At 62.3% G+C, this 56,161-nt stretch carries 52 protein-coding genes, 1 tRNA gene and 1 pseudogene; 26 read left to right on the top strand and 28 right to left on the bottom strand.

What is annotated here, in order from left to right; genetic code table 11:
- Positions 1-956 (top strand): dihydrolipoyl dehydrogenase family protein (locus VNS12_RS07275; protein WP_325487163.1); only part of this gene is annotated, 956 nt, incomplete at its 5' end.
- Between the two features lie 57 nt (positions 957-1,013).
- On the opposite strand, the gene VNS12_RS07280 is transcribed toward VNS12_RS07275, so the two are convergent.
- The 3 genes from VNS12_RS07280 to VNS12_RS07290 form a co-directional block, all read right to left on the bottom strand.
- Positions 1,014-2,591, bottom strand: coding sequence for a hypothetical protein (locus VNS12_RS07280; RefSeq protein WP_325487164.1), 1,578 nt, complete (start codon positions 2,589-2,591; stop codon positions 1,014-1,016).
- Between the two features lie 16 nt (positions 2,592-2,607).
- Positions 2,608-3,552: a DMT family transporter gene (locus tag VNS12_RS07285; RefSeq protein WP_325487165.1), complete on the bottom strand. Its 945-nt coding sequence runs from the start codon at positions 3,550-3,552 to the stop codon at positions 2,608-2,610.
- Between the two features lie 82 nt (positions 3,553-3,634).
- Entirely contained in the window at positions 3,635-4,564 is a 930-nt protein-coding gene (locus VNS12_RS07290) for a tyrosine recombinase XerC (protein ID WP_325487166.1), read from the bottom strand.
- 121 nt (positions 4,565-4,685) lie between these two features.
- On the opposite strand from VNS12_RS07290, the gene VNS12_RS07295 reads away from it, so the two are divergent.
- The 7 genes from VNS12_RS07295 to VNS12_RS07325 all read left to right on the top strand — a co-directional run bounded on the left by VNS12_RS07295 (position 4,686) and on the right by VNS12_RS07325 (position 14,297).
- Complete coding sequence (locus tag VNS12_RS07295) at positions 4,686-6,857, top strand: primosomal protein N' (protein WP_325487167.1); 2,172 nt, start codon at positions 4,686-4,688, stop codon at positions 6,855-6,857.
- A 229-nt stretch (positions 6,858-7,086) separates the two neighbouring features.
- On the top strand, positions 7,087-7,647 hold the full coding sequence (locus tag VNS12_RS07300; RefSeq protein ID WP_325487168.1) for a F0F1 ATP synthase subunit delta: 561 nt from the start codon (positions 7,087-7,089) through the stop codon (positions 7,645-7,647).
- Complete coding sequence (gene atpA / locus VNS12_RS07305; protein WP_325487169.1) at positions 7,647-9,182, top strand: F0F1 ATP synthase subunit alpha; 1,536 nt, start codon at positions 7,647-7,649, stop codon at positions 9,180-9,182. Before VNS12_RS07300 ends, atpA begins: the two co-directional genes overlap by 1 nt.
- 36 nt (positions 9,183-9,218) lie before the next feature.
- Positions 9,219-10,106, top strand: coding sequence for a F0F1 ATP synthase subunit gamma (locus VNS12_RS07310; protein WP_325487170.1), 888 nt, complete (start codon positions 9,219-9,221; stop codon positions 10,104-10,106).
- Positions 10,107-10,121: 15 nt separating this feature from the next.
- On the top strand, positions 10,122-11,561 hold the full coding sequence (gene atpD, locus VNS12_RS07315) for a F0F1 ATP synthase subunit beta (RefSeq protein WP_325487171.1): 1,440 nt from the start codon (positions 10,122-10,124) through the stop codon (positions 11,559-11,561).
- Between the two features lie 65 nt (positions 11,562-11,626).
- Positions 11,627-12,037: a F0F1 ATP synthase subunit epsilon gene (locus VNS12_RS07320; protein ID WP_325487172.1), complete on the top strand. Its 411-nt coding sequence runs from the start codon at positions 11,627-11,629 to the stop codon at positions 12,035-12,037.
- Positions 12,038-12,260: 223 nt separating this feature from the next.
- On the top strand, positions 12,261-14,297 hold the full coding sequence (locus VNS12_RS07325) for a methyl-accepting chemotaxis protein (RefSeq protein WP_325487173.1): 2,037 nt from the start codon (positions 12,261-12,263) through the stop codon (positions 14,295-14,297).
- Positions 14,298-14,355: 58 nt separating this feature from the next.
- On the opposite strand, the gene VNS12_RS07330 is transcribed toward VNS12_RS07325, so the two are convergent.
- The 15 genes from VNS12_RS07330 to VNS12_RS07400 form a co-directional block, all read right to left on the bottom strand.
- Positions 14,356-15,033, bottom strand: coding sequence for an aspartate/glutamate racemase family protein (locus tag VNS12_RS07330; protein WP_325487174.1), 678 nt, complete (start codon positions 15,031-15,033; stop codon positions 14,356-14,358).
- Positions 15,030-15,548, bottom strand: coding sequence for an RNA pyrophosphohydrolase (locus tag VNS12_RS07335; protein ID WP_325487175.1), 519 nt, complete (start codon positions 15,546-15,548; stop codon positions 15,030-15,032). The genes VNS12_RS07330 and VNS12_RS07335 overlap by 4 nt, the downstream gene beginning before the upstream one ends.
- Positions 15,545-16,696, bottom strand: coding sequence for a divergent polysaccharide deacetylase family protein (locus VNS12_RS07340; RefSeq protein ID WP_325487176.1), 1,152 nt, complete (start codon positions 16,694-16,696; stop codon positions 15,545-15,547). Before VNS12_RS07340 ends, VNS12_RS07335 begins: the two co-directional genes overlap by 4 nt.
- 101 nt (positions 16,697-16,797) lie before the next feature.
- Positions 16,798-18,162: a S41 family peptidase gene (locus VNS12_RS07345; protein WP_325487177.1), complete on the bottom strand. Its 1,365-nt coding sequence runs from the start codon at positions 18,160-18,162 to the stop codon at positions 16,798-16,800.
- Complete coding sequence (locus VNS12_RS07350) at positions 18,162-19,517, bottom strand: murein hydrolase activator EnvC family protein (protein ID WP_325487178.1); 1,356 nt, start codon at positions 19,515-19,517, stop codon at positions 18,162-18,164. The genes VNS12_RS07345 and VNS12_RS07350 overlap by 1 nt, the downstream gene beginning before the upstream one ends.
- A gap of 46 nt (positions 19,518-19,563) precedes the next feature.
- The gene (gene rlmH / locus VNS12_RS07355) at positions 19,564-20,049 is read right to left on the bottom strand and encodes a 23S rRNA (pseudouridine(1915)-N(3))-methyltransferase RlmH (protein WP_325487179.1); all 486 of its coding nucleotides are present in this window, start codon (positions 20,047-20,049) and stop codon (positions 19,564-19,566) included.
- Positions 20,050-20,065: 16 nt separating this feature from the next.
- Complete coding sequence (gene rsfS, locus VNS12_RS07360; protein WP_325487180.1) at positions 20,066-20,458, bottom strand: ribosome silencing factor; 393 nt, start codon at positions 20,456-20,458, stop codon at positions 20,066-20,068.
- Positions 20,459-20,624: 166 nt separating this feature from the next.
- Positions 20,625-21,272, bottom strand: a complete 648-nt coding sequence (locus VNS12_RS07365) for a nicotinate-nucleotide adenylyltransferase (RefSeq protein WP_325487181.1) — start codon at positions 21,270-21,272, stop codon at positions 20,625-20,627.
- Positions 21,269-22,552, bottom strand: a complete 1,284-nt coding sequence (locus VNS12_RS07370) for a glutamate-5-semialdehyde dehydrogenase (RefSeq protein ID WP_325487182.1) — start codon at positions 22,550-22,552, stop codon at positions 21,269-21,271. The genes VNS12_RS07365 and VNS12_RS07370 overlap by 4 nt, the downstream gene beginning before the upstream one ends.
- Before the next feature lie 26 nt (positions 22,553-22,578).
- The gene (gene proB, locus VNS12_RS07375) at positions 22,579-23,718 is read right to left on the bottom strand and encodes a glutamate 5-kinase (RefSeq protein WP_325487183.1); all 1,140 of its coding nucleotides are present in this window, start codon (positions 23,716-23,718) and stop codon (positions 22,579-22,581) included.
- Complete coding sequence (obgE, locus tag VNS12_RS07380) at positions 23,718-24,761, bottom strand: GTPase ObgE (RefSeq protein ID WP_325487184.1); 1,044 nt, start codon at positions 24,759-24,761, stop codon at positions 23,718-23,720. Before obgE ends, proB begins: the two co-directional genes overlap by 1 nt.
- Positions 24,758-25,303: a GNAT family N-acetyltransferase gene (locus VNS12_RS07385; RefSeq protein WP_325487185.1), complete on the bottom strand. Its 546-nt coding sequence runs from the start codon at positions 25,301-25,303 to the stop codon at positions 24,758-24,760. The genes obgE and VNS12_RS07385 overlap by 4 nt, the downstream gene beginning before the upstream one ends.
- A 233-nt stretch (positions 25,304-25,536) precedes the next feature.
- Entirely contained in the window at positions 25,537-25,803 is a 267-nt protein-coding gene (gene rpmA / locus VNS12_RS07390) for a 50S ribosomal protein L27 (protein WP_325487186.1), read from the bottom strand.
- A 25-nt stretch (positions 25,804-25,828) separates the two neighbouring features.
- Positions 25,829-26,491 (bottom strand): 50S ribosomal protein L21, encoded by a 663-nt coding sequence (locus tag VNS12_RS07395; RefSeq protein ID WP_325487187.1) that lies wholly within the window; start codon positions 26,489-26,491, stop codon positions 25,829-25,831.
- 236 nt (positions 26,492-26,727) lie between these two features.
- Positions 26,728-27,429, bottom strand: coding sequence for an MBL fold metallo-hydrolase (locus VNS12_RS07400; RefSeq protein ID WP_325487188.1), 702 nt, complete (start codon positions 27,427-27,429; stop codon positions 26,728-26,730).
- Positions 27,430-27,633: 204 nt separating this feature from the next.
- On the opposite strand from VNS12_RS07400, the gene VNS12_RS07405 reads away from it, so the two are divergent.
- Positions 27,634-27,723, top strand: a tRNA-Ser gene (locus tag VNS12_RS07405).
- A 20-nt stretch (positions 27,724-27,743) separates the two neighbouring features.
- On the opposite strand, the gene VNS12_RS07410 is transcribed toward VNS12_RS07405, so the two are convergent.
- The gene (locus VNS12_RS07410; RefSeq protein ID WP_325487214.1) at positions 27,744-28,049 is read right to left on the bottom strand and encodes a hypothetical protein; all 306 of its coding nucleotides are present in this window, start codon (positions 28,047-28,049) and stop codon (positions 27,744-27,746) included.
- Positions 28,050-28,103: 54 nt separating this feature from the next.
- Between VNS12_RS07410 and VNS12_RS07415 the strand changes: the two genes are divergently transcribed.
- The 8 genes from VNS12_RS07415 to ggt all read left to right on the top strand — a co-directional run bounded on the left by VNS12_RS07415 (position 28,104) and on the right by ggt (position 38,197).
- Positions 28,104-29,129 (top strand): iron ABC transporter substrate-binding protein, encoded by a 1,026-nt coding sequence (locus tag VNS12_RS07415; RefSeq protein WP_325487189.1) that lies wholly within the window; start codon positions 28,104-28,106, stop codon positions 29,127-29,129.
- A gap of 22 nt (positions 29,130-29,151) precedes the next feature.
- Complete coding sequence (locus tag VNS12_RS07420) at positions 29,152-30,168, top strand: FecCD family ABC transporter permease (protein ID WP_325487212.1); 1,017 nt, start codon at positions 29,152-29,154, stop codon at positions 30,166-30,168.
- Positions 30,165-30,971, top strand: a complete 807-nt coding sequence (locus VNS12_RS07425; protein ID WP_325487190.1) for an ABC transporter ATP-binding protein — start codon at positions 30,165-30,167, stop codon at positions 30,969-30,971. Before VNS12_RS07420 ends, VNS12_RS07425 begins: the two co-directional genes overlap by 4 nt.
- Positions 30,968-31,498 (top strand): tRNA (N6-threonylcarbamoyladenosine(37)-N6)-methyltransferase TrmO, encoded by a 531-nt coding sequence (tsaA, locus tag VNS12_RS07430; RefSeq protein ID WP_325487191.1) that lies wholly within the window; start codon positions 30,968-30,970, stop codon positions 31,496-31,498. The genes VNS12_RS07425 and tsaA overlap by 4 nt, the downstream gene beginning before the upstream one ends.
- A gap of 113 nt (positions 31,499-31,611) precedes the next feature.
- Positions 31,612-32,742: an FAD-dependent oxidoreductase gene (locus VNS12_RS07435; RefSeq protein ID WP_325487192.1), complete on the top strand. Its 1,131-nt coding sequence runs from the start codon at positions 31,612-31,614 to the stop codon at positions 32,740-32,742.
- A 108-nt stretch (positions 32,743-32,850) separates the two neighbouring features.
- Positions 32,851-34,380 carry a VOC family protein gene (locus tag VNS12_RS07440; protein ID WP_325487193.1) on the top strand — a complete coding sequence of 510 codons (1,530 nt, stop codon included), beginning with the start codon at positions 32,851-32,853 and terminating at the stop codon, positions 34,378-34,380.
- A 290-nt stretch (positions 34,381-34,670) separates the two neighbouring features.
- Positions 34,671-36,299, top strand: coding sequence for an L-lactate permease (locus VNS12_RS07445; protein WP_325487194.1), 1,629 nt, complete (start codon positions 34,671-34,673; stop codon positions 36,297-36,299).
- Positions 36,300-36,535: 236 nt separating this feature from the next.
- Entirely contained in the window at positions 36,536-38,197 is a 1,662-nt protein-coding gene (gene ggt, locus VNS12_RS07450; RefSeq protein ID WP_325487195.1) for a gamma-glutamyltransferase, read from the top strand.
- A 334-nt stretch (positions 38,198-38,531) separates the two neighbouring features.
- Here the strand turns inward: ggt and VNS12_RS07455 are convergent, their stop codons facing one another.
- From VNS12_RS07455 to VNS12_RS07465, 3 genes and pseudogenes are all read right to left on the bottom strand, one after another.
- A complete protein-coding gene (locus VNS12_RS07455) occupies positions 38,532-39,431 on the bottom strand; it encodes an FAD-dependent monooxygenase (RefSeq protein ID WP_325487196.1) in 900 nt (299 codons plus the stop codon).
- A gap of 71 nt (positions 39,432-39,502) precedes the next feature.
- A pseudogene (locus VNS12_RS07460) lies at positions 39,503-39,664 on the bottom strand (FAD-dependent oxidoreductase); the annotation flags it as partial.
- Positions 39,665-39,914: 250 nt separating this feature from the next.
- Complete coding sequence (locus VNS12_RS07465; protein ID WP_325487197.1) at positions 39,915-40,727, bottom strand: IclR family transcriptional regulator; 813 nt, start codon at positions 40,725-40,727, stop codon at positions 39,915-39,917.
- A gap of 197 nt (positions 40,728-40,924) precedes the next feature.
- Between VNS12_RS07465 and VNS12_RS07470 the strand changes: the two genes are divergently transcribed.
- The 7 genes from VNS12_RS07470 to VNS12_RS07500 all read left to right on the top strand — a co-directional run bounded on the left by VNS12_RS07470 (position 40,925) and on the right by VNS12_RS07500 (position 48,209).
- Entirely contained in the window at positions 40,925-41,596 is a 672-nt protein-coding gene (locus VNS12_RS07470) for a cupin domain-containing protein (protein WP_325487198.1), read from the top strand.
- A 63-nt stretch (positions 41,597-41,659) separates the two neighbouring features.
- The gene (locus VNS12_RS07475; RefSeq protein ID WP_325487199.1) at positions 41,660-42,484 is read left to right on the top strand and encodes an alpha/beta fold hydrolase; all 825 of its coding nucleotides are present in this window, start codon (positions 41,660-41,662) and stop codon (positions 42,482-42,484) included.
- A gap of 11 nt (positions 42,485-42,495) precedes the next feature.
- Entirely contained in the window at positions 42,496-43,416 is a 921-nt protein-coding gene (locus tag VNS12_RS07480; RefSeq protein WP_325487200.1) for a VOC family protein, read from the top strand.
- Positions 43,413-44,201 (top strand): SDR family oxidoreductase, encoded by a 789-nt coding sequence (locus VNS12_RS07485; RefSeq protein WP_325487201.1) that lies wholly within the window; start codon positions 43,413-43,415, stop codon positions 44,199-44,201. The genes VNS12_RS07480 and VNS12_RS07485 overlap by 4 nt, the downstream gene beginning before the upstream one ends.
- A gap of 21 nt (positions 44,202-44,222) precedes the next feature.
- Entirely contained in the window at positions 44,223-45,896 is a 1,674-nt protein-coding gene (locus tag VNS12_RS07490) for a thiamine pyrophosphate-binding protein (RefSeq protein WP_325487202.1), read from the top strand.
- A gap of 4 nt (positions 45,897-45,900) precedes the next feature.
- The gene (locus VNS12_RS07495; RefSeq protein WP_325487203.1) at positions 45,901-46,713 is read left to right on the top strand and encodes an aspartate dehydrogenase; all 813 of its coding nucleotides are present in this window, start codon (positions 45,901-45,903) and stop codon (positions 46,711-46,713) included.
- A complete protein-coding gene (locus VNS12_RS07500) occupies positions 46,710-48,209 on the top strand; it encodes an aldehyde dehydrogenase (protein WP_325487204.1) in 1,500 nt (499 codons plus the stop codon). Before VNS12_RS07495 ends, VNS12_RS07500 begins: the two co-directional genes overlap by 4 nt.
- A 92-nt stretch (positions 48,210-48,301) precedes the next feature.
- Here the strand turns inward: VNS12_RS07500 and VNS12_RS07505 are convergent, their stop codons facing one another.
- The 4 genes from VNS12_RS07505 to VNS12_RS07520 all read right to left on the bottom strand — a co-directional run bounded on the left by VNS12_RS07505 (position 48,302) and on the right by VNS12_RS07520 (position 53,575).
- Entirely contained in the window at positions 48,302-49,375 is a 1,074-nt protein-coding gene (locus VNS12_RS07505; protein WP_325487205.1) for an ABC transporter ATP-binding protein, read from the bottom strand.
- A 22-nt stretch (positions 49,376-49,397) separates the two neighbouring features.
- Entirely contained in the window at positions 49,398-51,110 is a 1,713-nt protein-coding gene (locus VNS12_RS07510) for an ABC transporter permease (RefSeq protein ID WP_325487206.1), read from the bottom strand.
- Between the two features lie 62 nt (positions 51,111-51,172).
- Positions 51,173-52,228 carry an ABC transporter substrate-binding protein gene (locus VNS12_RS07515; RefSeq protein WP_325487207.1) on the bottom strand — a complete coding sequence of 352 codons (1,056 nt, stop codon included), beginning with the start codon at positions 52,226-52,228 and terminating at the stop codon, positions 51,173-51,175.
- Positions 52,229-52,324: 96 nt separating this feature from the next.
- Positions 52,325-53,575, bottom strand: coding sequence for a M24 family metallopeptidase (locus VNS12_RS07520; RefSeq protein ID WP_325487208.1), 1,251 nt, complete (start codon positions 53,573-53,575; stop codon positions 52,325-52,327).
- Positions 53,576-53,744: 169 nt separating this feature from the next.
- Between VNS12_RS07520 and VNS12_RS07525 the strand changes: the two genes are divergently transcribed.
- Positions 53,745-54,488, top strand: coding sequence for a GntR family transcriptional regulator (locus VNS12_RS07525; protein ID WP_325487209.1), 744 nt, complete (start codon positions 53,745-53,747; stop codon positions 54,486-54,488).
- Between the two features lie 71 nt (positions 54,489-54,559).
- Here VNS12_RS07525 and VNS12_RS07530 read toward each other — a convergent pair whose 3' ends face one another.
- Positions 54,560-54,730 carry a hypothetical protein gene (locus VNS12_RS07530; protein WP_325487210.1) on the bottom strand — a complete coding sequence of 57 codons (171 nt, stop codon included), beginning with the start codon at positions 54,728-54,730 and terminating at the stop codon, positions 54,560-54,562.
- A 437-nt stretch (positions 54,731-55,167) separates the two neighbouring features.
- Between VNS12_RS07530 and VNS12_RS07535 the strand changes: the two genes are divergently transcribed.
- Positions 55,168-55,479: an invasion associated locus B family protein gene (locus VNS12_RS07535; protein WP_325487213.1), complete on the top strand. Its 312-nt coding sequence runs from the start codon at positions 55,168-55,170 to the stop codon at positions 55,477-55,479.
- Positions 55,480-55,651: 172 nt separating this feature from the next.
- On the opposite strand, the gene mce is transcribed toward VNS12_RS07535, so the two are convergent.
- Positions 55,652-56,068, bottom strand: coding sequence for a methylmalonyl-CoA epimerase (mce, locus tag VNS12_RS07540; protein WP_325487211.1), 417 nt, complete (start codon positions 56,066-56,068; stop codon positions 55,652-55,654).
- Positions 56,069-56,161: the final 93 nt, after the last annotated feature.

Here is a 56,161-nt window from a genome sequence, read left to right on the forward strand (position 1 = left end):
ACCTGCCCGGAATCGATATCGATGAAGAGCGAATCGTCACGTCCACCGGCGCATTGGCGCTCGACGCCGTGCCCGAAAACCTGCTGGTGATCGGGGCCGGGGTGATCGGGCTGGAGCTGGGCTCGGTCTGGGCACGGCTTGGGGCCAAGGTCACGGTGGTCGAATATCTCGACCGCATCCTGCCGGGCATGGATGGCGAAGTCGCCAAACAGTTCCAGAGAATGCTGTCGCGCCAAGGGTTTAGCTTCAAGCTGGGCACCAAGGTCACTGGCATCGAAACGACCGCCGAGGGGCTGGTCGCAACGCTTGAGCCTGCGGCCGGCGGCGAAAAGACCACCCTTGCGACCGACATCGCGCTGGTTGCGGTGGGCCGGACGCCCTACACGGAAGGGCTGGGCCTCGAAGCGGTCGGTGTCGCGCTGGACGGGCGTGGTCGGGTGGTCACCGACGAGGCTTATCGCACCAATATCGAAGGCATTTATGCCATCGGCGATGTGATCACCGGCCCGATGCTGGCGCACAAGGCCGAGGACGAAGGCATTGCGGTTGCTGAGCTTTTGGCGGGACAGGCCGGGCACGTCAATTACGGCGTGATCCCCGGCGTCGTCTATACCAATCCCGAAGTGGCCTCGGTCGGGCGCACGGAAGAAGAGCTCAAGGCCGACGGGATCGCCTACAAGGCGGCGAAATTCCCCTTCACCGCCAATGGCCGCGCCAAGGCGATGCTGGCCAGCCAGGGCTTCGTCAAAATCCTCGCCGACGCTGCCACCGACCGGGTTCTGGGGTGCCACATCGTTGGCAAGGGGGCCGGCGAGATGATCCACGAGGCTGCGGTGTTGATGGAGTTCGGTGGCTCCGCCGAGGACCTGGCACGCACTTGCCACGCCCACCCGACGATGAGTGAGGCGGTCCGGGAAGCCGCGCTCGGCCTTGGGGACGGGTCGATCCATATCTGACACAAAAAGGACCGCATCCAAAGATGCGGCCCTTTTCATTCAGAGCAGTGCTTTGGATCAGGGATCGTAGGATACGGTCCCGGCTTCATAGGCCGCCCGGCAGTCGGTGGCATCGGAAAGAATATTGATTTCAAGCAGTTCCAGCGCACCGCCACGGCCCTGAAAACGGGGATCGTCGCACACGCCGTCATAGGCCGAGCGGCTTGAATCGTCGCCGAAATTGATGCGGAAATCGCCCGATTGCCCGGTTTCACCAGCGAGGCGCACGGTGCCGTTGAGATAGGCCACCGAGCAGTCGGTGGCGTCGGCCATCAAATGGTCGTCCAGCGCAACGCCGACCCCCGAGCCGATAAAGCGCGGGTCGTCACAGGCGTTGTCACGCGACCAATTTCCCGAATCGTCGCCGAAATCGATGCCATCGATGACAATCGGATATGCGGGCTCGTCACTGGCAATATAGGTGACCTCACCGGCTTCATAGGCGGCGCGGCAGTCGGTAGCGTCGGCCAGCCGGTGGCTGCTGAGCGAGCCGCCAAAGCGCGGGTCGTCGCATTCGCCGTCCCGCGCCCAGGTGCCGGAATCGTCACCGAAATTGATGCGCATTCCGTTACTGCCGGCGGTATCGTCGTCAAGGGTGACGGTGCCTGCCTGATAGGCCGCCGAACAATCGCTGGCATCGGCCTTGAGGTGATCGTCGAACGCAACACCGACGCCCGAACCGGCAAAGCGGGAATCGTCACATTCGCCATCAAAGGCCCAGTTACCCGAATCATCGCCGAAGTCGATATCGTCAATGATGATGGGATAGTCGATTTCATCGGGCGTCTGATACGTCACTTCGCCAGCCTCATAGGCGGCGAGACAGTCGCTAGCGTCCGCCAGCCGGTGGCTGTTGAGTGAGCCGCCAAACCGTGGATCATCGCACTCGCCGTCATTGGCCCAACTGCCGGAATCGTCGCCGAAATCAATGCCATCGACCACCCCCACCGACGAGGGGGCCCAGTCCGGCTGGGTAAAGGCGGCGGTGCCGTCCTTTACCGCGGCAAGGCAGTCGGTGGCATCGGCAAGAACGCCGCTCTCATTGGCACCGTGCCAGACGTTGGTTCCGGTGAACCGCGGGTCGTCGCATTGGCCGTCGCGGGGATACCCGCCACTGTCATCGCCATAATCGATGCCATCGACAACGCCTGTGTGGACGAGCGGCGGGGCAAGGGTGACCTCGCCCGCTTCGAACGCCGTTCGGCAATCGGTTGCGTCGGCCTTGGTGTGGCTGGCGAGTGTGCCGCCAAACCGAGGGTCATCGCACTCGCCGTCCTTGGCGAACATGCCCGAATCGTCTCCAAAATCGATGTCGTCGGGCGTCTCGATTTTTTGAACGGTTGCGGTGGTGCCAGAAAGGGTGACCTCTCCGGCTTCAAAGGCCTGCCGACAATCGGAGGCGTCGCGCAGTTCATCGGCGGGGCTGCGTAGGATGGCCGCGCCCGGGCCCTCGAAGCGCGGGTCGTCGCACTGGTTGTCGTGGGCCCAGGTGCTGCTGTCGTCGCCGAAGTCGATATCCTCGGCCAGCGCGGCTACGCCGGATGCCAAAGCCAGGGCCAAAACGGCGCTGCCCAGCATCATTGAGGTTTTTTGCATAACTGTTCTCGCTCTTTCAAAGACCGGCGCGGCGGTCGCGTCCCGCAGGTGTCGTTGAGCGAGTGAACAGCAAAATCCCGGAAATTACCAGTATGGTTCCAACGCCGTGAAAAGCGGTGAAATGCTCGCCCAGGATGACAATCGCGAGCAGGATCGTCACGATGGGGGAAATATTTCCAAACACTGCCGTGCGTTCGGCGCCGATAAGGCCGATGGCCGTGGAAATGGCAAAGGCGGGAACCACCGTCGCGGCGATGGCCAGGCCGAGCAACAGGACCACCACGTCGAACGGAACCGCGAGGGCGGCCAGCGGATGGGTCAATAGAAAATGCACCACGACCACGCATCCGGCCGCAGACATGGCAACGGCGGTGAACAGACGTGCCCCGAGCATATCGATCAGGGGCTTGGCATAGAGCTGATAGGTGGCATAGGCGAGGGCGCTGGCCAGCGCGAGCAGGGTGCCGGTGAGGATCGACCCGCCCTCAAAGCGCAGGTCATGGGCAAAAATGAGTGCAATCCCCGCATAGGCCAGCAGCGCGGCGCCAATGGCCAGGGGCGGCAGCCGGCGGCCAAACAAGAGCGCGCCCAGAATCAGCACCATGAACGGATAGGTGAGCAGTACCAGTCGGTTGAGCTGGGCGGTGATCAGGTCGAGGCTGAGGAAATCAAGCAGGCTGGCGCCGTAATACCCCAAGACGCCGATCGCTATGGCCCCCAGAACCGCACGCCGGGGGATGGCGATCCGCTGCTGGCGTCGATCGCGAAATGCGGTCAGGCCGACCAGCCCGAAGACCGGCACCGCAAGGATCATGCGCCAGGCGAGGATGGTGATGGCATCAAGCCCGTGGGCCAGACCCAGCTTGACGAAGATACCCTTGGTGGCAAACAGCGCGGCACCCAGACACGCCAGGCCAAGGCCGAGCAGCTGATGGCGATCGGAGGAAAAAACTGGGGGCATGATCCGGATTCGCGAAGAAGGAAGGGCGAGGAAGCAAAGCCCCAGCGTATCGCCCCAGGGCCTGCGCCGCCAGCCTTGCGTTTCATCCGCGCGGATGGGCGGCGCGATAGGCTTCGAGCAGGCGTTCGCTGTCGATATGGGTGTAGATCTGCGTGGTCGAAAGCGAGGCATGACCCAACAGTTCCTGAATGGCGCGCAGATCCCCGCCCTTGGCCAGCAGGTGCGTGGCAAAGGAGTGGCGCAGGGTGTGCGGGGTGGCAGAGGCGGGAAGGCCCAGCACACCGCGCAAATGTTCGAGGCGCAGTTGAATCAGGCGCGGGTTCAGCGGGCCGCCCCGCACCCCGCGAAACATCGGTTCGGTGGCGCTCAACGCAAACGGGCACAGCTTGAGATAGGCTTTGACCGCCTCGCGCACCGGCGCAATCAGCGGGACCAGGCGAATCTTGTTGCCCTTGCCGCGCACGCGCAGGGTTGTGCCGTCGAGATCGATCCGGGTGAGGGCGAGCGCCTCGGAAATGCGCAGGCCAGCACCGTAACACAGGGCAATCACCGCGGCGTCACGGGCGCCAACCCAGGGGCGGTCCTCGCTCTCGATTGCTGCCGGTCCCGCCGCGCGGGCCTCAAGGACAGACAGTGGCCGGGGCAGACCGCGCGCCAGTTTGGGCGTCCGAACGACGGACAGTGCTTCGAGGGCGACAAGATCTTCGCGTTCAAGATAGGAGAACAGGGATTTGAGGCCCGAAAGGGTTCTGGCAAGACTGCGCGATCCGATATCCTCGCGCCTGCGGGCCGCAAGAAAAGCCCGCAGGTCGGCGGGTCGCAGCGCCGCCAGATCGGGAACATCGATAGGGCCGCCGATATGACCGGAAAGGAAGACCAGGAACTGATGGACGTCCCGGCTGTAGGATTCCACGGTCTTGGGAGCGAGCCGCCGGATGGTCGACAGCTCCCGCTGCCAGCCGGCGATGTGGGCGCGCAAGGTGTCAGAGGTGGCAAAGCTGGCGTCGGTCATGAGAGCGACGCTATCACAGGCAAGGTTACCAGAGCGGCAATAGTTTATAGCCGAATCGGATTTGGGCAGTATGGTGCGGGCAAATCCGGCCCCCTTTCGTTCTTCCAAGGCACAGCTTGAAATGACACCGCTCGGCCCGGTTGTTGCAGTGATGGTTTCGGTCGCCGTAGATGGCCCCTACTCCTATCGGGTGCCCGAGGGAATGGAGGTCGTACGCGGGTCGATCGTTGTGGTGCCGCTCGGGCCGCGTCCGACGCTGGGCGTGGTGTGGGGCGAGCCCGACAGCACTTTTGCGCATAACCGTTTAAAGGACATCGCCGAGGTTTTCGGTGTGCCGCCGATTTCCGATGAGTTGCTCAAAACCGTCGATTGGGTGGCGCGCTATACGCTCGCTCAACCCGGTATGGTGCTGCGGGCTGTGCTGCGCAGTCGCGAGGCCCTCGATCCGCCGCGCCCGATCATCGCCTATAGGCTGGCGGGCCCGCCGCCGGAGCGCATGACTGCGGCACGAGCGAGGGTTTTGGCCTTTATGGAAGACGACCCCATGCCCTGGGCGCGGTCGGCGCTGGTCGGGGCCACCGGCGTGTCGCCCGCCGTGGTGGACGGTCTGGTCAAGGCTGGCGCCCTTGAAGCGGTGCAGACCCCGCCGCCGCCTCCGGTATTGCCGCCGGACCCCGATTTTGCTCCGGCGACGCTTTCCGATGGCCAGCAGCAGGCCATCGACACCATCCGGGCGCATGACACCGGCGGGTTTTCGGTCGCGCTGCTCGATGGGGTCACGGGGTCGGGCAAGACCGAGGTGTTTTTTGAGAGCGTGGCCGATGCGTTGCGGGCGGGCCGGCAGGTGGCGATCATCCTGCCGGAAATCGCCCTGACCCACACCTTTCTCGATCGCTTCGAGAAGCGGTTTGGCCAGCGGGCGGCGGAATGGCATTCGGAAATGACCCCGGTGCAGCGCGCGCGTGTGTGGCGCGGGGTCTTGACCGGTGAGGTGCGGGCGGTGATCGGGGCGCGCTCGGCGCTGTTTCTGCCATTCCGCGAACTGGGACTGCTGGTGCTCGACGAAGAGCATGACGGGGCGTTCAAGCAGGCCGACCGGGTCAATTATCACGGGCGCGACATGGCGGTGGTCCGGGCCTCACTGGCCGGGGCGCGAGTCATTTTGTCGTCCGCCACCCCAGCGGTGGAATCGCGCAACAACGCCCAGACCGGTCGGTATGCCCATGTCCGGCTCGAAAGCCGGTTTGCCGACGCAGCGCTTCCCGATATCACAGCCATCGATATGCGGGCCGAAGGCCCTGAAAAAGGCCAATGGATCGCGCCGCGTTTGTCGCGGGCGGTGTTCGATGCCCTCGATCGGGGTGAGCAGGCCCTGCTCTTTCTGAACCGGCGCGGTTATGCGCCGCTGACCCTGTGCCGGGCGTGTGGTCACCAGTATCAGTGTCCGGACTGTTCGACCTGGCTGGTCGAGCACCGGTTTCGCGGCGTGCTCATGTGCCACCATTGCGGGCATGAGGAGCGGGCGCCGGAGGTGTGCGGATCGTGCGGCGCAACCGATTCGCTGGTTGCCGTAGGACCGGGCATCGAAAGGCTGGCCGAGGAGGTTGCCGAGCGGTTTCCCGGCGCCCGCCCGGTGGTTCTTTCGTCGGACATGGGATCGATGCGTCAGATTCGGGATCGGTTCGCGGAAATCGCCCGGGGTGAATACGACATCATCATCGGCACGCAACTGGTCGCCAAAGGCCATCATTTCGAAAAGCTCAGCCTTGTCGGGGTGATCGACGCCGATCTGGGGCTCGCCCATGGCGACCCGAGGGCGGCAGAGAAGACCTTCCAGATCCTGACGCAGGTGACCGGACGGGCGGGGCGCGAATCGCGGTCAGGCAAGGCATTCCTGCAAACCTATCATCCCGAGCACGCGGTGATGAAGACCATGGTCAGCGGTGACCGCGAGGGCTTTTATGCCCATGAACTGGGGGTACGCAAGCAAGGCGGGCTGCCGCCCTTCGGGCGGTTGGCGGCCCTGATCATTTCGGGCGCGGACCATGAGCAAACCATGGGGCTGGCCCGTGCGCTGATGGCGGCGGCGCCCCTGGCCGACGCAGTGCGACGCTTCGGGCCCGCAGACGCCCCGGTCGCCATGGTCCGGGGCCGGCACCGGGTACGTATTCTTGTCCAGAGCCCCAAGGATTTCGATCTTTCGGGCTATGTACGCTTCTGGCTCGAAACGGGTCCGGCGGTGAAGGGAAACCTGCGCATTCAGGTCGATATCGATCCGATGAGTTTTTACTGAATTTGCGGTATTGGGCTATCATATGAGGAATGCGACATTTGAGTCGGCCCGATTTGGCCCTGCCGCGCTTGCGTGGGGGTTTTTCGCATGGTAAGGCCAGCCCGGAATTCTTGGGCGGATCGAACGTCTTGACCGCCCTGCGATCTGAAATCGAATGAACACCAAGTCTCGCCGACGCCGGACCACCGGCGTGGACGACGGGCGGGGCACGCAGCGAAGGTTGGATGGCTTGAGCGCTACACGATCCGTTCTCTCAAAGATTGCGCGACCCTACGCGTCAGCGCTCTTTGATCTGGCCAGTGAAGCTGGCGCACTGCCCGCGGTAGAAGCAGATCTCGATACCGTTTCCGGGCTCATCGAGTCTTCTGATGACTTTTCCCGTTTTCTGGTGAGCCCGGCGATTACCAACGACGTCAAGAGTGCGGCGCTGGCGTCGATCATCGAGAAGGCCAAGCCGGTCGAGCTGGTGGCCAATACCCTCAATCTGGTCGCCCGCAATGGGCGGCTGTTCGCGCTGTCCGCGATCATTGCCGAATTCAAGCGCCTTGCTGCTGAGGCGCGCAATGAAATCAGCGCCGAAGTGGTTTCCGCTTCTGCGCTGACCGATGCCCAGCAGGCCGAACTTGCCAAGGTTCTCCAAGGCAAGGTCGGCAAGAGCGTTTCTCTCAATACACGTGTCGATGACAGTCTGATCGGCGGCCTTATCGTCAAGGTCGGCAGCCAGATGATCGATACCTCTCTCAAGACAAAACTTTCGGCCATGAAGATCGCCATGAAAGGGGTCAGCTAATGGATATCAAGGCTGCGGAAATTTCCGCGATCCTCAAAGACCAAATCAAGGATTTCGGCAAGGAAGCCCAGGTTTCCGAAGTCGGGCAGGTGCTCTCGGTCGGTGACGGCATTGCGCGTGTGTTTGGTCTCGACAATGTGCAGGCAGGCGAACTGGTTGAGTTCCCCGGCGGCATCAAGGGCATGGCCCTTAACCTGGAAGCCGACAATGTCGGTGTCGTGATCTTCGGAACCGACCGCGACATCAAGGAAGGCGACACCGTCAAGCGGACCGGCGCGATTGTCGATACGCCCGTGGGCAAGGGTCTTTTGGGACGCGTGGTCGACGGGCTGGGTAACCCCATCGACGGCAAGGGCCCGATCGAATACACCGAGCGTCGTCGTGTCGACGTCAAGGCGCCGGGCATTCTCCCGCGCAAGTCGGTGCACGAGCCGATGTCCACCGGCCTGAAGGCCATTGACGCCCTGATCCCCATCGGGCGCGGCCAGCGCGAGTTGGTGATTGGTGACCGTCAGACCGGCAAGACCGCCATCATTCTCGATACCTTCCTCAATCAGAAGCCGGCGCATCAGGACGGCGCTGCCGAGAGCGACAAGCTGTATTGCGTGTATGTGGCCATTGGTCAGAAGCGCTCGACAGTGGCGCAGTTCGTCAAGGTCCTCGAAGACGCTGGCGCTCTGGAATATTCGATCGTGATTGCGGCAACCGCCTCGGATCCTGCGCCCATGCAGTTCCTTGCGCCGTTCACCGGTTGCGCGATCGGCGAATATTTCCGCGACAACGGCATGCACGCCGTGATCGCCTATGACGACTTGTCCAAGCAGGCCGTCGCCTATCGTCAGATGAGCCTCTTGCTGCGTCGTCCTCCCGGACGTGAAGCCTATCCCGGTGACGTCTTCTATCTTCACAGCCGTTTGCTTGAGCGCGCCGCGAAGATGAACGAGAGCCACGGTTCGGGTTCGCTCACGGCTCTGCCGGTGATCGAAACGCAGGCCAACGACGTTTCCGCCTACATCCCGACCAACGTGATTTCGATCACCGACGGTCAGATCTTCCTTGAGACTAATCTGTTCTTCCAGGGCATCCGGCCTGCGGTGAACGTGGGGCTCTCGGTGTCGCGGGTGGGTGGTAGCGCCCAGATCAAGGCGATGAAGCAGGTTGCCGGTTCGATCAAGGGTGAGCTTAGCCAATATCGTGAGATGGCGGCCTTTGCCCAGTTCGGCTCCGACCTCGATGCGTCGACCCAGCGTCTGCTCAATCGCGGTGCGCGCTTGACTGAGTTGCTCAAGCAGCCGCAGTTCTCGCCGCTCAAGACCGAAGAGCAGGTCGCGGTGATCTTTGCGGGCGTCAACGGCTATCTCGACGATCTTCCGGTGCGGGGTGTGCAGGCTTTTGAACGGACCTTGCTGTCGACGTTGCGGTCCAAGCACGCTGACATTCTCGGTGACATCGCCAGGGAAAAGGCACTGACCGATGGCATTCGCGAGCGGCTGGTTGCAGCTCTTGATGCCTTCAAGAAGACCTACACTGCTTAATACCAGCGGTTTGGCTGGCAGGGAGCTTTCGGCGTAATGGCCTCTTTGAAGGACTTGAAAAACCGGATCGACTCGGTCAAATCGACCCAGAAGATCACTAAAGCCATGCAGATGGTCGCGGCGGCGAAACTCCGCCGCGCCCAGGAAGCAGCGGTGGCGGCGCGGCCTTATGCCGAACGCATGGAAGCGGTTCTGGCCGGACTGGGTGCTGCCTATGAAGGCCGGCCCGACGCGCCGGTTCTGCTGTCGGGAACAGGCAAGGACAGGGTTCACCTTCTGGTGGTGGCCACTGGTGAGCGTGGTCTGGCCGGAGGGTTCAACTCTTCGATCGCCCGGCTTGCCCGCGAGCACGCCAACCGGCTGATCGCCGAAGGCAAGACGGTCAAGATTCTGACGGTTGGCCGCAAGGGCGCCGATATTCTGCGCCGGGGGCTCGCCGACAAGATCATCGAGCAGGTCTCGCTGCGCGATATCAAGCAGATCGGCTACAGCACCGCCCAGGACATCGGGGAAAAGGTTCTCTCGATGTACAGGGACGGCGAATTTGACGTCGCCACCCTGTTCTATGCCCGGTTCCAGTCGGTGGTGAGCCAGGTGCCCACCGCGCAGCAGATTGTGCCGGCCAGGTTTGAAAAGACCGATGGCGAGCCAGACCTCAAGGCCGGTTCGGCCATCTACGAATACGAGCCCGACGAGGAAGCGATCCTCGAAGACCTGCTCCCGCGCAATGTGAGCGTGCAGATTTTCCGGGCACTGCTTGAAAACAACGCATCGTTCTTTGGCGCGCAGATGTCCGCAATGGACAATGCGACCCGCAATGCCGGCGAGATGATCGGCAAGCTGACGTTGAGCTACAACCGCCAGCGTCAGGCGCAGATCACCAAGGAACTGATCGAAATCATTTCGGGCGCCGAGGCGCTCTAGAGTAAGGGAAAGACCATGGCAGACAAGAAAACCGGCCGCGTTTCCCAGGTTATGGGCGCCGTTGTGGACGTCACCTTCGACGATCACCTGCCGGCCATCCTGAACGCGCTCGAAACTGACAATAACGGCTCCCGCCTCGTTCTCGAAGTCGCCCAGCACCTGGGTGAAAACACCGTGCGCACCATCGCTATGGACACGACCGAAGGTCTGGCGCGGGGCGTTGCGGTGAGCGATACCGGCGAATCGATTTCGGTGCCGGTCGGCGACGAGACGCTGGGGCGGATCATGAACGTCATCGGCGAGCCGATCGACGAGGCAGGCCCGGTCAAGACCGCGACCCGCCGCGCCATTCACCAGCCGGCTCCGGAATTCGTCGATCAGGCAACCGAAGCGCAGATCCTGGTGACCGGCATCAAGGTCATCGACCTGCTCGCGCCCTACGCGCGTGGCGGCAAGATCGGCCTGTTCGGCGGCGCCGGCGTTGGCAAGACCGTTCTGATTCAGGAACTGATCAACAACGTGGCCAAGGGCCACGGTGGATATTCGGTGTTTGCCGGGGTCGGCGAGCGGACTCGTGAAGGGAACGACCTTTACTACGAGATGATCGAATCGGGGGTCAACAAGGACCCCAAGACCAATAATGGTTCGACCGAAGGGTCCAAATGCGCCCTGGTTTTCGGTCAGATGAACGAGCCCCCGGGAGCCCGTGCCCGCGTGGCGCTGACCGGCCTGTCGATTGCGGAAGATTTCCGTGACAAGGGCCAGGACGTGCTGTTCTTTGTCGACAACATCTTCCGCTTTACCCAGGCCGGTTCGGAAGTGTCGGCTCTGCTGGGTCGCATTCCCTCGGCCGTGGGCTATCAGCCGACGCTGGCCACGGACATGGGTGCGCTCCAGGAGCGGATCACCACGACCAACAAGGGTTCGATCACCTCGGTGCAGGCTATTTACGTGCCGGCTGACGACTTGACCGACCCCGCGCCGGCAACCTCGTTTGCGCACCTTGACGCGACTACCACCCTCAACCGCGCGATCTCGGAAAAGGGTATTTACCCGGCCGTGGACCCGCTCGATTCGACTTCGCGCATGCTCGATCCCCAGATCATCGGGGAAGAGCACTATGAGGTGGCCCGTTCGGTGCAGGAAATCCTGCAGCGCTACAAGTCGCTCCAGGACATCATCGCCATTCTGGGGATGGACGAGCTTTCCGAAGAAGACAAGCTGACCGTGGCCCGCGCCCGCAAGATCGAGCGCTTCATGAGCCAGCCGTTCCACGTGGCCGAGGCGTTCACCAACACGCCGGGCATCTATGTCGAGCTCGAAGACACCATCAAGGCCTTCAAGGGTCTGGTGGCTGGTGAATACGACCACCTGCCCGAGCAGGCTTTCTACATGGTCGGCACCATCGACGATGCGGTCAAGAAGGCACAGAAGCTGGCAGCCGAAGCTGCCTGACCTTGAATATCGGGGAGCGGGTTGTTTACCCGCTCCATTCAGGAATGCGAGAGGACGGCTAATCCATGGCTGAAGGCGTTAAAGTCGAAATCGTATCGCCGGAAGTACTGGTGCTCAGTGCCCAGGTGCGCTCTGTGGTTGTGCCCGGAGCAGAGGGCTATCTGACGGTGGTTGGTGCACACGCCCCGCTGATGAGTGTTCTAAAGCCTGGCTTCATCACGGTAACCGATACGGCCGGAGACAAAGCCAGCTATTTTGTTGGCGGCGGGTTCGTCGACATTTCCGACGCTGGCGTCACCATCCTTGCCGAGGAAGCGCGCCCCGCCGCTGAGTTCGGGCGCTCCGAGATCGAGGCTCGCGTCGCGTCTGCTCAACAGGCCCTTTCGGGTGCTGTGGAAGCCGAAGACAAGGCTGCGGCCCAGAATGACCTCGATGTGTGGAAGAACCTGCTGCTTGAAAGCAGTGCAATACATTAAAGCTGTCAGATTTAAATATCTCAACATCAAGGGCGCCACAGGGCGCCCTTTTTTATTGCTGAATTATCAGTGCCTGTTGGCCAGTCAGTGGCAATAAGCAACAATGATTTAATCATCTATCAGTAGCTTTGCGGCGGCTTCCCGCAGGGGAAGGGGGCAATTTATCTAAAAGGAGCGGGGGACCATGCAGGGTTGGGCCAGCAGATTCCTGGGACGCATTCCCATGACAACGACCATAGCGGCGATGGTGGTCGCTGCGGTCGTGTTATCGGTTGGTGCTGTGGTGGCGGCCGTTTACGTCAATCTCTCGGCAAATACCGATACGGTGGCGAGGGCCAGCCAGCAGTCCAATATCCGCACGGCAGCCACCATTCTGGGGGGGATGGGGGGCATTCAGGTTGATTGGGGCGCCGATGGTGATGTGGCCAGCATCGGCACGTGGGTCATGCCCCGCTTCTACAATGACGATATCGCCGATTCTATTGCACGGGTAACTGGAGAAACGGCAGCGATCTTTGCTTGGAACGCTGAAACCAACGTCTTTGAGCAGGCGACCACGTCGATGACGGACCCCGATGGGGACAGAATCGTTCAAGAGCCGATAGTCGTCGGGAGCAGCTTGCATCAGGCGATCCTCGAACAGGGCGCGGTCTATACTGAGACGACCATCAACGGTGAGATTTACTATTCGGTCTATCAGCCCATTACGTATTTATCCGGCACGGATGTGCTGGGATTGCTGTATGTCGGCGTCAGCCAGGGCGCGATCACCGCTGTCGTTACGGAAACCATGAACCTGCTGTTGATTGTCAGCGCCATTGCCCTGGCGGTGATGTGCGTCCTCTCGATCATCGCTTCGCGTCTGATTGCCCGGCCGGTGCCGATGCTCAGCGGTGTGATGGGCCGTATTGCGCAAAACGAATTCGAGGTTGCCGTTCCCTATACCGGGCAGCGCAATGAGGTGGGCGAAATGGCGCGCGCCGTGGAAGTGTTCCGCGAAAATGGCCAGAAGGTAGCGCGGATGACCGAGGCCGAAGCCGCGCGGATCATCGCAGATGAGCAGGCGCGCCGCGTCGTGATGGGCGAGTTGCAGGCCGCATTTGGCACGGTGGTGGACGCTGCCATTGCCGGGGACTTTTCCCAAAGGGTCGACGCAAGCTTTGCCGATGCCGAACTCAACGCTCTGGCCGGCTCGGTCAACGATCTGGTCTCCACGGTGGATCGTGGCCTTGCGGAAACGGCCGAGGTGCTGGAGGCGCTGGCCAATACCGATCTGACGCCACGGGTTCTCGGTGAGTATCAGGGAGAATTCGCGCGTCTGAAGGCCGATACCAATGCGGTCGCGGAAAAGCTGTCCGATATCGTGCTGGAATTGCGCGGAACGTCCCGGACCCTCAAGACGGCCACGGGTGAGATCCTGTCGGGGGCCAATGACCTTTCGGAGCGCACAACGCGCCAGGCGGCCACGATCGAGGAAACCTCGGCGGCCATGGAGCAATTGGCGGCGACGGTGATGGAAAATGCCAGACGCGCGCACGATGCCAGTCAGACGGCTGTATCTGTAACCACGTCTGCCGAAGAGGGCGGGCAGGTGATGGAGGCGGCGACCAGTGCAATGGAACGGATCACCACCTCTTCGGCCCGGGTCTCCGATATCATCAAGATGATCGATGATATCGCCTTCCAGACCAATCTTCTGGCGCTCAATGCATCGGTGGAAGCGGCGCGCGCCGGGGAAGCAGGTAAGGGCTTTGCGGTTGTGGCCGTCGAAGTGCGCCGGCTGGCCCAAAGCGCGGCCGAGGCCTCATCGGAGGTCAAGGCCTTGATCGAGCAGAGCGCTACGGAAGTGGATGGCGGCTCCAAGCTGGTGGCACAGGCCGCTGAACAGCTCATGGCCATGCTCGAAGCGGCCCGCACCAACACCCGTCAGATGGAAGCCATCGCCAGGGACAGTCGAGAACAGGCATCGTCGATTGAAGAGGTCAACGCGGCGGTGAGACAGCTCGACGAGATGACCCAACACAATGCTGCTCTGGTGGAAGAGACCAATGCGGCCATCGCCCAGACCGAGGCGCAGGCAAGTGCGCTTGACGATATCGTTGACATCTTCCGGCTGGACGACGTTGTGCCCCCTGCACGGGCGAGTGCGCCAGCGCGGGCCGGAGATGCGCGTGATCTGCAAAGCACCATCCGCCGGGCTGCTGGCACTTATCTCAGCCATGGCGGCGCGGCGCTGGAAAGCGATTGGAGCGAATTCTGATCGGATGCGTTGTGCCGCGACTTCAAAGAGCGCCCTCGTGGCGCTCTTTTTGTGTGAGCTATTGCACCGACATAACGGTCGCCAGCGCGGCTTCCACATGTAGGGCGGCAGCGTCGTAAAGGGGAAGCGGGCTATCGTCATCGGAAATCAGCAGCGGGAGCGTCGTTGAAGCCAGTACGACCGCCTGAACGCCGCGCGCGGCAAGCTGTTCGATGGCAGCGATATAGACCTCTCGGGAGGCGTCGTTAACGATCCCTTGATTGAGTTCTTCGCCGATGATGCCGTCGAGATTGGTTCGGCCCGTCTCCGGCACCAGTGTTTCGATGCCACGAGCGTGCAACCGCGCACTGATGGCATCGGTTTCCATGATCTGCCGTGACCCGAGAAGCCCGCAAGTTGAAGCACCGTCACAGATCAGCGTCTCGGCCACGACATCGGCGATATGGAGCAGCGGTATCGAGACTGGTAGGCTTAGGGGGAGCGCACCATGCAGGGTGCTGCCGGCCAATATCACCAGCCCGGCGCCGGACGCTTCCAGTTGCAGGGCCGCTTGGGTCAGTCGCGCGCCGACGTCGTCCCAATCGCTGCTGGATTGCACAAGCCCGATGTCGGAGACTTCGATGGCTTGGACCTGAACGGCCGGGCGAAGTTCCCGATTGCTCAGGCGATCCATGAGATTGTGGTAGCGTGACAGGGCCTGCGTGTTGGCGATACCAACAAGGCCGATGGTCTTCACGGTGCCTTCGCGCGGATTTCCGCCGGCAGGTTCGCAAAGACAGACTGCACTTGCAGATAGGCCGGGCGCTTGAAGGGCACGATGATGTCGGCGACCGTGTCGAAACGCTCCCAGCGCCAGGCATCGAACTCCGGATCGAGGCCGGGCGTGTTCTGGTTGAGGGTAATTTCGGCCTCGTCGCCTTCAAACAGGAAGGCGAACCATTTTTGCCGCTGACCCCGATATTTGCCACCCAGAGCGATGCCCAGAACATCCGCCGGCAGATCGTAACAGATCCAGTCCGGCGCCTGTGCGAGCAGGCGGATGGTGCGGATGCCGGTTTCCTCGTAGAGCTCGCGATAGGCCGCCCGCAACGCATCTTCGCCGTCATCGATACCGCCTTGTGGCATTTGCCAGGGCGCGTCGACTTCTGAAGTGTCGGGACCGGGAGTGAAAATCCGCCGCGCCAGAAAGACGTCGCCGGAGGCGTTGAACAGGGCGATGCCGACGCAATCGCGATACGGCAGGGAAGTCATGGGGCGTCCTTATGGTTGGAGATCGCGCTGATGGGTACGAGCAGATAGCTGTCTTCATCAAGGGCTGCCGCCCAGTCCGCAAGGGTGCGAATCGAGACGGGCAGTGCCGACAGGATGCCGACCGCCTGCCCGCGTTCATCCGCAACGCGCTTGAGGTCGTCAAGGGCGGCCAGAATAGCGGTTTGCGATGGATTGGTATCGACCCAGCTATCGACCCTGCCATAAGGAACACTGTTCTGGCGCGCGAGCTGCGGCGCCACCGATCGGCTGGAACTGCCGTCATCGAGATAGGCCAGCCCGCGCAGGCCCAATTCTTCCATCACCGGCCCAAAATCGGCGGCGGATGCGGTGAACCGTGCTCCCATATGATTGAGTACGCCCGTATAACCGGTCATGCGCGAGAGCAGGAAATATAGTTTCTCTAGATTTTCGCGCGGGGGCTGTTCGACCAGAAGGGTATGGGGGCCGGGGTCGTTTTGCGGATAATCAAATGGCTCCAGAGGGATTTCGAGCATCAGTTCATGGCCGCCGGCGCGCGCAAGGTCGGCAAGCGCATTGAGATTGCTGCCATAAGGGGCAAATGCCAGGGTGACTGCGCCGGGCAAGGCCGTGATCGCCTCATTGGTGGTGGCTTCGCTCAGGCCAAGGCCGGACATGATCACGGCGATCAGTTTGCGCCCACCTGCCGCTTGCGGCGATATCGAGGGCCGGGCGTAGGCCTCGTAGGGCTTGAGGCCAGAACTGCTGACCCGGGGCAAAGGCCCGTCCGAGGTCATTTCGAACAGGTCCTCGGCCGGAGCGAGCGGATCGAGGGGATCAGCGGTCTGCTGCGCATCGCCCAAGACGATGATCGAGGGCCCGTCGATGGCACGGGCCTCAGAGACCACGATCGGGTCGGGCGTGGTGGCGAGGTCCCTCGCCACGGGGTTGGGTGCGGGCTGGAGATTGACCGGGGCCTGGGCGACCGGACGGCCTCCCATCGGATCATCGACGAGCAAGATCCACGCACCGACACAGAGAACCAGGAGTACGAGCAGGACTGCACCGATACGGCCCCAGGGCATGGTCCATGTCGCGGCGGCGCTTTGGCCGTCGCGCCGTTTGCTGCGACGGTTTTTTCCGAGTGGTGCGTTCAACTCGTCCGTCATTGGGATTGGCCGTTTCCACTTTTCGCTGGAAGCGCTCTGAAGCTGCATCGGATCGGTGCGCGACTCAACCCGATGCAGAGATTCTCAGATCCTATCACGGGTCAGGGCGTTGCGGATGCCTCATCGGGCTGCTCGACCGGCTGGGCGATGATCGCATCGGGGTCAGGCGGGAAGGCGGGGTCCTGTACTTCGCCCAGAATGAGATCGATCGCATATTGCAGCTGGTTGTCGTCCTCTCGGTTGGCGGGGACATAGACCGATGATCCGACCGTCGCCTCTTCCTCAGTCTCGCCCTGAATGTGCCCGGCCAGCCCGGCTTCGCCGATGATCAGGTCGCGCCCCTGGAATTCTTCGGGCACGTCCTGGAACACTTCGACATCGGGGGTGATGCCCAGTGCCTGGATCGAGCGATTGTTGGGAGTGTAATAGCGCGCCGTGGTCAGCCGCATGGCGCCGTCAAAGCCCAACGGGACGATCGACTGCACCGAGCCCTTGCCGAACGAACGCGTGCCCACGAGCGTCGCCCGGCCCTGATCCTGCAACGCTCCGGCAACGATTTCGGCAGCGGAGGCCGAGCCGCCATTGATAAGCACGATCATGGGGACATCGGCGAGCATGGCATCGAGCTCGTCTGGCCGGGCGTCGTAACGCGAATTCTGGCTTTCGATGCGGCCACGGGTCAGCACCACGGCTCCCTTGTCGAGAAAGGCATCGGCGACGAACTGCGCCTGATCGACCAGACCGCCGGGATTGTTGCGCAGATCGAGAATGAGGCCCGCCGGGGCTTCCCCATCGTTTTCTTCGAAAATTTCGCGGATCGCGGTGTCGAGCCCGCCATAGGCCTGACCGGAAAACCGCGCGAGACGGATGACCGGCACGTCGCGCTCGAAATTCCAGCGCACGACAGTGAGCGCGATGATGTCGCGCGTCAGTGTCATGTCGATCAGCTGATTGACGCCCTCGCGTGAAATGACCAGATCGACGTCGGTGCCGATTTCCCCGCGCATCTTTTCCACGGCCTCATCGAGCGTGAGACCCATGACCTGCTGGCCATCGATTTCGACAACATAGTCATTGGCAAGAATACCGGCGCGCGACGCGGGGCTGTCGTCGTAGGGGGTGACGACCTTGACGAGGCCATCTTCCATGACAACTTCGATGCCCAGGCCACCGAACGTTCCCGAAGTGTCTTCGCGTACATCGGCGAAGCTTTCGGGCGAGAGGTAGGCGGAGTGGGGGTCCAGCGAGGTCAGCATGCCCTGAATGGCGGCGCGGATGAGTTCGGTTTCATCGGGCGTTTCGATGTATTCCTCGCGGATCCGATCGAGGACGAGACCAAACAGTTCGAGCTGACGGTAAAATTCGTCCTGCTCGGGCTGGCCTTGCGGCGCCTGCGCCGTGACCGGGCCGATAGAAGCGGCGATTGCCACCAGGGCGATCAGAACCCGTTTTAAAACCACCGCCATCAGTTCGTTCCACTTTCCTGTTGCAGGGCCTGGCTTGTCCACCAGCCCTGGATATCGATGGGGCTTCCGCCCTCCCGAAGTTCAATATACAGCGCGGGCCCCGAACCGCCAGCGCTCGCTTGCGGGCCGCCAGCGCTTCCCATCGTACCCACCGGGCTGCCCATCTTGATGAAGGCGCCTGGTTCGACGGACAACGTCTCCAGACCCGCAAGGACGATGAGATACTCCTGTCCCGCATTGAGAATCAGGATTTGGCCGTAATTGAGGAAAGGTCCGGCAAAAACAGCCCATCCATCTGCTGGCGCCACGACCGTGGCCCGATCCCCGGTTTCGAGCGTCAGCCCCTTTGACGTGCTGCCAAATCCGTCGGCCGCGCCAAACGTGGTGCGCGGTGTGCCCGCTACCGGAGCGGTGAGATATCCTCTGGCTGCCGCCAGCGGCACCGCGGGTTCGGTGCGTGCGTCATCGGCAAAGGCCAGGGCGATGGTCTCGGGGTCGAGGGTCGGTATCTGCTGGCCTGAATTGGCGGCGCGGGTTGCCTCGTCAGCGGCGGTGATTGCGGCAATGCGGCTTTCCAGACCCTCGATCAATTGTTCGAGAGAGGTCGCCCGATCGGCCAGCGCCTGGGCCTCGGCCTCTTCGCGCAGCAAATCTTCGCTGAGCCATTCGAGCCCGTGCTTGCGCGCCTCGATGATGGTGGCAATGCGCAGGCGTTCCTCGTTCAGCGTCGTCAGATTTGCGTTGAGGCGCTCGGCCTCCTCCAGCGCGGTCTGCTTGAGAGCCAGCAACTCCCCTAGACTGTCTGTGACCGTCTGCGCCTTTTCCTGCAATTGCGGCAAGACCGCCCCGAGCAGCAATGCGGCGCGGGCCGAGCCGAGCGCATCGGCGGGATCGACGATGATCGCTGGAGGCGGTTGGGCGGAAATGCGTTGCAGGGAGGCCAGCAGGTTGGAGATAGCCCTGTCATGGCCATCGAGGCGCAGACGTACGGTCCGTTCTGAAGCAAACAGGGCTTCGAGGCGCTCTTCCACCAAGCGGATATCATCATCGGCCAGATCGACCCGCTGGGCGGCGGCCACAAGTTCGGCTCCCAGTCGCGTGGCATCGCCATCGAGCGCTTCGATCTCGGCCCGGATTGCTTCGATGCGCTCGTTACTGAGGTCGATTTCTCCGCGAACGGTATCAAGGTCGCCCTGGGCGGTGACGGCTGCCCCTTCGAGTTGAGGTGAAGGGATCGTATCGGCGGTGATATCGTCCTGCGCAGAGGGCTGTGCGATGCACAACGCCATGCCCAGCGCTGCAAGCAGCACGGTATGTATCGGGCGCAAATGGAACGGTCCCACGGTCAGACTCAAACCGACAAACTCCGAATCAGCGCGGACAATAGCAGACACACGGCCATCAATCGCCCCGGTGATAGGGGTGTCCGGACAAAATTGTCGTCGCCCGATAGAGCTGTTCGGCGACCAGGATGCGCGCCAGCTGGTGCGGCCAGGTCATGGCGGAAAACGAGAGCACCAGATCGGCGGCAGTCCGCAATTGCGGAGAAAGGCCATCGGCCCCGCCAAGGACCAGAACCAACGCGGTCCGACCCATGTCTCGCCACTGGCCGATGCGGTTGGCAAAATCGAGACTGGAAACAGATTTCCCACGCTCATCGAGCGCAATCAGCACGGCCCGTTCGGGGAGAGCATCTTCAATGGCGCGTGCTTCTTCGGCCTTGCGGGCATCGGCGCTGGATGCTCGGGATTCGGGGAGTTCGGTAACAGAAAAACCCGATAACCCGAGCGCCTTGCCGCTGGTGAGCGCCCGGTCGAGAAAGCGCGCCGCAAGCTCCCGCTCGGGTCCGGCCTTCATCCGCCCTACAGCGACGATCGAGATGCGCATACGGGCCTAAGCGCGGTTAGTGCGCGTCGGTGCCGAAATCCGCTGCCCACATCTTTTCGATGTTGTAAAACTCACGGACTTCGGGGCGGAAAATGTGAATGATCACATCGGACGCGTCGACAAGCACCCAGTCGGCAGCGGGCAGCCCTTCGATGCGGGGCTTGGCGTAGCCAGCTTCCTTGAGCGCGCGGACCACCTGGTCGGCAACAGCCGCCACGTGACGGTTGGACCGTCCCGAGGTTACGATCATGTGATCGGAAAGCGACGACTTCCCGGTGATATCGATGGCGACGGTGTCTTCGGCCTTGGCGTCGTCGAGAGCCGTCAGGATCAGGTCAAGAAGGGGGGCTTTGGGCGCGGGGTCGGGCGCGGTATCGATCGAAACCGGCTTGTGGTGGGTCGGAGCCATTACGAGTGGTCCTCCGTCCGGTGGGGCATGTGCTGGGTCATCAAGCCTGTACAGTTTCCTTGTCCTGGCGTTGTCCATATGGGGTTGGCCCAATATGCGTGTCACGCGGCGCTTTGCCAAGAGCAGCAATCAACGTCATCATGACTTAATGTCGTTAATGAGACGGTTAATCGGAAGGGGCGGTTTTGGGGTCAAGCGCTGTCCCGTCCCGCAATTGCGTTGACGATAGCGGGCTCATCAATCCATGCAGGAACACCCAGGCGGGGGCCGGCATTGTGGCGAGGCCAACGGCGTCGGCCTCCTCGATCCGCGCGTTGGAAAAGCGCAGTGCTGCCTTTGAAAACGGCGCGCGTCGGGTTGAGCCGGGACGCACATAAACGGCAATGGGAACGAGGGAGAAAATGTCCTCCCACCGCTCCCACAGGTGAAAGCTCGAAAGGCCATCGGCCCCCATGATCCACACGAACCGGCGATCGGGAAGAGTGCGGGTCAAATAGGCAATCGTCTGATATGTATAGGTAAATCCATGCGCTGCCTCGAACGCTGTCACTTTGACACGCGGGTGGTCGGCAATCGCGCGCGCCGCGAGCACGCGGTCGGTCAAGGGGGCCAGCTCCGTGCGGTCCTTGAGCGGATTGCCCGGGGTCACCAGCCACCAGATCGCATCGAGCTTGAGACGCTTGAGGCTTTCATGGGACACCAGCCGATGCCCGGCATGCGGCGGGTTGAAGCTGCCGCCGAACAGCCCAATGCGCATGCCCGGCGCTGAGGGCGGCAGGTCGGTGATGCCGGGGATGACGACAGGATTCGTCAAGGGCGGGTCTGCCCGGTGCCGCGGACGAGGTATTTGAAGCTGGTGAGCTGTTCGACGCCGACGGGGCCGCGGGCATGCATCTTGCCGGTGGCGATTCCGATCTCGCCGCCAAAGCCGAATTCGCCGCCATCGGCGAACTGGGTGGAGGCGTTGTGCATGAGAATCGCCGAATCGATTTCGTTGAAGAAACGCTCTACAACCGCCGGATCCTCGGCGATTACAGCCTCGGTGTGGTGCGAGGAATAGTGCTCGATATGAGCGATGGCCTCGGAGACGTCGGCCACGGTCTTGACCGAAATGATGGCGTCTTCGTACTCGGTTTTCCAGTCTTCCTCGGTCGCGGGACGGGCTTCTGCGATAAGGCGCTGGACGGTTTCGTCGCCCCGAACCTCGCAATTGTTGGCTAAAAGTTGCTGGATAATCGGCGCAAGATGGGTGGAGATAGCGTCTTGATGGATGAGTAAAGTTTCTGCCGCACCGCAAATGCCGGTGCGCCGCATCTTGGCGTTGGTGATGACCTTGACGGCCAGATCGACATCGGCGCTCTTGTCCACATAGATGTGGACCAGGCCTTCAAGGTGGGCAAAGACCGGGACGCGGGCTTCAGCCTGTACGCGGCTCACGAGACCCTTGCCGCCGCGCGGTACGATGACGTCCAGAGTGCCGCCCAGCCCCTTGAGCATTTCGCCCACGGCAGCGCGGTCGGTGGTGGGCACGATCTGGATCGCGTCTTCGGGCAGGCCAGCGGCGCGCAGCCCCTCGACGAGGCAGGCGTGGATGGCGCGTGACGAGTGGACGCTGTCCGAGCCGCCGCGCAGGATGACGGCGTTGCCGGCCTTGAGGCACAGCGCGCCTGCATCGGCGGTGACGTTGGGGCGCGATTCAAAGATCACCCCGATCACCCCCAGGGGAGTGCGTACGCGCGAGATGTCGAGACCATTGGGACGCTGCCAGTTGGCAATCACGGTGCCGACCGGGTCGGGCAGGGCCGCGACCGTTTCCAGCGCTTCGATGATGCCATCGAGGCGCGCATCATTGAGCACCAGCCGGTCGATGAAGGCGGCGCTCATGCCGCCAGCTTTGGCCGCCTCAACGTCCTGCGCATTGGCGGCAAGGATCGTTGAGCGGTTGGTGTCGATGGCGCGGGCCGCGGCCTGCAACGCCGTGGTCTTCTTGTCGCTGGAGGTATGGGCAAGCACCGACGCAGCAGCGCGCGCCCGGCGACCGAGTTCTGCCATGACGGTGATCAGGGTATCGGACTGAGGTGCAGCTGCACTCATTCTAGCCTCCAGGTCTTTATGTAGCGCTATTGGGTCAAAAGCACGAGGTTGTCGCGATGGACCAGTTCGGTGCGCGTACCGGCTCCGAGCAGGTCCTTGATGGTTTCGCTATTCTTTCCGATGACCAGATCGGCGGCGTCGCGATCGAGGCCAGCAAGGCCGCGCGCCACTTCATGGCCGAGCTGATCGCAGACCGCGACGGTATCGCCGCGCGTGAAAGCGCCTTCGAGCCGGACGACGCCGATGGGCAGCAGCGAACGGCCCGCCTTGAGGGCGCGGACGGCACCGTCATCGATGGTGATGCGGCCCGACAGATCGAGCGTGCCCATGATCCAGCGTTTTCGCGCGGCGCGGGTGCCTTCTGCCGGAGCAAAAAACGTGTGGCGTGCGCCTTCGGTCAGGCTGCGCAGCGGGTTAGGAGCGGTGCCCAGCGCCACGATCATCGCCGTGCCGGCCTGGGTGGCAATCTGGCCCGCGCCGATCTTGGTGGTCATGCCGCCGCGCGACAGATGGCTGGCGGCTCCGCCGGCCATAGCCTCGATCTCGGGGGTGATGGCAGCCACATGGGGAATGTGACGGGCATCGGGATTGCGCGCCGGAGGGGCGGTGTAAAGGCCATCGATATCGGAGAGCAGGACCAGCAGGTCCGCCTCGATCATGGTGGCGACGCGCGCCGAGAGCCGGTCATTGTCCCCGTAGCGGATTTCGAAGGTCGCCACGGAATCGTTTTCATTGATGATCGGCACGGCCCCCAGCCCCAACAGGGTCTTGATGGTCGTGCGGGCGTTGAGGAAATAGCGGCGCTCTTCGGTAATGTTGGGGGTGAGCAGAATCTGGCCCGTGGTGATCCCGTGCTGGCCCAGATGGCTGGCCCAGGCCTGGGACAACGCGATCTGGCCCGCGCTGGCAGCGGCCTGGCTCTGATCGAGGGGCAGGGACTTGCCGGAAAGATCGAGCAGCCGTCGACCGAGCGCGATCGCTCCCGACGAGACGATCACGATGTCGCGTCCTTCGGCCTTGAGATCGGCGATATCCTTGGCCAGCGCCGCGAGCCAGTCGGCGCGCAGCTTTCCGGTTTTTTCATCGACCAGCAGGGCAGAGCCTATCTTGACGACGATGCGCCGGTAACCGGCCAGAGCGTTGTCGTGTTGCGCGCCAGTCTTCATCAGGGGGTCCATTTTTCCCGAGTCGCTGCGCCTGCGGCGTCGTCGAGGTCCATGCGGTTCTGGTCCAGCACGTCGAGCACCGCATAGAGCACGGCGTCGACAGAGTTGCCGGTGGCGGCGGAGATGGTGAGAACGTCGCCGCCCGATTCGTGCTCCAGCGCCGATTTGCGCTCGGCCAGCGTTTCGGGATCGAGGGCGTCGATCTTGTTGAGGCACAGGATTTCCTGCTTTTCGGCAAGGCCTCCGCCATAGGCCTCCAACTCGCCCCGGATGGTACGATAGGCCCCGACCACATCCTCCTGCGTGCCATCCACCAGATGGATCAGCACGCCGCAGCGCTCGACATGGCCAAGGAACCGATCGCCCAGACCGGCCCCTTCGGACGCGCCTTCGATGAGGCCGGGAATATCGGCCAGAACGAACTCACGCGAACCGGCGCGCACAACCCCCAGCCCGGGATAGAGCGTGGTGAAGGGATAGTCGGCGATCTTGGGCCGGGCGGCGGTCACCGCCGACAGGAAGGTCGACTTTCCCGCGTTGGGCAGGCCCACAAGGCCCGCATCGGCAATCAGCTTGAGGCGCAGCCAGATCCACTTTTCCTCGCCGGCGAGGCCGGGATTGGCCCGGCGGGGCGCCTGATTGGTCGAGGATTTGAAATGCGCATTGCCAAAGCCGCCATTGCCGCCTTCGAGCAGCACGTGGCGCTGGCCGACTTCGGTGAAGTCGGCAATGAGCGTTTCGCCGTCTTCTTCAAAGATCTGGGTGCCGACCGGCACCTTGAGGATTGCATCGGGTCCATCGGCTCCGGTGCGGTTCTGGCCCATGCCGTGCATGCCGGTGCCGGCCTTGAAGTGCTGCTGATAGCGATAGTCGATCAGGGTGTTGAGCCCGTCGACGCATTCGACGATGACGTCGCCTCCGCGCCCGCCATTGCCACCATTGGGGCCGCCAAATTCGATGAATTTTTCCCGCCGGAAGGCAACTGAGCCTGCCCCGCCATTGCCCGAACGGGTGTAAACCTTGGCCTGGTCGAGGAATTTCATAGTGTTTCAAGCGCCTTATAGAAGGCGTCCCGTGTCAGTTCGGTTTCGATATGGTCGATGTCGGTGTTTTGGGCAAGGCAGATTCGCTTGCCCAGCCCGGTGCGGGTGAACCCCAGCTTTTCCTGGATCGCCAGCGATGCGGCATTGAAATAGAAAACCCCCGAGACCATCCGCCTGGCACCGGTGATGGAAAAATACCAGTCGATCACGGCGGTGGCGGCCTCGGTCATATAGCCCTTGCCCCAATAGGGCTCGCCCAGCCAATAGCCGATTTCGGCATCGGGGCCTTCCCGGTGCATGCCGCAAAACCCCATCAGGCCCCCCGCATCGCAGATGGCAAAGGTGATGGAATCGGGTTGCCAGTCGCGCTTTTGCCGCACCAGCCAGTCGACCGCCATGTTCAGGGTGTAGGGATAGGGCACCCGGGCCAGGTTTTTGGTGACCTCAAAATTGTTGAGCAGCGCCGCAATGCGCGGCGCATCGCGCAGTTTGGGGCGGCGCAGGGTGAGGCGGGGGGTGACGATCTGCGGTTGGTCGATCATGCGGCGCTCTCCGCTCCGGCGAAGGCCTTTTCCCCCTGTGATCCGTCGAAGCGCACGATTTCTCCTGCCGGCGAGAGCACTCGCCGGGGGAAAGCAGCGCTGCGATGACAAACCAGACCCATGCTCACAAATCCGGGGCAAAGAAAAAGGGGAACCGTCGCCGGCTCCCCCTGATCCATATCCGAGGGCACCGCCGGCGAAAAGGTCCGGCGGGCCGAAATCGATCCGCCGCCTTATTCAGCAGCCTGAACTGGCTCGACCGAGATGAAGCTCTTGCCGCCTGCCTTGGTGGCAAAGCTCACCTTGCCATCGACAAGGGCGTAAATGGTGTGGTCGCGGCCCAGGCCCACATTGGTGCCCGGATGCCACTTGGTGCCGCGCTGACGCACGAGAATGTTGCCGGCGACGACAGATTCGCCCCCGAACTTCTTGACGCCGAGGCGACGGCCAACGCTGTCGCGACCGTTGCGGGACGAACCGCCTGCTTTTTTATGTGCCATGGTTCAAAATCCTTGGAATTGGTCGTTACTTCTGGTCGATCTTGGCGCGCGGGGGCTTGCCGGCGATCAGTTCCTTGGCCTGATCGACCCACTCGTCGCGCTGCACGCGGCCACGCAGGTCGAGCTCTTCATCGATCTTGGCGATGTCGGCGTCGGTCCACTCGGCGATCTGGTTCAGGCTGGTGATGCCAGCGGAAGCGAGCTTCTTTTCCAGCGCGGGGCCAACGCCACCGATCAGCTTGACGTCGTCCTTGAACTCGGCCTTTGCAGCGGTTTCGGCCTTTTCGGCCGCGGGTGCGGCTTCAGCGGCGGGTTTTGCTTCGGCCTTGGCAGCCTTTTTCGGTGCGGCAGCCTTCTTGCCCGAGGGCTTGGCGCCGCCGGTCAGAATTTCCGTGATACGCACCAGGGTCAGTTCCTGGCGATGGCCGTTCTTGCGGCGATAGCCCTGACGGCGCTTCTTTTTGAAAACGATGATCTTCTTGTCGCGGAACTGCTCGACAACTTCACCGGCAACCAGAGCGCCTTCGACGAGCGGGGTGCCCAGGGTGACATCGGCATCGGCGCCCACCATCAGCACGTTTTCAAACGTGATGGCATCGCCAGCTTCGCCGGGGAGCTTTTCTACGCGGACCAGATCATTGGCAGCAACCTTGTACTGCTTGCCACCGGTCTTGATGACTGCAAACATGTTTCTATCGGCCGGGTTACACCGGTTCCCTTGATTTTCGCACCTGACGGCGCTGCGGAAAAAGCCCTTGTTCCGCAGACTTTGCATAAGGCCGGATGCGGACATCCGGCGGGCGGCCTTTGGCAACGTGTTTCAACCAACGCAAACAGCGCACGAGCAAGCCCATGCGCATCTGCGCGCCGCTTATCGGTGGAAACGGGGTTTGAGTCAAGCCCCGATGCCGGAACGGAACGCGTTCAGACGGCCTTGTACCAGTCGCGCGCGACGATCTGAACCTTCGAGCCCTCGGGCAGTTCCGCTTCGACCTCGACGGGCTCTCTGGCAGGCTGGTCGTATGGGAAACGGTAATGGAAGGGATAGACGTAGCGCGGGGCGGTGATCGCGATGCACTCGGCCACCTGATCGGGGGTCATCGTATAGGGCAGGTTCATGGGGAAAAAGGCGATGTCAATCGGGCCCAGTTCTGCCATTTCCGGGGTCGGCTCGGTGTCGGAGGCGAGGTAAACCACCGTGCCCGCGAAATCGAACAGATAGCCATTGCCCACGCCCTTTTCGTGGAACTTCTGCCGCTCGGGGGTGGTGTTGTACATGGGGATGGCGGTGATCGTGATGCCGTTCACGCTGGTTGTGTCGCCATTGTTCATCAGCCGTGTACGGGACTGGAAATCGGCAGGCATCTGATCATAGACGATGCGGGGCGCGATGATCGTGGTCTCCTCGGCAAGGATGGCGTCGAGGGTGGCGGGGTCGAAATGGTCGCCGTGATGGTGGGTGAGGATCACGAGGGTGGGCGGGGGCAGGGGTTTGAACCGCTCCGGGCCGCCAACCGGGTCGCAATAGAGCGTCTGGCCGTTCCACTCCATGACAAAGGTGGCGTGATGAATGGGGAGGATGGCCAGGGGGCCGGCGTTTGTGTCGTAAGTGTCGCGGTCATACATGGCGGGGCTCCGTGCCGTGGGGGGCAAGCTTTTCCCTATGGTTGCCATCGGCGCGGCAAACCGCAAGCCCCTTGCAGGGCGGGTGGCGATGCACTTGGTTGGGTGGAATGCAAACAAGGTGTTGCCCGGCGCAAAGGGCTATGCCATATAGCGCCCACCCAACGACCTGCGCGGCGACTCCTCAGTACGCTGTGTCACCAAGACGGAGAGGTGCCGGAGTGGTCGAACGGGGCGGTCTCGAAAACCGTTGAGCGCGTGAGCGTTCCGAGGGTTCGAATCCCTCCCTCTCCGCCATCATGTCTAAGCTATTGGTATCATTGAGAATTTTGCCCTGAAGGGGTGCCGTTGGCTTCGGGTTCGGGCAGGCGGCCGGCGCTGATGTTGATTTGCAGCGCGTGCAGGATCAGCGTGGGCCTTGGCAGGGGCCTGTCGTGGGCATCGCGCGCGGCCACAACGCTTTTCTGGTCTTGAATTTCGACATGTGGGTGTTGGTCGCCTGCTGTTCGGCATGGTTCGTGGTTACCACCTCGATCACCAACGATGCGATCAAAACCTCCGACGTCATAGTCGCCGTGGGGTGAAAATTCCGTATTGGCACATCGATATGTTTGAACAGACATATCGATGTGCCATAGTGCGATTGAGGACATCATCGTGCAATCGGGAAAGTAGATATGCTGATCAGATCATGCGTGCTCGCGGCGGCGCTGCTCACCACCACCTCTGTCCTGGCCCAGGACAGAACATTCACCGACGCTGGCGGCCGTGTGGTCGAAATCCCGGAAACGATCGGGACCGTGCTCACCGCCGGCCCTCCCGCAGCGGTGCTGGTCTATACCCTCGCGCCTGAGAAACTGGCCGGATGGGTGAGCGAGCCCTCGGAAGCGCAGCGCGAATTCCTGTCCCACGAGGTTCAGGACCTGCCCACATATGGCCGGCTGACCGGACAGGGCGGCACCGCCAATATGGAGGCCGTGCTGGCCGCGCAGCCCGATATCATCCTCGATCTGGGCACCGTCAACGACACCTACATCTCCTTGGCCGATCAGGTGCAGGAGCAGACCGGCATCCCCTATATCCTCATTGACGGCAGTTTCGCGACGACCGCCGAGACCTACCGGCTGCTGGGCGATTTGCTGGGCGTCGAGGAGCGGGCGGAAATTCTCGCTGCCTATGCCGAGCAGACCCTGGCCGATATCGAAGCCGCGGTTTCGGCGGCGCCGGAGGACCAGCGGCCCCGCGTCTATTACGGGCGGGGCGCGGACGGGCTGGAGACCGGGCTTGCGACCTCGATCAACCTTGAGCTTCTCTCCTATGCGGGTGCCGAGAACGTTGCGGCGGCAGCCGGGCCCGGCGGGCTCACCAACGTCTCGCTCGAACAGATCCTCGACTGGAACCCCGATGTGATCATCGCCGCCCGGCCCGACTTCGCCGAAACGGTGCGCAACGATCCGCTATGGGCCGAAATCGCCGCTGTCCAGCATGGCGCAGTCTATGCTGCGCCCTCGCGGCCCTTCGGCTGGTTCGACACGCCTCCGGGCGTCAACCGGCTGATCGGGGTGCGCTGGCTTCAGAACCTGTTCTACCCTGAGACCGTTGCCGAACCGCTCCAGGAGCAGGTCAAAACGTATTTCGATCTGTTCTACCATGTCGACCTGACCGATGCACAGGTGGAGGATCTGCTGACCGGTGCTCTATAGCCGCGCCGACCCCCAGGACGAGGTGACAGGAAAGCGTGCCCCCGTCCGGCTTTGGCTTGGACTATCGGCGCTGGCATTGTTTGCGCTCGCCCTGGTTTCTCTCATGGTCGGCAAGTATCCGGTGGCGCCCGCCGATGTCTGGCGGGCGCTGCTGGCGCCGCTCACCGGGAACCCGCCCGAGCCCATCGTTACAACGGTGATCTGGAATGTGCGCCTGCCGCGCGTTCTGGCCGGGCTGCTGGTGGGCGCGGTGCTGGCGGCGGCGGGGGCGACCTATCAGGGCCTGTTCCGCAATCCGCTGGTTTCGCCCGATATTCTGGGGGTGTCGTCCGGCGCCAGTCTCGGCGCGGTGCTGGGCATCTTCCTGTCGCTGCCCGTGCTGCTGATCCAGGCCTCGGCATTCGCAGGCGGCCTTCTGGCGGTGGCCGCCGTCTATGCCATCGGCGCGGCGATCCGCAACCGTGATCCCGTTCTGGTTCTGGTGCTGGCCGGCATCGCCATCGGCGCGCTGGTCGGGGCAGGCATTTCCCTGATCAAGATCCTCGCCGATCCTTACGACCAGCTTCCCGCCATCACCTACTGGCTGCTGGGCAGCATGACTGCGGTGACGCGCGGCGAGGTTCTCTCCATCCTGCCGGCGCTGACGATCGGGCTGGTGCCGCTTGTCCTGCTGCGCTGGCGCATCAACCTCATGACGCTGGGCGAGGAGGAAGCCCGTACGCTGGGCGTCAATACACGGGTGTTGCAGCTGGTGCTGGTATCTGCCGCGACCCTGATGACCGCCGCGACCGTCTCGATCACCGGGGTCATCGGCTGGATCGGCCTCGTCATCCCCCATATTGCGCGCATGCTGGTCGGCCCCGATTTTCGTGTGCTGCTGCCGGCCTCGCTCATGCTGGGCGGTGGCTATCTGCTGGTGGTGGACATGCTGGCGCGCACCATCGCATTGACCGAAATCCCGCTGGGCATCCTGACGGCGGTTCTGGGCGCGCCGTTCTTCCTGTGGCTGCTGGCTTCGGGCCGCAAGGGGTGGCAATGACGCTGCGGGCCGAAAACCTGTCCTTCGGCTACGGGCGCAGGCTCGTGGGCAACAATATCGGCCTCGATCTGGCTGCCGGCGAAGTGCTGTGCCTGCTCGGCCCCAACGGCGCGGGCAAGACCACGCTGTTCAAGGCCCTGCTGGGCCTTATCCGCCCCTCACGCGGGGCGGTGACCCTTGCCGGGCGGCCGCTCGAACGCTGGTCGGGGCGGGACCGGGCGCGGCTGATGGCCTATGTTCCCCAGGCTCACGCCGCGACCTTCCCGTTTTCCGTGCTCGACGTGGTGCTCATGGGACGCGCGGCGCGGATCGATCTTTTTTCCGCCCCCGGTGAACGCGACAGGACGATCGCGCTCGATGCCCTGGAAACCCTGGGCATCGCCCATCTTGCCCACCGCCCCTATACCGAGGTCAGCGGCGGCGAGCGCCAGATCGCCCTCATCGCGCGGGCGCTGGCGCAGGAGCCGACCCTATTGGTGATGGACGAACCCACGGCCAGCCTCGACTATGGCAACCAGATGCGGGTGCTGTCCCATGTTCGGGCTCTCGCACACAGCGGCATCGCCGTGGTGCTTTCGACCCATAATCCGGACCACGCCTTTTTATGCGCCGACCGGGTGGCCCTGATGCACGAAAATCGCCTGCTCGCCGTGGGGCCGGTTGCCGATATCCTCACGCCCGAGGCGATCGAAAGGCTGTATGGCGTGCGCGTGGTCATCGGCAGGCTCCCCGCGAGCCTTGCGTCCAGTTGCGCGCCGCTTGCTCCCGATCCACAATTCCCCATAGAGGAAGGCCCCCGATGACAGCCCTCGATGATTTGCGCAGGAACGAGGTTGCGGTGACCCTGCCGCCGCCAGCCGATGCCGGCCTGATCTATATCGGCCGCATCACAACGCCATGGACCTCCCGCAAGGAGTGTCCCCGGCAGGGGCGGCACGACGGGCCGGTCTGCCGTATCAAAATCTTCGAACCCTGGGTCGCGGCCCTTCAGGACGTGGGGCTCTATGAGCGCCTGGAAGTCCTTTACTGGCTCGATCGCGCGCGGCGTGACCTCGTCCTCCAGAGTCCCAAAAGCGACGGCGAGGTGCGTGGCACCTTCTCGATTCGCTCGCCCGTCCGCCCCAACCCTATCGGCAGCTCCATCGTCAGGCTGGTCGGCGTCGAGGGGCCGGTCCTGCTCGTGCGGGGCCTCGATTGCCTCGACGGTACCCCCCTGCTCGACATCAAGCCCGACCGCTCGGTCTTCAGTCCACTCGCCGCCGCGCAGGCCGGGGATTTTCATGTAGAGGACGACGCCGACAGCGATGGTGGGAAGCGATCAAAAGGGTGAAGCCCCTTGACGGCGTGCGATGCCTTCCTACTTGGGCGAAGCCGAAGGCCTTTGTGCTGGGCTATCCGCCCGGCGATCCGGATCGTCACCCTCCAAAATGAAACGTCTGCATCATGCGTCCTGTCAGTGCCTCCATCACTCTTGATATCGCGGTGATTGGCGCCGGACAGGCTGGCTTGTCGTCTGCCTATCATCTGGCGAAGCTCGGGCTTGAGCCAGGGCGGGATTTTCTCGTTCTCGACAAGAACGCCCAGCCCGGAGGCGCCTGGCAACATCGTTGGCCCTCGCTCACCCTCAGCACGGTCAACCGCATTCACGATCTGCCCGGCCTGGCCATGGCCGATATCATCACCCCACGCCAAGGCCAGGTGCGCGCCGCCAGCGCGGTGCCTGACTATTTTGCGGCCTATGAGGCGCGGTTTGGCTTGCCGGTCTATCGCCCGATCTCTGTTAAAGCCGTCAGCACACGGGGCGAGCGGCTGCGGATCGAAACCGATCGCCAGACATTCACGGTCCGCGGCCTCATCAACGCCACGGGCACCTGGGATACGCCATTCATCCCGCACTATCCCGGCATCGAGACGTTCAAAGGGCGGCAACTCCACAGCGCTGACTATCATTCGGCGGCCGAATTCTCCGGACAGCGCGTTCTCATCGTTGGCGGCGGCATCTCTGCGCTCCAGCACCTCGGTGGAATCTCGCAGATCACGACCACCGATTGGGTGACCCGTCGCGAACCTTATTTCCGGGAGGGCGCATTCTCCCCGGAAGATGGCCGCGCCGCCGTGGCCCTTGTTGAAGACCGCGTGCGCGCAGGTTTGCCCCCAGACTCTGTGGTGTCGGTGACGGGGTTGATCTGGACCCCGGAACTGCGGGCGGCGCAGGCGCGCGGCGCCCTGCACCGCCGGCCCATGTTCAGCACAATCACCCCGCATGGCGTACGCTGGCCGGACGGTTCCGAGCTTCAGGTCGATGTGATCCTATGGGCAACGGGCTTTCGGAGCTCGATTGGTCATCTGGACCCTTTGGGTTTGCGCGAGGACACGGGCGGCATCACCATGACCGGGCGACTGGCCACCCAAGTTGCGCGCGATCCTCGCATTCACCTTGTCGGCTATGGCCCATCGGCCTCGACCATCGGCGCCAATCGTGCCGGGGGTGCTGCGGCGCGCGAATTGACGGCCCATCTGGGTCTGTCGAAAGCGCCAGATCGAACCGGCGCAGCAATCGCTCAGCAAGGGTGACGACCACGTGGCCTACACACCGCTCCAGCCAACCCCTGCCCTTGCGTTCGGATCGGAAAGCCGCTTTCTGGTGAGGCTGATGGGCAGCTCGCACATGAGGTCGAAACCATGACAACCGGCATTCATCACGTCACCGCCATTACCGGGAACGTCCAGAAGAACGTAGATTTTTACGTTGGGTTTCTGGGTTTGCGCCTGGTCAAGCAGACCGGCGGGTTCGAGGATGCCGAGCAGTTGCATCTCTTTTACGGCGACCGGCTGGGCACCCCAGGGACCGTCATCACCTTCCTTGTATGGCAGGACGGCACTCGGGGCGGCGTCGGGCTGGAGCAGGTCAGTGAAATCGGGTTTGCCGTCCCGCCCGCCAGTATTGGCGATTGGCTGCAACGGGCCATCACGGCAGGCGTTCCTGTCACCGGCCCGGCACGCGAACTGGGCGAGACCGTGCTGCGCCTGCGTGATCCCGACGGGATTATTGTCAAGCTGGTGGGCGCGGATATGCCGGCGCTGGCGCCCTTGCCCGATCCGCTGGCCCCGACGCGGATTCGATCGGTCACCATCCTGACGGCAGATTCCGCGGCGACAGCGGCCTTCGCCGAACGCTTTGGCTATCGCGAAATGCTGCGCGACGGGCCTTTTATCCGCATGCAATCGGACACGGACGTGATCGATTTGCGCCAATCGGCAGGATTTGTCGTGGGGGCACCCGGCGCGGGCGTCTTCGACCATGTGGCCTTTCGGGCACCAGATGCCGACGCCGTGCGGCAGATGCGGCTCGACCTGCGCGATCATGCCGGTGTCACCCACGTTCACGATCGAAAATATTTCTTGTCGCTCTATGTTCGGGAGCCTGCGGGAACGCTGTTTGAATATGCGACCGATCAACCGGGCTTCACCGTCGACGAGGATGAGGCCCATCTGGGCGGCACACTGCAAATTCCGCCCCATGACGCCTCCCGCACTGACGATCTTCGCGTGATGCTGCCGCAATTTGCCCTGCCAGGCGAGGAGCGCATCCCGATGCGCGATCTGCCGTTCATTCACCGTTTGTACGTGCCAAAGGATCCGGACGGGTCCGTTACTGTTTTGCTGCATGGCACTGGTGGCGATGAGGCTGACCTGATGCCTCTCGCCGCGCGCCTGAACCCGCGCGCCACACTTTTGGGCGTGCGGGGGCGCTCGACAGAGGACGGGAGTCTGCGCTGGTTTCGGCGGATCGATGCCTTTTCCTATGATCAGGCCGACATCGCGTTCGAGGCCGAGGCCTTTGCTGCCTTCATCGCGGGGGCCGTGTCGAGCTATGGCTTTGACCCGGCCACCATGACCTATCTGGGGTATTCGAACGGCGCGAATTTTCTGGCGGCCTTTGTGCGCCTGCATCCTGGCATTGTACGCCGGGCCATGCTGCTGCGGGCCGTCGATGTGCTCGATGCGTCCCCTGCAGCCGACCTGTCCGACACGCAGATCGCGCTGCTGACGGGCACACGCGATCTCTTTGCCGGGACCGCCCCGCAACTGGCGAAGGCGCTGACTGCCGCCGGCGCAGACCTCGATGCGCTCCTGATCGATGCCGGCCACGAACTCTCGCCCAATGATTTGCCCGCGCTCAAGACGTGGGTGGAGCTCAGATCATATTGAGCGCACAGCCGTGAAACACTTCTCGCGCTGAAGGTCCCGCGGAGCGGCGGGTTTTTCTGCTTTGGGGCGCTGTGGGTGGGGTCAAACCCAATCCGAAATTGGTGCGCATGGCTGCGGTTATCAGGTCGAGGGGGCGCGGTTCTTTTGGCGGTGGGAGGATGGTCGTGATACGGGCGAGGTCATTTTCCCGTGCCGCGATATTGCTTGATCACCGTTGGGCAGGCAGCTTAAAGTTGCTTTTGAGTGGCATTTTTATGCTCTGACATAAACCTTGAAAAGGGAGTGCATGTATGGATTTGCCAGTCGATTTATTACATTGGTCTTTATCCATACTTCCCGTAATCATACTTGCGTTATTGCTCATTCAGTTGCGCTGGACAGCGCAGCAGGCGGGGGCGTTCGGGGTGTTCGTGGCCGCTGCGATCGCGCTGTTTGCCTTTAGAACCCCGTTGGAAACCCTGGCCGTTGCCGGCGCCAAGGGGATATGGGACGCGATTTTCATCCTGCTGGTCATCTGGCCGGCATTGCTCCTCTACCAGATCATGGACAAATCGGGCGGGTATGAAGCGATGCGGCAAGGCATCACCCGCTTGAGCAAGAATGAATTGTTCATCGTCATCGCCCTTGGTTGGGTTTTTACGTCGTTCCTTCAGGGGATCGACGGCTTTGGGACGCCGATTGCAATCGTTGCGCCCTTGCTGGTCGCCTTTGGACTAAAGCCCGTCTATGCCGTGGCGATACCCATCATCGCGCATATCTGGGCGAAGTTTTATGGAACGCTCGGGGCCGGTTGGCTGGCAACCCTCCAGGTGGTGGATATCGACCAGGCCACCATGATGGCGACAGCCTACCAAATCGCGATCCTCGTCGTGATCCAGACCGTTCTCGGTGGTTTGATGGTGGTTTGGATGTATGGCCGCTGGCCGGCAGTCCGCCATGGTTGGCCGCTTGTTCTGGTTATTTCGGCGATTCAGGGGCTTGGCCAGATCATTGCTGTGGCGATCGATCCTGCGCTGGCGGCGTTCCTGCCGGCCACGGCGGCGCTCCTGGCTCTCTTCCCGCTGGCCCGCTGGAAGCGTTTCGCCCTGCCTGCCCCCTCTATTGTCGATCGACCGGCAATGCTGACCAGCGCCATGGACACGACTGACGACAAAGTGCCTCCGATGTCCACGACAATGGCTTTTCTGCCCTATATCGTCCTCAGCATCATTGCGGTGGGTACGTCGGTTATCGAGCCTTTGCGAGCGGCGCTCTCGTCCTTTACGTTCGGATTTCCGTTCCCAACCGTGTCGACTGGTTACGGCCTGGTGCTCCCCGGAACGGATGCATATTCCGCGCTTCGTCCATTCTCGCATCCGGGGGCCGGGCTGGTCATCACCGCGATCCTGACATGGGTTCTCTTTCAGTTTCGCGGGTATTTTTCGAAATGGGCGCAGACCACACAAAAAGCCAGCCAGAGCATCGTGGGAGGGCTTGTCGAAACCGCCGTTCCCGCGTCGGTGCCAATCATCGCTTTTCTCATCATGGCTTCGATCATGAACCATTCCGGGCAGAACGAAGTTCTGGCGCTCGGCATCTCGGCCGTGGCGCCGGCCTATGCTTTCGCCTTCCTCTCCAATGGCATCGGTGTCGTCGGGGCCTTCACCACGTCGAGCAGCACATCCTCCAATGTCTTGTTCTCCGATCTCCAGATCACGATCGCCCGTCTCAAGGATCTGCCCGAAGCAACGATCCTTGCGGCCCAAAGCGCTGGTGGGGCGATCGGTAACGCGATCGCGCCAGCCAACGTCGTCATGGGGGCAAGCACGGCAGGAATCAGCGGCAAGGAAGGTGAAATCATGCGCAAGACATTGCCCTGGACCATCGTGGCCTTCCTGCTGACGGGCGTTGCGACAGTCCTTCTCGTCGTGATCGCGTGATAAGGGGCAGGCCATGCAGCGGTTACTGAAAAACCGAGTCGTTTATCTGAGCACGTCGTTTGTGTTGTTGCTCGGTTCGTTCCCCCTCATCAGCATCGGGACGACTGAGGGTCCAGAATTTCTTTGGTGGCTCGGCCTTCTGGCCCTCTCGGTCGGGGCGATGATCCCTCCGGCACAACGGCTGTTATTTCCCCCAAAGGAGAAATCCGAGCAACCCTGATCATAAGAGGAAAGCCATGATCCATTCAAACGGTCCCCGGACCGGCCGTCCCCCCACCCTTGCGTCGCGCGGCATGGTCTCCACGCCCCATCATCTTGCGTCAGCCTCGGGTCTGGATGCCTTGCGGCGGGGCGGCAGCGCGGTGGATGCGGCCATTGCGGCCAATGCCACCTTGTGCGTTGCCTACCCGCACATGGCCGGGCTGGGCGGCGATGGCTTCTGGCTGATCGCCGGGGCGGCCATCGAGGGTGTTGAGGCGCTGGACGCCAGCGGTCCGTCCGCCAAGGCGGCAACCCGTCAATATTATCATGCGCGTGGCATTTCGGACCGTATCCCGATGCGCGGCGCCTTGGCCGCTCTTACTGTTCCAGGCACCATCGACGGGTGGCGGCTCGCCCATGAGCGCCATGGCAAGCTGCCTTGGGAGACCCTTTTCGCTGACGCTATCGCCTATGCGCGAGATGGGGTTGCCATAACCCGGTCGCTGGCCGACTGGCTCGCCCAGGACGCCGAAATCCTGGCTCGGGACGCCGGCATGGCGGCAACCTTCATGCCCGACGGGATGCCGTTGCGCGAAGGGACAGTGCTGACGCAGACGGACCTGGCGGCAACCCTCATCGAGCTGGCGGCCAAGGGAGCCCGCAGCGGCTTTTACGAAAACGATGTCGTCAAGCGCATCTGTGAAGCCCTTTCTGCGGATGGCTCGCCACTGACGCCCGATGATTTCGTCAAATATCAAGCGCGCTGGGTTGAGCCGGTTTCGACCACCTATCGCGGATATGACGCTTATCAATTGCCGCCCTCAACCCAGGGTTTTGCGGCATTGCAAATCCTCAATCTACTTGACGGGTTCGACGTCAGCAGCTGGGGTGAGGGGACCGCCGACTACTACCACCATATCGTTGAAGCGGTGAAGGTCGCCTTTGCCGATCGCGACGAGTGGCTGACTGACCCCGCCTTTGTTGATATTCCCCTCGATCGGCTGCTGTCCAAGGACTATGCGGACGAGCGCCGCTCGTTGATTTCGAGGGACCGCGCGTTGGATCTCCAGAGGCTGGAGCCGGGGGTGCGCTATGGGACAAACTTCGACAAGCGCGGCCCTGATGGTGGCACCATCTATTTGTGCGCTGCGGATTCGGATGGCCTCGTCGTCTCAATGATCCAGTCGATCTACCATGATTTTGGCGCGGCCGTGATGGGCGGGGACACCGGAGTCGTCATGCAAAACCGGGGCTCATTCTTCTCGCTGGATGAAAATCACCCCAACTGCCTTGAGCCCGAAAAGCGCACGTTCCATACCATCATTCCGGCAATGCTGATGGAGGACGGCAAACCGGTTCTCGCTTACGGTTCGATGGGGGGTGAAGGCCAGCCCCAGACCCAGGCCGCCATGCTGACCCGTCTGATCGATTTTGGCTTTGACGTGCAGCAGGCGATCGAAGCGCCTCGCTGGCTGATGGGAAGGACATGGGGAACAGAATCCAGCGATCTGGTGCTTGAATCGCGAATTTCCGATGAAACGGTGCGTGAGCTGCGGCTGCGGGGCCAGCCGGTCAAAATGGTGGAGCAATGGAGCGGCACGCTGGGCCACGCACAGGCGATCCGCATCCACCCCTCAACCGGCATGTTCGAAGGCGGCGCCGATCCGCGGGGCGATGGAGCGGCAATGGGATATTAGAGCACTGCCTGATCCGACTGAAGCAGATCAGGCGCCCTAACTTCTCGTTTTAAAACGTTCACTCGTGCCGGGCCTGTTATTCGCCCGGCAGCCCATACACTTGGAGGATATCTGCAAGATCGCCATTGGCGCGATGACCGTATCAACGAGAATGCGTTCGAACGGCTGATCAAGGTCCAGTGATCGCGGATTGCGGTGGCTTTGCGCTCTACTTTCTCGTGGGCTCGCTGCGCACAGTCCTGATTCCCTGGCACGAAAGCGCCCGACCAGCGACGGTCTGACGCAATACAAAAGCCCGGTCATCGACCGGGCTTTTTTGGTGTCTATCTCCGGATCAGGAGGCCGGTATAGCCAGTCCCCAGGCGTCATAGCCGTAAACCCAATCGGCATTGCTATGGCCCTTGAGCCAAGTGTTGGCGCGTGATCCTTCCTGGATCTGGCTGGTGCGGGGTTTGCGCAATTTTTCATAGGCTTTCAGACGCAGCGGGATTTCGGCCAGCGAAGCGCCCTCAATTGACCGCGCAAGGACGATGGCATCCTCGATGGCCATGCAGGCACCCTGCGCCATGAAGGGCACCATCGGATGGGCGGCATCCCCCAGAATCGTCGCGCCGCCACGGCTCCAGTGCATGAACGGCTCGCGCACATAGAGCGCTGACTTGGTAACGCTGGCGCAGGCGGCGAGGATTTCCTGAACCTCAGGGTGGAAATCGGCATAGATCGCGCGCAATTCCTCCACATCTCCCGGCATCGTCCAGCTCTCGTCTGTCCATTCGGGTTGCGAGGTGGTGGCAAAGATAAAAAGTTCTTCTCCGCGGAGCAGGGGAAACGTGACGATCTGCATGTCGGACGTCGGCCCCCACCATTTGGTGAAGCAGTCGAGATTGGGCACGTCAACGTCCTTGCTGGCGATAACCGAGCGGTAAGACACCAGCCCTGTGAACTCGGGTGCGTCGGTGCCGAACAGGCTGGTGCGGACCGCAGAATGGATGCCGTCGGCGCCGATCACCAGATCGAAACTCTCCGTATTGCCATCCGCAAAGGCAACGACCGGCCGTTCTCCATCCACATCGACCGCAACGGCGTGATGGCCTAACCGGATGCATCTGGCATCAATGGCCTGTTCCATCGCCTGAAGCAGGTCGCCGCGGTGGATGGTGAGTTGGGGCGCACCATATTTTTCTCGGCAGCCTTGCTCATGGGCAAGCGTGATGTTTCTTCCCCCGTGTCCCACGTCCGGCTGATGCGATAGGTGGGGCGAGCCGCGGTCTGGCGCAGAGCATCGCCGATGCCCAGTCCGTCCAGCGCCTTTACGGCGTTGGGCGTGAGATTGACGTCGGCGCCGATGCGCAGGAATTTTTCAGCGCGCTCGAACACCGTCACCTTGTGTCCCGTTTTGATCAGCGCCAGCGCTGCGGTCAAGCCGCCCACGCCGCCACCGCAAATGGCAATTTCGAAACGATCCATGTCTTTTTCTTATGCTGTCGGCGGTCGCATGCCGGATTGGAAATATGGGATGAAGCGAGGCAGCCGCTTTGCGGTTTTCAGGGCAGCCGGGCATGTTCAAATATAAACGCAACGTTCATGGTTGCGCATGGTGGCGATGGAGTCAAGTCTCTCTATCCGCACCCAGAATCCGCGCGGCAGAAAGCAGCGCCGCCGCTGGCGACGGGGAAAAGGAGACTCGCTATTGCGCGGGGAAGGCTCTTCCGACGGGCTAACCGCGGTAGCCGAGGCCCTTGGAAATTTCGGCTGCCGCCGCCTTGATGGCGCCCTCGATCTGCAAGGCGGTGTTGCTATAAGCGCTGAATTGCTCTTCAGGGCCGGTAACGTTGATGCCGGCGATGGGGCGGGAACGGTGATCGAAGATGGCCCCGGCACAGGAGCCGATTCCCGGTTCGAAGTGGCCCAGGCTCCAGGCAACGCCCTGTTTTCGGTCCTCGGCAACCTGCGTGATGAGTTGAGCCAATGTCGTCGAGGTCTTGGGGGTATGGGCTTCCAGATCGACGTCCCTGTAGAGATCGAGCAATTGTCTTTCAGGCATATAAGCGAGCAGGATGCGCCCGATCGTGGTGGCGTGGGCAGGCAGGCGAGAGCCCTCACGGATATTGCTGATCAGGTGGGAATTGGGCGTCTCGCGCAGCAGATAGACCACCTCATGCCCATCGAGTACGCCCAGATGAACGGAGAGGTGCAGCTCAATGGCAAGTCTGGCCATGATGGGCTGAGCGATCCTTGTCACATCGCGCGATTTAAGCGCGTCGGCGGCGAGGGAGATCATTCCCACGCCGAGTTGCCAGCTCGCGCCGTCGTCGTCTGATTCGATAATCCCTTCTGCTTCCAGCGTGTGAAGAAGGCGGATCAGTGTCGTCCTGTTGATGCCCAGTTCCCGCGCGGTGGCTGCGGCATTGCGGCAGCGTCCGCCCGCCGCGATGTGGCGGAGCAACCGGAAGGCACGGTGAACCGGCGGCACCGAATAGGATGGCCCCGGTGAGGTTTCATCATCGATCACGGTCGTGTCGTCGGCCACGCGAAGCTCCAGCCAGAAGTCTCATGCTTTTTAATAGTCCATAGCGCGTGCGCGGGCAATGTGTGCCCTTGACACAGAGAGGTTTATGCATAATCCTGAACACAGTGTGTATATTTGAACGATATGTTGCGCGAGGAGATTGCGTTCGAAATGGTGTCGATCATCAAAACAGGACCGTTTCCGACAGGCGGGTCGGCTTGTCCGGCCGTGCGTTGGTATCCACACGGCATGTCCACCCTAAGCCTTGCCCGTACTCCATCAAATCCATTTTTTCCGAACCATCAGCACAGGAGTTCCTGATGTCCGTAGCGCCAAAAAAATTCCCATCGATCGAACCGGACGACGTGGTGGTCCCTGAAGGGAAATCACTCTCCGAGTGGATCGAAAGCCGCGTCGCCCGCTACGAAACCCGCACGATCGATTGGAATGCGCTGAAGTTCCAAGCCGATTATGATCCGATCTACCGCCGTGCGCAGATGCGCTATATCGGCACTGGCGCCACGGGCGTGGCCGATGATGAGAATGTGGTTCCGGCGGAAAACTTCACCTTCTCGACCATGGTCCTGCCGGCCGGTTGCGAAGGTCCGCTGCACATCCACCGCGATGCTGAGGAAGTGTTCTTCATCCTCAAGGGACATAAAATTCGTCTCTTTATCGAGCATAAGGGCGAGCTCGTCGAAACCGTCCTCACCGAAAGGGACATCATCTCGGTCCCGGCCGGTGTCTATCGCGGCCTGCGCAACGAAGGCATCGAAGAAGCCCTCATGTGCGTGATGATCGGCAACCCCAAGCCGGTCACCCCGACTTACCCCGAAGACCATCCTGTTTCCAAGATTCCGCGGCCTGCTGGAAGCAAGGCCGCAGGCTGACACACAGCTTCGGGAGGGGCCTCTGCCCCTCTCGCCTCCAACCACGGGCTTTTCGTTTCGACCATGTGCCAAACCCTCACCAACGGCATTGAATGGCGTGAGCGCCCCGGGAGCGGAGGCGTTCTTGTATGCCTGCATGGCATCGGATCGCTGGCTTCCGCCTTCGATGACCTGCTCGCTTATCTACCTTCAGAGCTGCGCGTCATCTGCTGGAACGCCCCGGGCTATGGGCGGAGCGAACCGCTGGCTTCCGATTGGCCAATGGCTGCCGACTATGCAGAGGCGCTGCTTTCGCTCTGCGATGCCTTGCAGCTCGAACACGTCCATGTTCTTGGCCATTCCCTGGGCACGCTGATGGGCGCGGCATTCGCTGCTGATCATCCCGACCGGGTCGCCAGCCTGACGCTCGCCGCCTGCGCCCAGGGCCGCGCCACTCCCCACGGCGGCACACTTTCCGAAAATGACGCGCAGCGCCTTGTCGATCTCGAACGCTTGGGGACGGCGGCATTTGCAGCCGTCAGGGCCCCGCGGCTGATCCATGCTTCCGACCGCAACGCCGGGCTCGTCGCCGCCGTGCGCGAGGACATGGCGCAGATTGCCGTGCCCGGTTATGGCCAGGCCACGCGCATGCTCGCTTCGGGCAATCTCGCCGCCGATTGCGCGCGGGTCCGTGTCCGCACTTCGGTCATCGTCGGTGCCGAAGACGTGGTGACGCCGCCGGCGCAGTCTCGTGCCGCCTTCGACGCGCTCAGCGCGTCCGTCCGCGGGGACTATGTGCTGGTGTCAGGTGCCGGGCACGCCATTCACCGCCAGGCCCCCGCGGCCCTGGCTCACACCATCGCGTCAACGATGAGAAATACGCTGCCTATGACAGGCACAGTACAATAGGGAGACGTCAGATGAGCGAACCCATTCGCGTGGATGCCTTGCGCGGCATCGTCATGCGCGCGCCAGGCATCACTGGCACCAAAGGCTTTTACGAGAACAATTGGGGTCTCACCGCTGCCCATGAGGAGGACGGATTTGTCTATCTGAGGGGTACCGGTAGCGAGCCGTTCATCTACGGCCTCAAGGATGGTCCGGTCTATGGCATCGAATATGTGCACTTTTCGATGCCGAACCGTGCCGCCATGGATGCGCTTCACCGCCAGGCCGCAGCGAGAGGCGCAGCTGTGCTGGGCGATCCAGCCAAATTTGACGATTTTGCGGGTGGCTATGGTTTCGAGGTGCTCGATCCCGATTTGCGCCGCCTGCGCTTCCGCACAGAGGCAAGAGTGGTCGAAGCACGAGACGAGTGGGCGCGTCCGCGCAAGGTGAGCCATGTTGTTCTCAATACCGCCGAAATGGACAGGGTCGAGAAATGGTATGTGGACGTGCTCGGATTCCGGGTCTCCGATTATTCGGCCGACCAGATGGTTTTCCTGCGTTGCGCAACAGATCACCATTCGATCGCGCTCGTGCGGGGCCATTACCCCTCGGTCAACCACGTGGCGTTCGAATTGCCCTCGATCAATGAATTCATGCGCTCGATCGGCCGGATGAAGGAAAAGGGCATCCACCCCACCTGGGGGCCGGGCCGTCACGGCCCGGGCGATAATCCTTTCGCCTATTACGTTTCGCCCTCGGGCTTCGTCATCGAGTTCACCTCCGAAATCCAGCAGATCGACGAGCAAACCCATGAAGCGCAGGTCTGGCCACGAGATGTGCCCGAAAAGATGGACCAGTGGATGACGGCCGGGCCGCCGACCAGCGCCCAGCGCGCCATCATGCAGGGCCGTCCCGATCCCGGCTTCCCCGATCTGAGAGGAAACAACACATGACATTGCCTTATGAGGGACGGGTCGCGGTGGTGACCGGCGGCTCGTCCGGTATCGGTCTCGCGACGGTTCAATTGCTGCTTGAGCAGGGCGCCAGGGTCGCGCTGTGCGCCCGCGGCGAGGGCCGGCTCAAGGACGTGGTTTCTGTCCTGGGGCGCGATCACGGCCCGGACCGCTTGCTGGCGCGCGCCTTCTCGGTGCTCGATTCCGATGCCGTCCGCGCCTTCGCCGCAGATGTCGAGACGGCCTTCGGACGGAGCGACCTACTGGTTAACAATGCCGGCCAAGGCCGTATCTCGTCCTTTGCCAATACCGGCGACGACGACTGGCGGGAGGAATATGATCTCAAGCTCTTCAGCCAGATCTATCCCATTCGTGCTTTCCTGCCGATGCTGAAGACGGCAAGAGGGGCCATCGTGGCGGTCAATTCGCTGCTCGCCTACCAGCCCGAGGCGCATATGGTCTGTACCTCTTCGGCCCGGGCCGGGGTCCAGAATCTGCTCAAGTCGCTCAGTCTCGAACTGGCGCCCGATGTCCGGGTCAATTCCGTGTTGCTCGGCCTGGTCGGGTCCGGCCAGTGGAGCCGCCGTTTCGCCGAACGCGAAGATCAGTCGATGAGCCGTGACGAATGGTACGGCAATCTGGCCCGCAGCAAGGGCATTCCGCTCGGGCGTCTGGGCGATCCGAGCGAAGCTGCCGCGGCAATCGCCTTTTTGGGGTCTCATGCCGCCAGCTACATCACTGGCGCGCAACTCGATGTTTCGGGCGGTCTCGCCCGGCACATCTGATATCAGTCCATGGAAGCCGATATGAAACTCGATTACACCACACGCCACCAGACAGTGGGCGAGGTCATTGCCGCCTATCTCGCAGACATCGGCGTCGAGGTGATCTTTGGCGTCATCTCCATCCACAACATGCCGATCTTGGATGCGATCGCGCGTCAGGGGCGGGTGCGGTTCGTGCCAGCGCGCGGCGAGGCTGGCGCCATGAACATGGCCGACGCCTATGCGCGCGTATCGGGCAAGCTGGGCGTCGTTATGACCTCGACGGGTACGGCGGCGGGCAACGCAGCGGGCGCGCAGGTCGAAGCCCTGACGGCGGGCACATCCTTGCTGCATATCACGTCAACCGTCGACATCCAGTTCATGGACCGCGATCGCGCACCGATCCATGATGTTCCGCGCCAGCCCGACATGCTCAAAAGCATATCCAAGGCGTATTACCGTCTTTGGGATGCAAAGGGTGCCATCGGCACGCTGACTGCTGCCGTCTCGGCTGCCATCAGCGCCCCCAGAGGGCCGGTCACCCTTGAAATACCGATCGATGTCCAGCGCAGTGCCCCTTCCCCTGCCACACGCGTGTTTGCGCCGCAACCGCAGAGCCCCCGGGCAGACGACGCCGCGATCGAGGAGATCGCTCGCCTTGTCTCAGGCGCGCGGCGGCCCATGCTCTGGCTCGGCGGCGGCGCGCGCGGAGCCCACAGGCAGGCAGCAGAATTGGTTGAACGCGGTTTCGCGGTCGTCACTTCCACCAATGGCCGCGCTACGGTGTCGGAGGACAGCCCTGCCAATCTGGGTGCCTTCAACATGGCCCCTCAATCGCAGGTGCTCTACGAGACCATCGATCTGATGATCGTCGTCGGTTCCAGGCTGCGCGGCAATGAAACCCTCAACAACGCCATGCGCCTGCCTCGGCCCATCATCCAGATCGACGCTGAGGCCACTCAGGGCGGACGCAATTATCTCGTGGACATGTTCGTCCATGGAGATGCCGCCGACACGCTTCAGCGGCTGCTCGATCGCCTGCCGCAAAAACTGGCGGTCGATCCCAATCTCGTTTTCGACGTCGCCCAGACACGGGCCCAAGCGGAGGGAGCGATGCGCGCTGCCATCGGCCCTTATGGCGCCCTCGCCGACGCCTTACTCGAACGCGTGGCGCCGGGTGGCCACCCCTGGGTGCGCGATGTGACCATCTCGAACTCCACTTTCGGCAACCGCTACGTCAAATTCGCCGATCCCCGTCATGGCGTCCATGCGTTGGGGGGCGGTATCGGACAGGGCATCGCCATGGGCATCGGTGCCGCCATCGCATCACCCACTGCCAAGGCGATAACGCTACTGGGGGATGGCGGCGCCCAACTGGGCATCGCCGAAATGATCACAGCCGTCGAGGAGCGCGCGCAACTGGTTTACGTGCTCATGAATGACCAGGCTTATGGTGTGATCCGCAACATCCAGGACGCCCAATACAATGGCCGCCACCATTATTCCGTTCTGAATACCCCAGATTTCGCCGCCCACTGCGCTTCGATCGGCATGCCGCACCGAAAGATCAGTGACATCGCCGATTTTGCCGCTGCACTTGATGGCGCCTTGGCAGCGGACGGGCCGCAGGTCATTGAGATCGACATGCTAGCGATCGGGCCCTTCACTGAGAGTTTTTCCGGCCCGCCGGCCGGCGCCGCCGGCAACAAGGTCTGATCGCATGCATCTGGGGCTGATTGGCTATGGCAATATCGCGCGCACCCTGATCGGGATGGTAGTGCGCGAGAACGTTCCGCTTTCAGGAGCAACCGTATTGTGTCGGCCCGGGGCCGCTGATGAGACTCGCACGCGGCTGGCCGAGGACTTCCCGGGGAGGGGTGTCGTCGTCTCCGAGACGCAGGCCTTGATCGCCAGAAGGCCCGATCTGGTCGTTGAATGCGCGGGCCATGATGGAGTCCGCCAGCATGCTACGGCCGTGCTCAAGGCGGGCATAGAAGCGATCATCGTTTCTACAGGCTCGCTCGCCGACCAGAGCCTGCATGACGCCGTGATGCAGGCGGCGCGTGCCGGGTCCACCCGGTTCATCCTCCCTGCCGGTGCCATCGGGGGCATCGATATTCTCTCGGCCCTTCAGATGTCGGGGATTGAGGCGGTGACCTATACGGCCCGCAAGCCCCCGTTGGCCTGGAAGGATACCCCCGCTGCGGCGCTCCATGATCTGGATTCGCTTGCAACCGAAACGGTCTTGTTTTCAGGCAATGCCCGCGAGGCGGCCACACAATATTCCAAGAACGCCAATGTTGCGGCAACGCTGGCTCTGGCCGGTCTGGGGTTTGAAAACACCAATGTGAGGCTCATTGCGGACCCCGCTGTCAGGAGCAATGTGCACGAATACAGCGTGCGCGCCTCCGCTGCCGACTTCACGATGAGGATCGAAGGCAAGCCATCCCCGGACAATCCGAAAACCTCGGTCGCCACCGTCTATTCGGTGGCGCGGGAAATCTTCAACCGGTGCCGGGAGCAAGCCATATGAATCGTTTCGAACTGCCTTCTTCGGAGCTCTATATCGGCGGACGATGGGAAACGGGGACCGGCGCTGAGATCGTTTCGGCCTTTCCTGGCGACGGATCGATCAACCGCATCATCCCGGGGGCTAGCCGCGCCGATGGCGAACGCGCCATCGAGCGTGCTCTTGCGGCCCAGGCCGATCCCGCCTGGCGCAATCTCAAGCCTCATGAAAGGGCGCGGTTTCTCTACCGCATTGCCGAGGGCATCGATACCAACGCCGCCCGCATCGCCTATATCCAGACCCGCGACACCGGCAAGACGCTGCGCGAAACCACGGCGCTCGTTGCGTCCGCGGCGGCGACGTTCCGCTATTTTGCCGGTGCTTTGGAAAGTCTCGACGATACCCTCACCGCGCCACGCGGCGACTATCTCTCCTTGTCGGTCCACGAGCCGCTTGGTTTGGTCTCTGCCATCACGCCCTGGAACTCTCCCATCGCATCCGACGCCCAGAAGGTCGCTCCGGCGCTCGCCGCCGGCAATGCCGTGCTGCTCAAGCCCGCTTCGTGGTCACCTCTTGTCTCGCTCGAACTCGCCCGCATTGTCGAGGCGGCCGGCCTGCCCCAGGGGCTGTTTTCAGTCCTGCCCGGTGCGGGTCGGGAAATAGGCAATCTTTTGGTCGAGCACCCCTCCATCGCCCGAGTGAGCTTCACAGGCGGCACCGCAACGGGCCGCATGCTGGCCCGTCAGGCGGCTGAAAAGTTGATGCCCGTCTCGCTTGAGCTGGGAGGCAAGTCTCCAACCATCGTCTTCGCAGATGCCGATATCGACCTCGCCATTGCGGGCATCCTGTTTGGGGTCTTTTCCTCCAGCGGTCAGAGCTGCATCGCCGGGTCACGCCTCTTTGTCGAGCGTTCCATCTATGAAAGTTTCGTGGGCCGTCTCGTGGCGGCGACGAAACGGCTGGTTGTGGGCGACCCCTTCGATGAGCACACCCAGGTCGCGCCTCTTGTCCATGTCGATCATCGCAACGCCGTTGCCGCCCAGGTCGCCGCTGCCGTCGCAGGGGGCGCGCAAATTCTGTGTGGTGGCGCCATCCCCCAAGGGTCAGCTTACGACCAGGGCGCCTATTATCTGCCAACTGTTCTCGCCGGCCTTTCCAACGACGCGGATATCTGCCGCGAGGAAGTGTTTGGTCCGGTTCTGTGCGTCTTGCCGTTCGATGACGAAGCCGATGTGATCGCCCAGTCCAACGCCAATGATTATGGCCTGGCGTGCGGCGTCTGGACCCGCGATTTCCCCAAAGCGTGGCGCACTGCCCGCGCCATCACCACCGGCACGGTCTGGGTCAACACCTATAAGCAGTTCTCAATTTCCACGCCGTTCGGGGGTGAAAAGGATTCCGGAACCGGACGCGAGAAGGGCAGGGAGGGTATCCGCGCCTACATGGCCCAGAAATCGGTCTATGTGGATTTGACCGGCGCTCCCCATCCCTGGGCCCGTTGGCCCGAAGGAAGTGCCTGAGTCCGGGCTGTCGGAGCGTCCCCGAACAAGCGAACCTATCGCTTGTTCGGCTCGGAAGCACGACAAAACAACGACTTAGAGCGACCCGCCATTCAGCGGGTTGGAAAGACCATCCAGCCCTCGGGGCGCGTCGCCACAAAGACACGCTCGCCGACCGGCAGGGCTGTGCCCTCATGGTAGATGGTCATCATGCCGTCCCCGACATCGACCTTATTGCGGCGCATCTGGCCTTCGAGATGGCTTTCCGCAACGGTCCCGGCGATGCCGTTCTCCGCGAAGCTCTGGCTCAAGGGGCGGGCTCCCAGGACTACGGTCTGGCCGGTTTCCATCCAGAGCTGCCGCTTGACAGAGAAGACCTGGCTCGCCACGGCGATCTTGGCATGTCCATCATCCAAGGCGGCGACATGTCCATCGAGGGTGTTCACCTCCCCGAACAGGCGGGCGATGAATAGCGAGCCCGGCTCGCTCATGACGTCGGACGGGGCGGCCTGCTGCAAGATCCTGCCCTTATCCATCACCCCCACGCGGTCCGCTAGCCCCAGCGCGTCGTCGCGATCATGAGTGACGATCACTGCCGTGGTCCCAAGGTTCTTGCAAAGCCTGCGGATTTCACCACGCACATCGGACCGCAATTGGGGATCTAGATTGGAGAGCGGTTCGTCCATCAGCAGGATCCGGGGCTGCTGGGCCACAGCGCGCGCAAGGGCCACGCGCTGCTGCTGTCCGCCCGAAAGCTGGGTTACGCGCCGGTCGGCGAGGTGACCGATCTGCATCATCTCAAGCACATCCCTGGTGCGTGCCACGGCCTCGGCCCGCGCAAGCCGCGTCCGCCCGCGTTCGAGGGTGAACCGGACATTTTCCATCACCGTCATCGTGGGCCACAGGGCATAAGATTGAAACACCATGCCGATAGGGCGCCGCTCGGGGGCCACCCATATCCGGTCTGCGCGCGAATAGACCGCGTTACCGCTGATGGTCATTTCACCGCCAGTGGGTTCTTCCAGTCCGGCCATCATGCGCAGTGTGGTGGTTTTTCCGCAGCCCGATTGACCGAGCAGGACGTAAGATTCGCCTTCCCCGATCGTGAGATCGAGCTTATCCAGCACGAGAATGCCATTCTGGCCGCCGAATCTTTTCTCGATTTTTGCTAGTGCAATCGCTGTCATGGATGCCTTGAACCGTTTTTTATCAGGCGCGTGGGCGCCGTGTGAGGTAGAGGAAGCCGGCGAGAAACACCGTCACGATGGCAAACAGCGCCACCGACAGCGCGGCCGATTGCTGGGTCTGGCCCGAGCTGTTGTAGAGAAAGATGCGCGAGGCGAGCGTTTGCAGGTCGTAATTGCTCATGATGAGCGTAATGGGCAGCTCCCGCAGCGTCAGCAGCGCAACCCAGAACCAGGCGAAGATCAGCCCGGTGCGCGCGGCCGGAATGGCTATGGAAAACAGAGTCCGGCCCGATGTCACTCCCGCGGTCCGCGCATATTCGGCCATTTCGGGGTTGAGCTGGCGGAAGGCGTTCTCGGTGATGCGATGGGCCGTCGCCACATAGCGGGTGCCAATGGCGATGACCAGCAGCCAGACCGTGCCGAATAGGGGAACGTAGCGGTGCACGGCCAACCCGCCGATATTGAACACCACGGCGATGACGATGGAGGGGACGGCAAGGCTGACCACGGTGACGAGATTGATCGTCCTGCCCAGGGTTGGCGTGCGCATGGCAACCCAGGACATCGCGATCGTGAACAGCAGGACGCACGTGGGCACGAACAGAGTAATAAACAAGGTCGTTCCGCCCACATTGGCCAGTTCGGCCCAGAACTGCGCTCCGAAACCGGTCAGCGAAAGCTGTGACAGCGCCTCCAGGCTGGGCGGTTGTGGCACGGGCAGCAGCGCCGTCCAGACCAGCATCAAGAACGGCAGGCCGATGCCCATGAAAGCGTAGATGGCAAACCCGGTCAAAGCGGCCAGTTGCGCGCCCTTACCCAATCGTACCGAGGCGACTTTTGCCCGTCCGCCGATCGTCCCGGCTTCGGTGCCGCGTTTGAAAACCAGCATCTGGACGAGGATCAGCGCCAACAGAATAGCCGCTGTCATGGTCCCGATGGCTGAGGCGTGCCCATACTGGGGCAGGGTCATGGACGATTGGGTGAATTGATAGATCCATGTGGCCACCACGTCGATCCGCGCCGGCATTCCCAGCATGCCGGCATAGTCGAAGGTTTCCACTGAAATAACGAGAAAGAACAGCGCTGTACTGATCAGCGCTGGCGCCGTCATCGGCAAAAGGATTCTGAACAGCGCGTCGAATTTGCTCACGCCATGGGCGCTTGCCGCCTCCTCCATGGCACCGTCCACATTCGAAAGCGCCGGCGCAAGGAAATAGAAGGCCGGGCCGACCATGGTGAGGCCCTGGAGCAGGATGATCCATGGCATCGAATAGACGTTGATGAGTGATCCCTGGCCGCCGACCTCGCGCCACCAAAGGTTGACCAGGCCGTTGGAAGGATTGAGCAGAAAAATATAGCCAAGAGCAACAAGGAAACCCGGAATGGCGATCTGGCTGGTGGCGGCGATGAGGATAGCCCCGCGCCAGCGGAAATCGGTTCGGGCATAGAGCCAGGCGAGGGGAATCGCGACGAGAAACATCACCGCAAGACTGCCGAAGGCGAGGATGGCGGTATTGGTGACGACAGTGACGAATTTGCGCGATCCGATGATGGACTGATAATTTCCCAGCCCGAACGCTGCGGTATCATCGGAAAACAGACTGCTCAGGACAAGGCCGGCTATGGGCAGCAAAAGCAGGGCCAGGGCAATCACCGCCAGAACGACGACAAGCTTGCCCAGAGGGTCTTGGCGGCGCCCTGATATCGCAGGCGCCCGACCTAAGGAATATGACATGGGCCTAGACTATCCTCATGTGCGGCGGCAGGCGGGAAGCCCCCGCTTGCCGCCCGGATCGCTCAGATATCCTGCAAAAGCCGGGCTATCGCATTGCCCGCTTCCACGCCTGTGGTCATCCACCACTCGGCGGGGGCAGAATAAAAGCCGTCGGTCAGTTGCGACATCTCAAAGAGATCGGTTCCCGGCGTCGTGTGGCGGGGCCAATCGAGCACTTCGGCCGAAAGGGCCTGGCCAGCTTCGGTCTGGGACAGCCACCATGCAACCACCGTGGCCGCATTCTTGTTGTTCGACTGCTCCAGGACCCCGGCGAAGCGCGGAACCAACGGTGCCTTGATGGGGACGTAGGCGACGGGGGAGTTGTTGGCGACCTGGTCGGCGGAGATGCGGATGCCGAAGCCGATCGGATATTCCCCGCTTTCGACAAGGGTGCGGATTGCCGTGGGCGCGGGGGCAATACCCGCGCGCAGGTCAACGAAGAGGGTTTCGACCATGTCCAGCGTCTCGTCCTGGCCCAGTCCGATCGCCCAGGGCGAAAAGACGTCTGGCAAAGCAGCTGTCACGATCCGGCCTGCCCATTCCTCGCGCAGAAGATCCTCGATGCTGGTCGGCACTTCCTCTGCGCTCAACAGATTGGTGTTGTAAAAGATCGGGCGCGCGAACTCGGCCACGAATAGACCATGCACCTGTTCGGCGATTTCATCGGGATTGGCGTCGAGCGCCGCCCAATCGGTGCCCGCGATCGCGCCTGCCTCGTTGAGAATGCCGAGCAGAGTTGGAACCGTGACGAACAGATCCACGGGGGCCTCGACCCCGGCATTATGCTGCTGCACCACTTGCTGGATATAGACCGGGTCGGGCGAGCCGCTGACCAGCCGGATATCGATGGCGATGCCAAGATCTTTGGCGATCCCTTCCTCGAGACGCACTTCATCCTCGGCGGTTCGCGCGTCGGTGCTGACAAAAAGCGAAACGGTGCCCTCGGCTGCTGCCGCCTCCAGAAGGGCCGCAACACCCTCCGGCAGGTCGGTCTGAGCCAGTGCTGGGGCCGCAGACATCGCAGCCAGCATCGCCATGCCCGCGGTTGCCAATGACAGCTTGAAACGATCGAGTTTCATGATTTTTCCTCTCCTTTACGTTGCGTGCCCTCCCTGGCGCGTAATTGCGCCGCGGCGGGATATGCGCGGGCGGTCCCTCAACCGCCGGCTCCGCTATTAATCGATATGGTTCATGCGGGTGGACAGTGTGTTGTAGCTCTCAACGCCATCCCCCGTCACCGCAACGACGCCGCCAATCAGCGACCAGTAGCGACCGAATCGGCAGTCGGGCTGGAGCGAGAATGTCATTCCCTCCTTGATTTCGTAATCGAACGGCATGCGCTCCCCGCCATCGACCAACGGGTATTGCGAGGCCATGTCGGGAAGCTGGTCGCGAATTCCATCGGCGGACGGCCCACCGCCCAGCAGCGGGTTCAGCGCTGCGATCTGCGGCGTCAGGTGCCAGGCGCCAGCGCGGCGCGTCGGCTCTTCCATCGCTTCGAAGACGTCCCTGAAACTCGCACCAGGGCGCAGCATTTGCATCCCGATCTCAAAACTTTCACGCGCGATCTCGTGGCAACGCTGCGTCTCATCGGGAACCGTGCCTAACGTAAAGCTCATGTTCACATGGGTATTGAGTTCGGCGAAGTTGGGGAAGATTTCGGCGCCAACCATGTCGTTGGCTTCGAGAACGCGGGGTTTGTGACCCCGAATGAGCCATGTTGGCTCGCCCCAGGAGGGGTTTTGCAGCCCGGTCTGGAACAGCATCCAGGTCACGCGCATGCCGAGCTTGAGTTGCGCGGCGTAGCCGGCCGCATAGACTTCCGTTTCCGTCACTCCGGGGCGCGCAACCGCCATCATGGCGCGGATGGCCTCGTCACCGGCTTGGGCAGCGCGGCGTAGATGCGCGAGGTCCGCCTTGCTCTTTTCCGCCATCACCAGCCCATATTCCTGGGTGATGGGCACGATCGTGGCATCGGGCAATCCGGCCTGCACGGCTTCCCAGGCGTCCTTTGGTACCCACCCATATCGGAAGAACGGGCCGCCCCAGCCCGCGCCGATTACCCCGATTCTCCCCTTGTGGAGGCCCTTCTCCTTGAGGATTTCGGGGCCGAGATGGGTCACTGCGCCGGTGCGAATATCAGTGATCCAGCTGCTCTGCCCACGTTCGCGGGCCACCATGTTCTGGGTAGCCACTTGGGCCGCAAATGCGATCATTACCGGCTCGCCCTCACGCGGGAAGACGAGGTGCTGATAGCGCCGGTCATAGGTCAGATACTGCCCGGCATCATAGCGGTCGCTTCGGTCTGACCCAAAGATCAGGAGCGCGTCGAGCCCGTGGTCGTCCATGAACGTGCGGGTGCGGCTCCAGCGATACTGGCGCTCTTGCTCGGTTGCTGTGTTGGGGCTGGATAACGCCGTCACCATACTCTCCTCAATTAGGCAATCTCAGCAATAGGATATCAGTTAAGGATGAATATGCAACAGTAAAATGTTACTGAGCCTTGAGGGGCTTTAGCTGCCATGCCCCAGCTTCCCTTCCGCTCGCGGCTTTGGTATCTGCTCTCAATCGCGATCTAGAGGATTTTCGTGGTCCATGAATAATCATGAAGGTTACAGCGTTCCGAGCGCGCTGCACGCACGGTCGCTAGCCGTTTCCGCCAAGACGCTGGCCGACAAGGCTTTTTTCCTGATCAAGGCCGATATAATCGATTGCGTTCTGCCGCCCGGGGAACTGCTGTCCGCCCAGCAATTGATGGCGCATATCGGCATGGGCCTTTCGGCTGTCCGCGCGGCCATGGAGCGGCTAGTGGCCGGCCATTGGGTCACGTCCGCGCCCAACAAGGGATACCGGATCGACGGAATTACCCTTAAGGACGTCATCGAGCTCTATGATCTTTCCGAGATGATCTCGCCCCAACTCGCCCGCATGAGCTGTGGTCGCATCGATGACGTCTATGACCAGCTGGTGTTGCTTGCCGAGGAGGCCAATGGGCCACGGCAAGCCCGCAACGAAGAGGAAGAGCATGGTGTGCTGCTCGCGACCGGGGAAATCCTCCGCACCATTCGGATTGCCTCGAACAATTCCTACGCCATTGCCCTGACCCAGCAGATCACAGAACGGCTTGATCGGGTGGTTGCCGCCCGCCGCCATTATTCATCCGCGCCTATCGACTTCCGCCGTGATTTCCGTCCGCTGATCGAAGCCTTGCGGGACAATCAGCCCGACGCGGCGGATGCGGCGTCTCGAAGCAATGTTCGTCGCATGCGCTCGATCGTCATCGATCACATTTTGCGGGCCGAGGCTTTTGCCAATTCGCGTATTCTTGCAGGGATGTAGGGCCCGTCGCTTTCAACGCGCCATTGTGGACGGGTTAGCCCATCTTGAACGGCCGAATATAAGCAAAAGGGTCAGTCCGGCACGACGGGCACGAGAATCGCGCAGGATGCCTCTTTGCCCGTTACGGGTGGACTGGTGTGGATTTCGGCGACGTAGTCGCCCCCCAGCCGATAGCGGCTCTGGGCCAGCCAGGTGTCGAGCAGCCAGATATTCTGGACGCCGCTTGGTGAGGTTTCAGCCATGTGATAGCCGCGATAATCGGGCTACCATAGCTGGCGGGCGGCAAGGGGAGGGAGAAAAAATCTGCCCCGGCGGCGGCCATCTCATAGTCAAGCCCATCGCTCATGGTCACGCAGTAATCCTAGCGTACCTGATCGGGTGGCACGAATGTCGTCGCGTAGCAGGCCGACGATTAAATGCCTGTTGGCCTCGCCCACACCCTCAGGCAGCGCGCTCACGAAGCGCTGCCAATATTTCGGCACATAGCAGGGTGGGCCGGTATGGCGGCGGCCAAACAGTCGGAGCCCCGGACTGTTTGGCCGCCCTACGCTAGTGCTTGCCGCCTTATCCTGCATGCCATTGGGCCATTGTTCGTGCACCCGGCGAAAATCGGGAGGGCGTTATGCCGTAACGCTGCCTGATGAACGAAGATTGGCTGGCATAGCCCAGATTGACGGCGATGGACGGGCAGGCGGTGGTGGAGCAAATCGTGCTGGGCCGCCCGGTGCCCGAGCTGCCGGTCAAGCTCATCGTGCTGTTGCCGGCCGAGGTCTGGCTACCGGCCCACGTGGCCCTCATCGCCGCTTCGGGCGAGACGGCGACCGCCAGATTCACCCGCTGTGTCCAGCTCTGCGTCGCCGACATCGATGCCGACGCCGCGCTGCTGACGCCCTCAAGGCGGCGACCAAGCCGGCCCAGCCGGTTTTCGAGGACGGCAACTGCCGGTCCATCGAGCTCTCCATCTCCCTCAACGGCTTCACCGCAGCTGTAGGGGCAGCTGTGCAGTAGGGGAGGACCTTTCTGATCCTGCGCTGGAAGCGGGTGGTAAAGATGATCTCGGGGACGCGGCGCAAAAGGCTCCTATGCCGGCACGGATGACGCATTCGCTGATCTGATCACCGGGCGCATCCCCGATGCCGTGGGGTCTTTTCCTGCGCCGGTCATCATTGCCCCGGCGCGGTTTCCTCGATTTCGATCAAGGTGCCGTCGAAATCCTTGGGATGCAGGAATATGACTGGCAGCCCGTGTGCCCCGATCTTTGGTCGCCCGTCCCCCAGAACCCGCGCCCCGCCTTCGGTCAATTGCCGGACTGCGGCGGAAAGATCGGCCACCTCATAGCAGATGTGATGCATGCCCCCGTCCCGGTTGCGTTCGAGGAAGGCGGCAATCGGCGAGTTGGGGCCCAGCGGTTCGAGCAATTCGATCTTGGTGTTGCCCGTATCGACGAACACCACCCGCACGCCGTGCTCGGGCAGGGATTTTGGCGCGGAAACCTGGGCGCCCAGCAATTGGCGATACCGCCGCGCCGCGCGATCGAGGTCGGGAACGGCGATGGCGATGTGGTTGACGCGCCCGATCATCGGTTCGACAGCCGCCCCTCGATCCTGTCGAGCACCGCGAATGCGGCGTCGAGCACATTGGTGCCCGGCCCGAAGATGTCGACGACGCCCGCC

The organism is Pelagibacterium sp. (assembly GCF_035555455.1).
GTDB lineage: Bacteria > Pseudomonadota > Alphaproteobacteria > Rhizobiales > Devosiaceae > Pelagibacterium.

Coding starts and splice junctions, on each gene's coding strand:
- VNS12_RS07505 (WP_325487205.1), bottom strand. CDS start 49,375: ATGACAGCGATTGCACTAGCAAAAATCGAGAAAAGATTCGGCGGCCAG.
- rlmH (WP_325487179.1), bottom strand. CDS start 20,049: ATGCGCATCTCGATCGTCGCTGTAGGGCGGATGAAGGCCGGACCCGAG.
- obgE (WP_325487184.1), bottom strand. CDS start 24,761: ATGAAATTCCTCGACCAGGCCAAGGTTTACACCCGTTCGGGCAATGGC.
- VNS12_RS07285 (WP_325487165.1), bottom strand. CDS start 3,552: ATGCCCCCAGTTTTTTCCTCCGATCGCCATCAGCTGCTCGGCCTTGGC.
- atpA (WP_325487169.1), top strand. CDS start 7,647: ATGGATATCAAGGCTGCGGAAATTTCCGCGATCCTCAAAGACCAAATC.
- VNS12_RS07445 (WP_325487194.1), top strand. CDS start 34,671: ATGGATTTGCCAGTCGATTTATTACATTGGTCTTTATCCATACTTCCC.
- VNS12_RS07495 (WP_325487203.1), top strand. CDS start 45,901: ATGCATCTGGGGCTGATTGGCTATGGCAATATCGCGCGCACCCTGATC.
- VNS12_RS07290 (WP_325487166.1), bottom strand. CDS start 4,564: ATGACCGACGCCAGCTTTGCCACCTCTGACACCTTGCGCGCCCACATC.
- ggt (WP_325487195.1), top strand. CDS start 36,536: ATGATCCATTCAAACGGTCCCCGGACCGGCCGTCCCCCCACCCTTGCG.
- VNS12_RS07400 (WP_325487188.1), bottom strand. CDS start 27,429: ATGTATGACCGCGACACTTACGACACAAACGCCGGCCCCCTGGCCATC.
- VNS12_RS07490 (WP_325487202.1), top strand. CDS start 44,223: ATGAAACTCGATTACACCACACGCCACCAGACAGTGGGCGAGGTCATT.
- VNS12_RS07425 (WP_325487190.1), top strand. CDS start 30,165: ATGACGCTGCGGGCCGAAAACCTGTCCTTCGGCTACGGGCGCAGGCTC.
- rsfS (WP_325487180.1), bottom strand. CDS start 20,458: ATGGCTCCGACCCACCACAAGCCGGTTTCGATCGATACCGCGCCCGAC.
- VNS12_RS07345 (WP_325487177.1), bottom strand. CDS start 18,162: ATGGCGGTGGTTTTAAAACGGGTTCTGATCGCCCTGGTGGCAATCGCC.
- tsaA (WP_325487191.1), top strand. CDS start 30,968: ATGACAGCCCTCGATGATTTGCGCAGGAACGAGGTTGCGGTGACCCTG.
- atpD (WP_325487171.1), top strand. CDS start 10,122: ATGGCAGACAAGAAAACCGGCCGCGTTTCCCAGGTTATGGGCGCCGTT.
- VNS12_RS07320 (WP_325487172.1), top strand. CDS start 11,627: ATGGCTGAAGGCGTTAAAGTCGAAATCGTATCGCCGGAAGTACTGGTG.
- VNS12_RS07410 (WP_325487214.1), bottom strand. CDS start 28,049: ATGTCTGTTCAAACATATCGATGTGCCAATACGGAATTTTCACCCCAC.
- VNS12_RS07385 (WP_325487185.1), bottom strand. CDS start 25,303: ATGATCGACCAACCGCAGATCGTCACCCCCCGCCTCACCCTGCGCCGC.
- VNS12_RS07395 (WP_325487187.1), bottom strand. CDS start 26,491: ATGTTTGCAGTCATCAAGACCGGTGGCAAGCAGTACAAGGTTGCTGCC.
- VNS12_RS07510 (WP_325487206.1), bottom strand. CDS start 51,110: ATGTCATATTCCTTAGGTCGGGCGCCTGCGATATCAGGGCGCCGCCAA.
- VNS12_RS07340 (WP_325487176.1), bottom strand. CDS start 16,696: ATGACGGACGAGTTGAACGCACCACTCGGAAAAAACCGTCGCAGCAAA.
- VNS12_RS07440 (WP_325487193.1), top strand. CDS start 32,851: ATGACAACCGGCATTCATCACGTCACCGCCATTACCGGGAACGTCCAG.
- VNS12_RS07525 (WP_325487209.1), top strand. CDS start 53,745: ATGAATAATCATGAAGGTTACAGCGTTCCGAGCGCGCTGCACGCACGG.
- VNS12_RS07485 (WP_325487201.1), top strand. CDS start 43,413: ATGACATTGCCTTATGAGGGACGGGTCGCGGTGGTGACCGGCGGCTCG.
- VNS12_RS07500 (WP_325487204.1), top strand. CDS start 46,710: ATGAATCGTTTCGAACTGCCTTCTTCGGAGCTCTATATCGGCGGACGA.
- VNS12_RS07370 (WP_325487182.1), bottom strand. CDS start 22,552: ATGAGTGCAGCTGCACCTCAGTCCGATACCCTGATCACCGTCATGGCA.
- VNS12_RS07520 (WP_325487208.1), bottom strand. CDS start 53,575: ATGGTGACGGCGTTATCCAGCCCCAACACAGCAACCGAGCAAGAGCGC.
- VNS12_RS07480 (WP_325487200.1), top strand. CDS start 42,496: ATGAGCGAACCCATTCGCGTGGATGCCTTGCGCGGCATCGTCATGCGC.
- VNS12_RS07310 (WP_325487170.1), top strand. CDS start 9,219: ATGGCCTCTTTGAAGGACTTGAAAAACCGGATCGACTCGGTCAAATCG.
- mce (WP_325487211.1), bottom strand. CDS start 56,068: ATGATCGGGCGCGTCAACCACATCGCCATCGCCGTTCCCGACCTCGAT.
- VNS12_RS07280 (WP_325487164.1), bottom strand. CDS start 2,591: ATGCAAAAAACCTCAATGATGCTGGGCAGCGCCGTTTTGGCCCTGGCT.
- rpmA (WP_325487186.1), bottom strand. CDS start 25,803: ATGGCACATAAAAAAGCAGGCGGTTCGTCCCGCAACGGTCGCGACAGC.
- VNS12_RS07475 (WP_325487199.1), top strand. CDS start 41,660: ATGTGCCAAACCCTCACCAACGGCATTGAATGGCGTGAGCGCCCCGGG.
- VNS12_RS07515 (WP_325487207.1), bottom strand. CDS start 52,228: ATGAAACTCGATCGTTTCAAGCTGTCATTGGCAACCGCGGGCATGGCG.
- VNS12_RS07335 (WP_325487175.1), bottom strand. CDS start 15,548: ATGACTTCCCTGCCGTATCGCGATTGCGTCGGCATCGCCCTGTTCAAC.
- proB (WP_325487183.1), bottom strand. CDS start 23,718: ATGAAGACTGGCGCGCAACACGACAACGCTCTGGCCGGTTACCGGCGC.
- VNS12_RS07435 (WP_325487192.1), top strand. CDS start 31,612: ATGCGTCCTGTCAGTGCCTCCATCACTCTTGATATCGCGGTGATTGGC.
- VNS12_RS07415 (WP_325487189.1), top strand. CDS start 28,104: ATGCTGATCAGATCATGCGTGCTCGCGGCGGCGCTGCTCACCACCACC.
- VNS12_RS07295 (WP_325487167.1), top strand. CDS start 4,686: ATGACACCGCTCGGCCCGGTTGTTGCAGTGATGGTTTCGGTCGCCGTA.
- VNS12_RS07325 (WP_325487173.1), top strand. CDS start 12,261: ATGACAACGACCATAGCGGCGATGGTGGTCGCTGCGGTCGTGTTATCG.
- VNS12_RS07535 (WP_325487213.1), top strand. CDS start 55,168: ATGGACGGGCAGGCGGTGGTGGAGCAAATCGTGCTGGGCCGCCCGGTG.
- VNS12_RS07530 (WP_325487210.1), bottom strand. CDS start 54,730: ATGGCTGAAACCTCACCAAGCGGCGTCCAGAATATCTGGCTGCTCGAC.